This is a genomic window from Eisenbergiella sp. OF01-20 (genome assembly GCF_003478085.1).
GTDB lineage: Bacteria > Bacillota > Clostridia > Lachnospirales > Lachnospiraceae > Eisenbergiella.
Genome location: NZ_QUES01000028.1, coordinates 1 through 57,671 on the forward strand (window position 1 = coordinate 1; position 57,671 = coordinate 57,671).

Here is a 57,671-nt window from a genome sequence, read left to right on the forward strand (position 1 = left end):
TGCAGGGCAGCAGGCCGCACAGGGAAGCAGGGCCGGGGGACGCCATACTTTTTTATCTACACCCGTACAAATAGGTGTTGCGAAAAACGCTTGCGGTACTGTTCACGGCTCCTTGTGCCGCCAGAAGCGTAACAAGTTGCATTCCTGCAACGGTTCGTGTATAGTATTATGAGAATAACGGGCTGCCGGAAACGGATTTTCATACGGACGCGGTACCGGCACGCTGGAGATAAATTAATTCACGTAATGGTTCAGACAAGCCTGAATGGTTACCATTTTATAACAAGAGAGAGAATGGAGCAATTATATGTGGAAAGCGGAAAACTGGAAAGATTACGAAGTACTGGATACCGGGAACGGAGAGAAGCTGGAACGCTGGGGAGAATATATCCTGGTACGGCCGGATCCCCAGGTAATATGGGACAGCCCCCGCAAGGCGCCGGGCTGGAAGAAGAGGAACGGCCATTACCATCGGAGCAGCAAGGGCGGAGGGGAGTGGGAATTCTTTGATCTCCCGGAGGAATGGAGCATCCATTACGAAGGGCTCACCTTCCGGCTGAAACCCTTCAGCTTCAAGCACACGGGGCTTTTTCCGGAACAGGCAGTGAACTGGGACTGGTTCTCCGGCATCATTCGTAATTCACAACGGCCTCTTAAGGTACTGAATCTGTTCGCTTATACCGGAGGCGCCACTTTGAGTGCCGCCAAAGCCGGAGCCAGCGTCACACATGTGGATGCCTCCAAGGGCATGGTTTCCTGGGCAAAAGAGAATGCTGCCGCATCCGGCCTGTCCGACGCCCCGATACGCTGGCTGGTGGATGACTGTGTAAAATTCGTGGAACGGGAAATCCGCCGGGGCAATACCTATGACGGCATTATTATGGATCCGCCTTCTTATGGAAGAGGCCCCAAGGGGGAAATCTGGAAAATAGAAGAAAGCATCTTTCCCTTTGTCAAACTGTGCAGCCAGCTGCTCTCCAAAGACGCCCGCTTTTTCCTGATTAATTCCTACACCACGGGCCTGCAGCCCGCAGTGCTGTCATATATGCTGCAGCTGACCATCACGCCTGTCCTTGGCGGACATGTGGAAGCCGGCGAAATCGGCCTTCCGGTTGCCGAAAACGGTCTGGTCCTTCCCTGCGGGGCATCCGGACGCTGGAGCAAAGATAGTATTTAACTCAATCCTGATATAATACCTGCCAATACCACCATATAAAATACAAAAGCAATTACCATCACAATGGCGGACCAAATCAAAGCTGCTTTACAAAAATTAGCCTTGCTGCGGTTTTCCGTGCTGCTGAAGCCCCAGACAAACAGCATGACTATCCCCACACAGGGAATAGATAAAACCAGCAGCGTTACGATCCATTCTGCTATTTTCATTGGCTCTTCCGGGCCTTCCGGACGGATGGGCGCTCCCTGGTAAGGGCTTTCCGGAAAATACCCCTGAAAACCTGGCCGGGTATTCATCTGCCGGCCGCTGTTTCCACCGGGATACGGATTCCCGTTCGGGACAGGTTCCCTGTATGTATTGGGATTGCCGTACGGATTTCCCTGTGCGCCCTGATTTCCCTGGTAATACGGGCCGTTATAAGCGTTCTGTCCGTTGGGATAGGGCGTGGTCTGTCCATAGGCATTGGAATTCCCGTACCCGCTGTTTCCTGCCCCATATCCCTGCCTGGCATCCGGGTACCCGTTTCCCTGGTATCCATTTCCTGTGTTCCCGCCGGCGGATGCGTTTCCCTGATAGTTCCTGCCGGGATATGCGGCGTTCCCGTAATCCGCCCCCATCTGCTGCCTTGCTGCACCCGGATCCGGCTGTGTCCCTCCCATCTGCCTGTTTCCCATCTGTGCATTTTCCGGTTGTGAAGCCCTAAAATCCTCAGCCTGCGGTACCTTATCGGACTCTGCCGCGTGTGTATCCGCAGTCTCAGACACGCTTTCCGGCGCGGCCGCCTCCGTATCCGCAGTCCCCGATACGCTATCCGGCCGGATAACGTCCTGCTGCTGCCCGTCTGCCGCACTCTCCTGGTGCACGTCTTCCGTCACCGGCTCCCCGTTCTGCTGTTGTGTGTCATCTATGGAACCAAACCAATCTCTGTCGCTCATGCAAACCTCCTGTCACCGCATTCGATCCTTCTGCTGCTATCTTTTTGTTATCCTCTGTCACTGTCCAGTACCTGTACCGCCATGTACATAAAGATTACGGTCACCCCATAAAAGGCGATGTCCTGCCGAACAGTTACTGTTATTCTATCATATGCCGAACAGCCGCCGCAATAAGTCATTATAAAAGGGGAATAACCGGTTCAGCATATTATCCCGTTTAAACGTCATAGGCGGGTATCCCGGAAACTCCGAAGCCATCCGGAACAAATACACCACAATCATTACCGCCGCGATCACCGCCATCCCCTTCACTGCTCCTTTCACCGGCATGCCTCTTATATAGCGCCGGTAAATAAACCAAAGAGCAAAGAAAACCCACAAAAATGCACAGGGATTCAGATGCCACGCCCTGGCAAACTGCCCTGTCAAAATACATAAGATGGCTCTCGTAATCCCGCAGCCCGGGCAGGGAAATCCGGTGAGAATAAGCAAGGGGCAAAAAGCATGGAAAACCGTGCGCACCACCAGATAATAGACCAGGAATGCTGCCGCCGCCCACTTATACTGTTTTATATCCTTCCCTATCCGGTGCAGAATCAGATGCATACAATCTCCTTAATAAAAAAATCCCTGCCGCTTATGATCTTCATATTCCGGCTGCCGCAGGACGGGCAGACCCCGCCGCATACCGTGGCATGGAACTGTGTCCCGCAGTCCAGGCAGCGGCCGTTTGCAGGAAGGATTTCAATTTCCAGATCCGTATGCTCCAGCATACTTCCTTCCACTGCGGCAGAATATACCTTTTTCATATATTCCGGTATTACGGATGAAATCTCCCCAATCTGCAAAACCAGTGTTTCTATGGTATCCACCTGGTTTTCCACGGCAAACTTCTCAACGGTTTTCACGATTTCCATCAAAATTCCCAGTTCATGCAAGGCGTTTTACTCCTTCCATTCCCGTACCTGCTCTCTGAGCCAGCCGGCCCATTCTTCCATTCCCTCTCCGGTTTTGGCACAGACAGGGATAATCTTTATATCCGGGTTGATTTTTCTGGCTCTTTCCATACAGGCTTCCATATCGAATTCAAAATATGGAAGGACATCCGTTTTATTGATCAAAAGCACATCCGATACGGAAAACATCAGGGGGTATTTCAGAGGCTTGTCATCCCCTTCGGGTACGCTCAGAATCATGGCATTTTTAGAAGCCCCGGTGTCAAATTCCGCCGGGCATACCAGATTTCCCACATTTTCCAGAACCGCCAGATCGATTCCTTCCGTCTCCAGCGCATCCAGACCCTGTTTTGTCATCCCCGCATCCAGATGGCACATTCCGCCTGTATGAAGCTGAATTACCTTTACCCCTGTTTCTGATATGGCGGCGGCATCCACATCCGAATCAATATCGGCTTCCATAATACCGATTTTCATTTCCTCCTTTAATAAGGCAATGGTCCTTTTCAGAGTGGTAGTCTTCCCCGATCCGGGAGATGACATCAGATTCAGCAGAAAGGTTTTGTGTGCCTTTAATTCCTTCCGCAGCGCTTCCGCTTCCCTGTCGTTATCTTCAAACACACTTTTTTTGATTTCCAGTATCTTTATTTCCTTCATATCTTTCTCCTTTACCTGTAAATGCATGATTTCCGCTTATATAAAAGTAACACTCTGTCCTGTCAAAGTCAACGGACACGAAAATTTAACCTGAAGAAAAGACGTTACGGTTCACTCCGTACTGTGCAGTAAATGCACAGTTCTGAGTAAACCGTAACGAAAAGACTTCCAAAATCGGAGCGGAAAACAAACGCCGCCCGGCGGGCGGCGTATAATCCTGCTTTATTCGTATTCCACAAACTCGGAATATTCCTTCCAGATATTACAGATCCAGGTCTTGCCCTGGTTGAAAATAATTTCGTTTCCTTCTTCATCATAGAACTTGGCCGGAACCCCGTCGCCTTCCATCCGGGACCAGGTACCCTTTATCACTTTACCGTTGGTGAAAACAAGGGCATCCCCTTCACCATGGACGCCGAAGGCCAGATAATCCTTCGCATCCCTCACCTCACCATGACAATACTGGAACACCACATTAGACACGGCAAGCTGTTCGTTGTTCATCTCGTCTATCTGCTTCTTTCCGTCCTGGAAGCGGTAATACAGGTTATCCTCTTCGTTATATTCAAAATATGGATTATAGGAGCCATAGCCGCCTGCATTGCTCTTGGTTCCGCCGGGACGGATTATAACGGCGTCCTTTGCATCCTCATATTCCGCCCTGTTTCCCTCCGCAGCAAAGGTAAACTGGGGAACAAAATCATCGTCATATTCCCATTCGTAACCCAGGCGGTCGGCGGCTTCCATCACGCCGTCAATGAACAGATAGCCGGTAAATTCCCTGGCATAACCGGGTCGTGCAATCCGCCCGAAGGCTTCATCCGCAGGGTTATGGATCCCTTCCACGCCGGCACTGATATTCTGCACCGTATCCCGGTTAATCAGTTCCTCCACATAGGGTATGGCCAGCCCCCAGTTACAGTAAATCGCCTGATAGCCCATAGCTGTATAAATATAATAATCCCGGCTGCTTCTTACAGGACCGATATGATCCAGATCATCAAAATCCTCAAAAACAGCCATAAGACGGGTAATTCGTCCTTCCACAGGAGCTTCATAGATGATACTTGCCTGAGAAATGGCATACTGCGGCATTGCCTGGGCATTGTTGGGTATCATAACCGCCAAAGGCCTTCTGACAACCACCTCTTCCTTTTTCCATTCCCCGGTGAGATAACTCTGCATCTTACCATCTACCACTTTACGCTCTTCAATTATCTGAAGGCCCGCTTCCTCACTCTCCGTTTCTGTTTCACTTTCCGTTTCCTGTGCCTGCGTGGAAGCTGCCGTCGTTTCTTCTACCATCGTTTCCTGCTTTTTGCCGCAGGAAGTCAGCGCCAATGCCATAACCATAATAGATGCAAGCGCCCATACTGTTTTTTTCCGTTTCATCATTCGTTTTCCTTTTTTCGACTAAAAACCTGATTTCAGTAACTGAAGCTATTATATAATAGGCAGTTCCCTTTTGTCCATGTCAAAGAAAGGAATTTTTGCAGACCGGCTACAATTTCCGTAACAGTTCAGACGCGCTGTGAATGGTAACCAGCCTGCCTTACCTCACCTGGGCCTTACTGTAAATACGATATATAAGGGGCCATATCAGCATGGTCAGCACCGAATAAACCACAAGCAGGATTCCAGCCGCCCCCACTATTTTTCCGGCTATATGGTAGAGATTAAAGTATACCACGGACATATTCATCTGCAATAACTGATCCGGCATCAGCCCGATTATTTTATTCACAAGGGAAAACCGGATTCCGCTGAAAAATGAAGGGATAAAAATCAGGATAAACGGAACCATTACCGCAACCACAGCCGATTTACATGCTGCGGATACCAGCATGGTGAGGAACAGCATAAACACACATCCCACATATCCTCCTGCGAACACAAGCACACCTTCCTGCCAATAGGTAATATTGCAGAAGCTTTTCCAGCCGCCGCTGCCGGTCTGGATATAACAGCCAGCCCCGTCCGTTCCCAGCACCCCCAGGACAATTCCCATGTAGAGAAATACCATAATCCAGTAGATCGCCGTTATCAGTAAAAAACCAGCCTTTATTTTGGCGGATACCGCCTTTCCTCTTCCATGGTACGCTGTGAAAAAAACAGCATTGGCTTTATATTGATACTCGCACGAAAAAATGGTAGCTGCAAGGAAACCCAGTATCAGAACCAGAATCATGAGAAGCGTGGGGGCATATAAAAAAAGCTGCTTCCAGCCGTCGGCATAATCATAATACAAAGGGACTTCCATTTCCCCGTATTTTTCCACCAAAAATTCTTTTTCTTCCTCCGAAAACTGTTCTTTCCCTTCCTTATCCAGCTAGTCCTTCAGGTGCTTTGTCCTGTTCATGTAAAACAGAGGGGCATCCTCCGGCACAAGGGAATCCGGCAGATAATAGTCATAGTCCCTGAATTCTCCATAACTATATACCAAAAGCATACGGATATCAGAAAACCCCTGTTTCCAGCCATATGCAATATTATTTTTCCGGATATCCGCAGAACGGGATTCCTCCGTTTGGTTTATAGCGGTATTTGCTTCAATGACCTGCCTGATTTTTTCCTCTGTAAGCAGTCCCGTCCATTCCTTTTTCCTTTCCCGCAGCTTTTCTGCCGCCGCGATTCCATGTTCCGTCTCCCCATTTTCATTCACATAATCTACGCCGGATATGGCAAAGAAGCAAACGAGGAACAAAAGGCAAGCCAGGCATATGACAGCTATTTTATTACTTGTTTTTGATAAAATTTTCTTAAGCTCATAATAAACCATCATCCTCACCGCCTTTTTCTCCAAAATAATATAAAAATACATCTTCCAGTGTAATTTCTTCCTGCCTGGCATCCGGACAGGGCTTTTCACGGGATAACATTCGCAGTTCCACACCGCCGGTAATTGTCTTCCTATTTGCAACCTTATAATCCTTTGCCCAGTCCTGCGCTTCCCTTAGGGAGGTTCTGCAGCTGTAGACCTTATCGGGTACGGACGCCACAATCTTTTCCGGGCTTCCGGAGAGGACAATGCGGCCATCCCCCATCAGCAGTATCTCATTGGCAATATACTCGACATCCGAAACGATATGGGTGGAAAGAAGGACCAGCCTGTCCTGGGACAGTCCGCTGAGTAAATTCCGGAACCGGATTCTTTCATTGGGATCCAGACCGGCTGTAGGCTCATCCAGAATCAGGATATCGGGGTCGTTCAGCATCGCCTGGGCGATTCCCGCTCTCCTCTTCATACCGCCGGACAGCTTTTTCATTTTTTTATGGGCCGCCTTTGACAGTCCTACCCGCTGCAGCAATTCGGTCACCCTTTTTTTAGCTGACACCTGGCGCAGTCCTTTAATAGATGCCACATACATCAGATATTCCTGCACGGTAAAATCCGGATAGAAACCAAACTCCTGAGGCAGATAACCCAGCCGTTTTCTGTATTCTTTATCCATCACAAAGATATCCTCCCCGTCACAGGTTATTCTCCCTGCGGTTGGCTTCAGCAGGGTACACAGCATTCTCATAAGCGTGGTTTTTCCGGCACCATTCACTCCCAGAAGCCCATAAACACCGTTATGCATACGACAGCTGACCTGATCTACCGCCTTAAAGCCGCCAAACTCCCTGGTAACTCCTTCTATCTTCAATTCCATAAGGCCTTCCCCTCCTGATAATTCCCGCAGCTTCTGCGTATCCTTTCCACCGCAGCTGCCATGTAACAAACGGTTCCCACCAGCACAAGCCCCCATACGGGCCTGCTTATGACACTGTATATTTTTTCGTCAAGCACTATTAAAATCCACAGTGCAATCCACAGCAGGGATAAAACAACCGCTATATATTCCGTCCCGCAGCTTCTGCTGCACAAAACGGAGAAGCATATACAGCAGGTCACATTAAAAGGCAGGAAAAACTGGATCAGCATCTCCCACGCTGTCATCCTGACCGTAGCAGAAACCGCAACAAAAAATATGCTCAGGAAAAAAACATCCACCATTCCGAAAAGCAGCAGCCTTGCCGAATAAATCTGGCGCAGCGAATAAAAGGCCGCCCCCTCTACCTCCATGGAGCCGCTGCTCCGGTTTTTCCACAATTCAGGAATAACCAGAATAACAAAAGCGGGTGCCAGAACTCCCATACTCCTCTGCACATAATAATTCCCCTCCGCCATATACAGGATCCACCATAACAAACATAGCGTTAAAAACTGGAAAAGCCACCATCGTTTACGGATATACGCTGCCTGCCGGAATAAAAATTCCAGATAAGCAGCCGGCTGCTCCCGGCTGCTTTGGTAAAATGCCTTTTCCGCCAGGCGGATTGTCTGTTCCAGTCTTTCCTCCTCCGGATGGATATCCATTTTTTCTATGTACTCTTTCAGCAATCCGTCTATTTTTTTCTTTTCTCGTGTCATTCCGCCATATCCTCCTTTCCCAAAAGACCGCCCAATTGCAGCTTTGCCTGCTTCAGCCTGTACTTTACAAGCGGAAGCCCTATATTCAAAATCTCTGCGATTTCCCGCTGCTTCCGTTCCTGAAAAAAATACAAAATAAGTACATCCCTGGACTCCTGAGACAGCCCCGCAAGAGCCTTTTCCATATCCAGCCTGGTATTGACAGGATCCATCTGGTAATTTCCTGCGTCCGGCACTTCCCTTAAAGGGATGTCCGCCCTTTTTTTATACAAATCCCTGCAAAGGTTTCCGGCAATGGTATACAGATAATTCAGTGCCTTTCCACGATGCCGATAGACAGGAAGGGCCGCAAAAAATTTTTCAAAAGTCTCCTGCGCCATATCTTCTGCAAAGCTTTTATCAGCTATATGGTAATGACAATAACGCAGTATCTGCGGATAATACCTGCGTACGAAGCTTTCCATAGCTGCTTCATCACCGTTCTTCATTTTATTGATCAGAAGAAAGTCCTTATCCATGGGCCTCTCCTTTCGATTTTATCCGGGGTCGGATGCCTGACGGGCTGCCGGAAGGTAGTATATCTACTAAGTATAACGATTGGGGAAGAGAAAAAGATAGTTTTTTCCCGTTTTATTTATAAAACAAAAAACAGCCCCATTGCTCAGGGACTGCGGATTGAAAGGCAAAGGACGGGCAGAAGAGGTTAAACAAATAAAATGGCTCTCCGATTTCTCGGAGAGCCTCATAATATCTGGTTATTACTGATTACTCAATAATTGTGGCAACACGGCCTGATCCTACTGTACGTCCGCCTTCACGGATAGCGAAAGTAAGACCCTGCTCCATAGCGATAGGATGAATCAGTTCGATGGTCATCTCTACGTTATCACCAGGCATACACATTTCTACACCTTCAGGAAGGTCACATACACCAGTTACGTCAGTTGTTCTGAAGTAGAACTGAGGTCTGTAGTTGTTGAAGAAAGGAGTATGACGTCCACCTTCATCTTTGGTCAGAACGTAAACCTGAGCGGTAAATTTCTTGTGGCATTTAACGCTGCCGGGTTTTGCAAGAACCTGTCCTCTTTCGATTTCAGTTCTCTGAACACCACGAAGCAGAGCACCGATGTTATCACCAGCCTGCGCTTCATCCAGCATCTTACGGAACATTTCGATACCGGTAACAACCGTTTTCTTGGTCTCTTCTTTGATACCAACGATTTCAACTTCTTCATTCAGGTGAAGGGTACCACGCTCTACTCTACCGGTAGCAACAGTACCACGGCCTGTGATGGTGAATACGTCTTCTACAGGCATCAGGAAAGGCTTGTCTGTGTCACGCTGAGGATCAGGAATATACTCATCAACAGCAGCCATCAGCTCAAGGATCTTGTTGCCCCATTCGCTCTGAGGATCTTCCAGAGCTTTCAGAGCGGAACCCTGGATAATCGGAGTGTCATCTCCGGGGAATTCATACTCGTTCAGCAGGTCTCTGATTTCCATTTCAACCAGCTCAAGCAGTTCCGGATCGTCTACCATGTCACATTTGTTCATGAATACTACGATATAAGGAACGCCTACCTGACGGGACAGCAGGATGTGTTCTTTGGTCTGAGCCATAACACCATCGGTAGCTGCAACAACCAGGATAGCACCATCCATCTGAGCTGCACCAGTGATCATGTTCTTTACATAGTCAGCATGGCCGGGGCAGTCAACGTGTGCGTAATGTCTGTTCTCTGTTTCATACTCAACGTGAGCTGTGGAAATGGTGATACCACGTTCTCTTTCTTCCGGAGCCTTGTCGATCATATCGAAAGCTACAGCTTCACCGGTTCCAAGTCTTGTATTCAGAGTCTTGGTAATAGCTGCTGTCAGAGTAGTTTTACCATGGTCAACGTGGCCGATGGTACCAATGTTACAATGCGGCTTGTTTCTTTCAAATTTAGCTTTAGCCATTTTTGATAATCCTCCTTAAAATCAATAGATATAAATTGTTTCTTTTTCTAATCGGCTACTTCTGATTATATTAGATACTGCCGATATTTTCAAGCTTTATTTCGCCTTTGCTGCCAGTACTTTCTCCTGTACGTTCTTCGGTACCTGCTCATATTTTTCAAAGAACATGGAATAGTTACCGCGGCCCTGTGTCTTGGAACGCAGGTCGGTGGAATAACCGAACATCTCAGCAAGCGGAACATATGCCCTTACCAGCTTGCCTCCGCCGATGTCATCCATACCTTCGATACGTCCGCGGCGGGAGTTGATATCACCGATAACATCACCCATATAATCTTCCGGCATAGTAACCTCTACCTTCATGATAGGCTCAATCAGTACCGGGTTAGCCTTAGACATGGCATCTTTGAATGCCAGGGATCCGGCAATGTGGAATGCCATTTCGGAAGAGTCGACTTCATGGTAAGATCCGTCGTATACCGTAGCGTGAACACCCAATACAGGGAATCCGCCGAGGATACCGGCCTTGGAAGCTTCTTCAATACCTTCGCCGACAGCAGGGATATATTCCTTGGGAATAGAACCGCCCACAACTGCAGTATCGAATTTGAATGTCTCTTCACCGTTGGGATCCATAGGCTCGAACTTAACCTTACAGTGTCCATACTGTCCACGTCCACCGGACTGTTTTGCGTACTTGCTGTCCACATCAACAGGCTTGGTGAAGGTTTCCTTATAAGCAACCTGAGGGGCACCAACGTTGGCTTCCACTTTGAATTCACGAAGAAGTCTGTCAACGATGATTTCCAGATGAAGCTCACCCATACCTGCAATGATTGTCTGGCCGGTTTCCTGATCCGTATGGGCACGGAAAGTAGGATCTTCTTCTGCCAGTTTGGAAAGCGCCTCGCCCAGCTTGCCCTGTCCAGCCTTGGTTTTAGGCTCGATAGCCAGCTCGATAACCGGTTCAGGGAATTCCATGGATTCCAGAATTACCGGATGCTGGTCATCACAGATGGTGTCACCTGTTGTGGTGAACTTAAATCCAACTGCTGCAGCGATATCGCCGGAATAAACCTTATCCAGCTCCTGCCTCTTGTTTGCATGCATCTGCAGGATACGTCCAACACGTTCCTTTTTATCTTTGGTCGCATTCAGCACGTAGGAACCGGAATTCATTGTTCCTGAGTACACACGGAAGAATGCAAGCTTTCCAACAAACGGGTCAGCCATAATCTTGAACGCCAGAGCGGAGAAGGGTTCCTCATCGGAGGAATGTCTTTCCACTTCATTTCCATCCAGGTCCATACCCTTAATAGAAGGGATGTCCGTAGGAGAAGGCATGAATTCAAGCACCGCATCCAGAAGCTTCTGAACACCCTTATTCCTGTACGCAGAACCGCAGCAAACCGGAACAGCGGTACATTCACATGTCGCTTTTCTCAGAACTGCTTTCAGCTGCTCAACAGAGGGTTCTTCCTCTTCCAGATACATCATCATCAATTCTTCATCAAGTTCACAGATTTTCTCGATGAGTTCCGCACGATACAGTTCCGCATCATCCTTCATATCCCCAAGATCTTCTGTTACCGTAATATCTTCACCCTTATCATCATTAAAGATGTAGGCTTTCATTTCAAACAGGTCGATGATTCCTTTGAATTCATCTTCCTTGCCGATAGGCAGCTGCAGGATGATGGCGTTCTTGCCAAGTCTGGTCCTGATCTGATCTACGGCGCCGTAAAAGTTTGCACCAAGGATGTCCATCTTGTTAATGAAGGCCATTCTGGGTACGTTGTAGGTGTCTGCCTGACGCCACACGTTTTCTGACTGAGGCTCAACGCCGCCTTTTGCACAGAATACGCCGACAGCGCCATCCAGTACACGCAGAGAACGCTCTACTTCCACTGTGAAGTCAACGTGGCCGGGAGTATCGATAATATTGATACGGTACTCAGGCTCATTGGGATCAACCTTACATTCGAAATGCTTGGTCCAGTGGCATGTGGTAGCAGCTGATGTGATGGTGATACCTCTTTCCTGTTCCTGCTCCATCCAGTCCATGGTAGCAGTACCTTCGTGAGTATCCCCGATCTTATAGTTAACACCGGTGTAGTACAGAATACGCTCTGTCAGAGTAGTCTTACCTGCATCGATGTGAGCCATAATACCAATGTTTCTGGTTCTCTCTAGTGGATATTCTCTTCCAGCCAAAGGTTTTTCCTCCTTAATTTTGTATCCCGGGCCTAAGCCGCAAGGACGCTCTCACCCGGATTAGAATCTGTAGTGAGAGAACGCCTTGTTGGCTTCTGCCATTTTGTGCATATCTTCTTTTCTCTTAACTGCGGAGCCGGTGTTATTAGCTGCGTCAAGAATTTCGTTTGCCAGTCTTTCTTCCATGGTCTTCTCGCCTCTCTTGCGGGAGAAGGTTACAAGCCATCTCAAGCCAAGCGCCTGACGTCTGTCAGTCCTTACTTCGATCGGCACCTGATAGGTGGCACCACCGATACGTCTTGCCTTTACTTCGAGAACAGGCATGATATTGTTCATCGCTTCCTCGAAAACTTCAAGAGCCGGCTTTCCAGCCTTTTCTTCAACTCTGCCAAACGCACCATATACAATTTTCTGTGCAACACCCTTCTTACCATCCAGCATAATGTTGTTGATAAGCTTGGTGACTACCTTGTCGTTGTATAAGGGGTCTGCCAGTACGTCTCTTTTCTGAATATGTCCTTTACGTGGCACGGTTCTTCCCTCCTTAATTATAATCTGCAATTAAATCATCGGTACTCACATGTGTCTGATACTAACAATACACTTAATGTGTATTACACCCAATGTGTTCGTGCGGTCTATCTGTTCGCTTAAAAAGTGAAAATCAGAATCCCAACACTGAATTAGTTCGCTCTGTGGTACATGGAAAATAAGAAATTATTTTCCTGCCTTAGGTCTCTTAGCACCGTATTTGGAACGGGCCTGACGTCTGTTCGCAACGCCTGCGGTATCCAGTGTACCTCTGATGATGTGGTATCTGGTACCGGGAAGGTCCTTAACACGGCCGCCTCTGATCAGAACAACGCTGTGTTCCTGCAGATTGTGTCCTTCTCCGGGAATGTAGCTTGTAACTTCGATTCCGTTGGAAAGACGAACTCTGGCGATCTTTCTAAGAGCTGAGTTAGGTTTCTTAGGAGTAGCTGTTTTAACAGCGGTGCAGACACCTCTCTTCTGAGGAGCGGAAGCATCCGTAGCTTTCTTGTGAAGGGAGTTGTACCCTTTCTGGAGAGCCGGTGCGGTAGACTTCTTTACCGATGTCTGACGTCCTTTTCTGACTAACTGGTTAAATGTTGGCATTCTTTTTCACCTCCTGCGGTATAGGTTAATGTGTCGTTAAACGCATGCATAAGAAAAAAATGCACCCAAATGCACGCTAGAATAGTATACGTGCTTGTGGATGCATTTGTCAATACATTTTCTTTAAAATAAGTGTAAAATAATGGCAGACAGCTGTGTTTTCCTTCTTCTTATGTAAAAAGGCGCTTCAGATGCTCCTCCGCTTCCTTCACAGAGCTCTCCACCTTCCCCCTTACTTTGTCCACACAGCCTTCCCCCTGGCCGGTCACAAATCCCGATACCGGCACCTCCGGCATCTCTTCCTGCACCTTTCTCATCCTTCTCTCCAGCGTCTCCCATTCTTCCTCGTAGCCTTTCAGGAATTTATGGGCTTCCCTGGTATGGGCCGCCTGCTGCCTGCACAGATTTATAGCCTCCCCGATACAGACCGACGCCCGTTTCAAAAGGACCTCCCGCTCGATTGACTGGGCCTGAATAGCTGCCAGCTCTTTATTTTTTGCCGACAGGATCTCCTGGAGAGATGTTATCTGCCGTTTGGCGGATTCTATCTCGTACATGAGATTATCTATTTCTTCCCTGCCGGTTCCTGTTTCCCGTAAAGTTGTATCGCTGTTCACCATTTTTGCTTCCCTCGTACAGATAACGTTTTCCATTTTCCATTTTACCACATCTTCAGGGGATTGCACAGCTAACGTCCATACATTCTGATTTCCTCATACATTTTCCAATTCGTCAAATGCATCCTGGCTAACCGGATAATAATAATAGAAGCCCGTGGCATAATTGCAGCCGATACTTTTAAGATACTCTGCCTGCTCTCTGTTTTCCACTCCCATACATATCACCTTCAGTCCCAGCTCCCCGCAGAAATCCATAACGCTTTGTATGACCTTTTGTCCCTCCGGCTTATTAACATGGCGTATAAGATCATGGCGAAGCTTTATACTGTCCACTCCGCACTCCAGATATTCAAAAAAAACGCTGTCCAGTTCAAGCCCCGCAAGACAAATATGGAATCCGAACCGGCGCAGCGTTTTAATCGTCTCCATAAAAATATGGGAACGGCTCATCTCAACCAGCTGATTCAGCTGAACAACAATCTGATCCCGGTCAATCCCATATTGGGACGCCGTTGCATCCAGTTCCCGGGAGAACTGTTCATCTCCAACATTCTCTATGGTAAAGTTGAACAGAAGCTGCAGACGCCGGCCCTGGTCCGCTTCCATTTTCAGGAAACGGCAGCCCTGCCGGAAGATATCCATATTCATTTTTCCCGTCAGTTGCTTTCTCTTAATCACATCCAGAAAATCCCCGGGCTGCAGCAGCCCTCTCCCCGGATTCTGCCACCGCACGAGCGCTTCCGCTCCCATAATCTTTCCGGTGCGCATCTCAACTACCGGCTGCAGATACATGATAAATTCCTGATGCATCAAACCATGAATCGCCTCATGTTCCATGGCATAGCCTGTAACGGTTTCTTTTTCCACCATTTCATCATACACAGCGTACTCCATATAATGGTTGCGGGAAAACTCCGCTGCTATTTCGGCCCTCTGAATGGTCTTTAAAGGCTCTGTTTCCAGACCGGACATACGGTATATCCCTGTATGCGGTTCCAGAAAATACCGCTTCTGCCGGCTCTTCATAGCTTCCGTTATAGCCTCGTAAATATCCCTGACTCTTTTTTTTATGCTGTCAACACTTGTATACCGCAAGAAAAACACATAGTAAAATTGATTGAATCTCGTCATGGCCTCGGCCCCGTCCTCCAGCATGGGGACGCAAATGTCACGGATAAGCTGAAGCACCTTTTCAGATTCCGGATAGCCATAAATATGGCTGATCGTGTCAAGCCCGGCATCCAGAAACAGGATGGCATAATGTTCTCTGTTGCCATCCGTAATACATTCTTCAAATTTCTTTTTCCAGGCCGTGAAATTATCCCCGCCTGTCAGTTCATCCTGAAAAGCAAGCTTTACCACCTGTCTGCGTTTTTTTATGAGATACCATACCAATAGCAAAATGGAAAGCAATAAAAGCAGGATGGAGATCCAGGCGATAACGGCGGGGCCATCTTCGCCCTGATAAGCCTCCTCTGCATACTGCACCAGCAGGCTTTCCGTTTGTTCCTCATTCACCTTGCGCAACGCAGTTTCCAATGCTTCTTCTGCCGTCTTTCGCATACTTTCGGTATAAGCAAGGCAGATGCTGGTTATATCTTCTCCATTCTGGTACGAGATTATGGTCTCTCCCTTACGTAATCCAGCTGCTTCCAGTTCCTCATCAGTAAGCCCCAGGGTCCAGATCGCATCCACCTGCTTCTTTTCCGCCAGTTCCAGCCGGTTATCGTCTCCGGAGCCTTCCACATACCTGATTTCCATAGCTGCCTGTTCGGCGGCGGCCTCCAATAAGTCGGGCAGAATACCCTGATAGGCGTCTTTTTGGGTATCATAGAACTCAAAGGGCCAGGAATCCGGCATTCCTCCCACATAGATTTCTTCGTCTCTTCCCCATACCGTCTGAAAGGGCATAAGCAGCCATACAGCTGCAAATACAGCAGCGGCAGCAATCCCCTTCCTGATATTATCTTTTTTACGTTTTCCCCTCATTATTTCTCTTCCACTTTCTGTTCTGCCGTCTGGTTCAGCTGTATTTTATGGCGCTGTATCTGCCCCCACACATTTTTCTTTTTCCGATATCCGATAAATGCTGTCATTCTCGTAAAAGCCTGTATGAAACGGAAAAACACGCTTTCTGCGATACACAGGTATATAGACTTAAGCACATCCATAAAAGACAACCGGATATTCTGTGTATATATCCTGGCAAAAAAAGCCGTAATAGTCAGTACCGCACCGTAAAGGGCATATATGAGAAAAAACAGGATCATAAAAGGTACATTAATCAGATTTACCGCATATGCCAGGATGATGGTCACAAGTCCGAATAACTCGATAAACGGGGATAACAGCTCATATACAAAATAATAGAAATAAGATACATAGCCAACCACTCCATATTCCGGGGAGAAAAACATGTTCCGGTGTTTTTTCAGACACTGGAACAATCCAAGATACCACCGCCGCCGCTGTTTTTTCAAATCCCGTATGGTAGACGGGCACTGGCTCCAGCAAATTGCATCAGGAACATAACGGATACTATAAGGAATTTTGTTAATACGGCAGAAAGAATGCAGCTTGACTACCAGTTCCATATCCTCACCCATGGTGCCCGTATCATATCCTTTTACAGCCGTTACCATATCCTTGCGGAATAACCCGAATGCTCCTGATATAATCAGGTTTCCATTGAATTTATCCATAAATACCCGGGAGGCCATAAAGGATCGATCGTACTCCAGAATCTGCATCCCCACAATTGGACTCCAGGGCATATGGTAATCCACAAGCTCTCCCTGTTTGAGCACGGCACAGTTTGAGATACGGACAAGTCCCCCCACCGCTATAATGGTATCGTCCTGAAGAACAGGCTTTACAATTTCCTTTAAAGAATCCCTTTGCAGGACACTGTCTGCGTCCATACAGATGAAATAAGGGTATCTGGACGCATTAATTCCTACATTGAGGGCATCGGCTTTTCCTCCATTCTCTTTCCGCACAAGCGTGAGTTCTATTCCGTTCACCACAGCTTCATAAACACTGCTTACTTTTTTTGCGGGAATCTGGCAGTTGATCGGCCGATTCACTTCTCTCAGCGGAAAGGCATCAAGCAGGACCTGTGTGGTGTTATCCTTGGAACCATCGTCAACCACAACAATTTCATACAGCTTATAGTCCATCATCAGAAGAGATTTCACGGTATCTGCCACCGTAATTTCTTCATTATATGCAGGCACTACTATCGTAACCGGCACGTAATAATCATGGGATATTTCATTATGGTATTTCTTCTTTTTCTTTTCTTTATATAAATCCAGGGAACCATATATGACCGAAAGCATAAGAAAAGTGGAATAACCGAGCAGATAAATTACAAACATGACACCAACACAGCTGTAAAAAAGCTTAACTGCATCAAACATATCGTATCCCCTCTTCCCTGTCCTTCTGCCGGATTTCATCCTTTTCCAGAACGTAATTCAAAATTTCCCTGGCATAGCGATCTCTGCCGTTATAGATATCAAAGAGCTGCGGCTTCGACAGTCCAAGCCCTGCAATAAGTGCTTCGGCACAATTAAGACGCACATACCAGTTTGATGCACGCAGCCCCTCTTTCAGGCAGATTACCGTGTCCTCTCCGGGATAGGAGGAAAGGGCAGATGCCGCCATGGCAGCAAATTCCCAATCCACATATTCCTGATAACGTACATAATTCTGAAGGATCTCCCTTACCGGTTCATATGGATACCTCCGGAAATAACGGATCGCTTCCAGCTGTATTTCCTTATCCTCATTCGCCCCATCCAGAAGCGTAAGAAACGCAGACTGGAATTCTCCTGTAAAAAAACGGATAAACTGCATAACCGGAAGTACAAGCGCCGTCGCAAACTCCTTCCGGTGCCCAAAAAGCAATCCCGCAAGTTCCCTTTTATCTCCGCAAAAGCTTAAAAGGCCGTCTGCCAGCAGCTTCCTGCTATGATATCGCTCATTATCATCCAGCTTTCTCCATGCGGCAAGAACTGCTTCCGTGTTACCGATGGAATAAAAAGCCCTCAACGCATTCTCCCGTACACTTACATCCTTGCTGATGACCATTTCCATGAGAAAATCCATCAGGCCATCAAAGCTCTTTCTCCCGCAGTCTATTCCCAAAATCCCCACCAGGTAAGCAAAATATGCCTGTTCTATCATATCCCGTTTCCGGTAAACTTCCGTCAGTTCCAAAAAAACACCACGCATATGCTGCAGATACCTTGCCGCATATGCCTCCGGCTCCCGCTTCTTCACCTCCAGCACAGAATCCTCGAAAGCCGACAGATTTTCCACCTTTCTCAAATCTCTGCCCATTCTCCGGAAATGTGCGGCATCCGGTTCCTTTTCTTCCTTCAGCAGTCCTATCTGTTCCGTTATTTTATCCACATATGACAAGCTTCTTCTGATAAATTTTTTCCCATTGTGCCTGTCAGCAAAAATATATAGAATATTGAAAATCAATACGGAAATACAGCTTGCCATATAGATATAAAGAATGACCTCTGGCTTAAATGAAAGCACATGCATATGCTTCCTCCTTGTATCAGTCGGTTTTTCCCGCCCACTTTTCCTTAACCACATAATAGGACTGCTTCAGCCTTTCATGATAAGAGGGATTTCTCCCCCATCCATTCAGCTTCAGTTCTCCCATCCTTATTCTTTCCCCTTTATTCTGTGATGTATCAGCTCCTGCATATATGCTTTTAATTTTAAGATTCTCTATTCCATAATGTTCATAATAGTCATCATGGATCTGTTGTTGGGCAGGATTTGAAAAATTAAACAGCTGCCAGGGCAGACGTATTTCTATATCATCCGCGTTTATATAAAAATCAGAAACCGAATTATAATCCTCATCCGAAGGGTTCCCATTACCAAATGTCAGCCGTCCCGTCTCGAATTTCTCGGACATCTTGTCTTCTTCATATAAAGCGTTTACCATTCCCAGCTGTAACGCCAGATATATTTTTTTAAATACGGGGGAATCTTTATCCGGTATTTCAAAATACGGGTTTTCTTCCCCATAATCTTCTGCAAAAATAACACGGAAGGCTTCGTAGCGCTCCTGCACCAGGACTCTGCTGTTTTCTCTGCCGTTCAGTACAAGTAAAAAATCAGCCTTTCTGTCGAATTTCACATCCTCCCCATCCGCATAATAACTTCCTGAATTCGGCGTGACATCCACAGGAATATATATTGTTTCCGTTTCCGCATCATAATTGTCTTTATGGACTCTGAAATACAAAAATTTTTCATCATATTTCATATAGAGTCTGATATTTCCGTTATCCGTAAGTAAATCATCCTGTGTCCACTCCCCCACATCCCCGTCCGTATAGCACACGCTTGTTTTTTCACCCGGATCAAAAGCCATAAGGCCGAAAAACTGTTCGTTTGTCTGAAAATCACTCCAATAAGCAGTTTTGGTTAAATCAATATTTGCCATGGTATTCCAGGTCCGTTTAAACCACTCATCCTGCCATGAAAAAATCACACAGCCTGCACAGCCCGCCTTCCGGATGTCTTCATAGCTTTCCACCAGTGCCTCACCCTGCTCTTGCTCCGACATATATCCCTGGGACCTGGCAGTAAAAAAATCCAGCTGCGCCCGTCCCCTGGAGGTAGGGGTACCAAACTCGGAAATGACCACCGGCATTTCGTGGTGCCGGCTAAGCATTTCCAGGTAAATGCCATAGGTATTGTATTCTCCGTCCTTCAGGCGATACTCCTCAGCAAACGGCAGTTCTCCTTTCCATGTGTCATAATGCGCCAGATAATCAGGGTAATAGGAATAAACATGGTAGGAAGCAAACTGGCCGGATTTATAGCGATCCGTAGTCAGAATATGTTCCACATCCACCTTTGCACATTTCATAAAGAGCCGTTCCACCTCTTCCGGATAATCCAACGGATCTGTGGCAGGCCAATTGGAAAAAGCAAGCAGTCTTTGCTCATTGTATTTACCGCTTTCGTACCGGATGATGTTGTCACCTGTCTCAGCCAGCATAGCCTCAAAAGGGGTAGCCTGCTCCGAGGTATACATATAGTTTCCCTGGTAACTGTTATTTTCAGGCTTCATATGATCCGTATAAGCCACGGTCACATCTTCCCATTCCACCCCTAAAATATAGCCCAGAACCCACTCTGAAATATCCTTTGTATAAACACCGCTTGCGCCGGAGGCCTGGTAACCCAGACGTATTTTCTTCCTTCCATGAATCACATCCACCAGTGTTCTGCAATCCTGTATCAACGTTTTACGAAAGGAATCATCATAAGCGTCTACATGGGAATTCTGGACATAATCATTTACCCATACCCCATGCAGGACATAAAGAGGTTCCGGATTTTCTTTATTATATTCGTAAACCGCTTCATAAAAATCAGGTTGCAGTATCGTATAAACCCGGATGGTATTAGCACCCATCTCCTGTATCAGGCCAAACCATCTGAGATAGGTTTCCTTATCAATAGCAAATTCCGTGGAAAAATGTCCCGGGATCCCTACCCCAAGATCCACCCCCCGTATCTCAAAGGGTTCCATTCCGTCCCCCGTATCCACCAGTATCTCCCTTCCCTGTGTGGAAGTGAATGTCCTGACTTCCCTGTCCCCATGGAAATCAATATAAAATCCCCACTGGTAATATGCCATATCTAACAACAAATACAGCAAAATGAATGAAACGGCCGCAATTAAAAATTTTTTCAAACTGTAATGCCCCCAATTAATGGTTGAACTTTTTATTCTTTGATTCGTGGCTGTAAAAACGCAGATCCTCTATATGCTCATCCAGCCAGCGCATACGCCTGAGCAAACGTGTTTCATACTGTTCCACGGCTTCTTCATAAGAACCTATTTTACGGAAATCTTCAGTTAGCAGGTCATTTTCGGGCAGGAAAGAGTATCCCCATTTTTCAAAATTACGCTCCGCTGCAGTCCCCAAATAAGCCTGGATATCTCTGATATCCGCAGTGACCGCTTCTTCGCTCAAAATACCCCTGCGCAGTTCCCTGTACCGGCTGATAATCTGTTCTGTAAATTCCTCGTCTTTACAGAGCATATAATACCATGGACGATCTTTCATAAAAAACCCGGACATAGGTGTTTGTTCTTCCATATAATTATCACAGCAGTTATTAAAATCCCAGACACACATCTTTAATTTCCCGCTGACATCTTTATAAAAATATGTGGAGTACAGACCGGCATCCGTATTCTGCGTCACCTCGTTTATAATGAAATAGTCCACAAAGCTTTCCACATCAATATACTTCTGATAACCATAGCGCACCGTATCATAATCATAGGAATACAGCGATTTCTCAAACTTTGAAAAATCCCTGCCGATATATTCCGTAAGCTCCGGCGTCAGTTTAGATGTCCCCGGATACTTTATCTCAAGCCTGCCATTTATTCTCTTCGCATAACTTGTAAAATTATCCAGATACTGCACATCATTGATACTTTCCCTGTCAGCACAGACAATATAACTGGATACACCGGCTTTTCCGTCATATTTGCTTACTTCTATCCTTCCTTCCCCAACGCTGATTTGTTCCGTCATGACATAGACACCCTGATATTCCTGATTAATAAAAACCTCACAGAACCGGACATCAGGTGCCCATTCCATGATCTGCCCGGACAGGTTATACCACATATAATTACGCATCAGAGTCTTATCCAGATAAGGCCCATGAAGCACCCAGGTACTGTCCCTCTCCATCCCCATTACCGGGAGCTCCCTGTCCGATCCATCTTCCTTTGTGAACTTGAACAGATATCCTGTCTTATCAAAAGTCCTGGAAGAATTGCCCCGGATCCTGATCTGAATCTGTGATTCCGTATCAGGATTCGAGGATAATGTATTTAATTCTCCCGCCGCCTCATATATTTTCATATCCGCCCGGATATAACTATTTTTCATATTCCTTACCCGCTCACCCTGTTCCGGCTTTCCGGGTATGATTTGTCCCTCCGTATCAATACTGACAATCGGCAGGCGTGTGGAAAAAGTTCCGGCTGCAACAGACAGGCTGCTATCTTCCACATCTGTATTATATGTCAAATGCTGCCGGATTCGTTTGTTTTCCGGGTCTATATGTCTGGAAAGCAGCAGAGCGGCCAAAAGCAGGGCTATTACAAAACCGGCATATATTTTCCTACTATTCATAGCTTTACCCGCTTATTTCGTCATTCTGTGTCACAATATTTACATATTCAATCGATTCCAGTTCATACAGCATTTCCACGATACTTTTTTCCTTTTTATTGGAAAGAAGATAGGTTTTTCTCGGCATTTCAAATATCAGTTCTATCGATTCCCTGCTTGTATTTTTTACACGCAGCATCGCTTTTGCTTCAAAATAATCGAATACCACTGCTTCGATCCGGCGCTCCATATTCCGTGCCCCCCGGATAATAAGAAGTATCCGGTTATCATTTTTAACTCTGCCAAGTACAAAGAGCACGGCAAAGACAGCGGCGCTGCCCGTTACCGCAACCACATAATCTCCCACGCCGCAGCAGATGCCGACAATTATTGTCCAGAAAATATACGCGGTATCTCTGGAATCCTTAATTGCCGTACGGAATCTGACAATAGACAGCGCGCCGACCATACCTAATGAAAGAGCTATATTATTTCCGATTACCGTCATTACCGTCGCCGTAAGAATGGTCAGGGCTACCAATGATACATTGAATTTTTTCGAATAAACGCCGCCTGCATGTGTAAAATAATAAGATAAATAAATAACACCGGATAGGATTACCGCAACTATTATGTGCAGAAGAATCTCTTCCGCAGACAGAGAACCGGATTCCTGGAATATAGTATAAATATAATCTTTCATCTTTTTCCTTTCCTGAGACATCAGCGATGATAATTTAAAAATTATAATGGAGTCCCGCACTTCTGGATAAACAATATTTGCTGACGGAAGTAGGTGATTTGCCTTCCAGGCTCACCATCTGTTTAATATAGCTGAGCAAGAAGCCATTATATTTTACTTCCATCACCACAAGATACGGATCCAGCACAGGATTTTGATTTAATGAGGGGGAAAACAGGCGCAAATCACTTTCCGTTGCCTTAATCGCAAAATCAAAGGTGATTCTTGTTTTATTTTCACTGGCAACATAGGCCTTCCTCTGATACTCCACGATTGCTTTTGGCCTGTAACACAGCATATTCATCAATCCATAACATTCCCGGGCAAAAGCGTCCCTATAATGCAGAAGAGAGGAATACCTCCCTTGGATCAACTCCTCTGCATGCTCCCGGCTGAGACGGAGGGAGCGTTTTTTCTGGTTTTCACCTTGTTTCTGCTTCATTTCCAGCATTGCAAAATCGGAATCAGGCGAATACGTCCTGAGTCTTATTTTTCTTCTTATCTCCAGCCCGTCTTCCTTTTCATAAAAATCCCGTTCCTGCATCGTATCGAAATATAAACTTCTAATGGGATAACCGTTTACTCCGTTATGGGTATCCGGCTTAAGCACCTGTACGAAGGTATGATCAAGTCTGCGGAACTGGTCATAGGAAAGCAGATATTTTTTCTCCTGGCGCAATACTTCGTTCATACTTATACCCCTCTGTCAACTTTCCGTTTCCATAAGCTCCAGGCAAGGTTTCAGATAGTGCCAGGAAAATCCGAGATTCCTGTAAGGATATTGTTCCTTCAGTTTTTCCCAACTGTCAAAGACTGCCTCAATACCGTCATCATGGTAGGTGTTCTCATCCGTCAGGCCATGATACCCCTGCATCTGCATTTCTGTGATATTAACAATCCCTTTATTATATTCCTGTGCAAGCTTAAGCTCTTCTTCTATTTGCCCGGCTTCGTCTTTCTTGTTATAGTTCATGACCGCGATTCCATCGCAGCCGTTTTGTATTAATTCTTCAAGAAAACCAGATAACCCAATCCGATCGTAAAAATTAGGAATACAAACAATGACAGCCAGGTTTTCTTCTTTCGCTCTTTCGTAGGTTCTGACACAATTTGTCACGTACTGTTTCATACAGCGTTCCTGATCCGCCTCCCATTCCTCCAGCAGGTAAGGCTCCACATCCAGCACGATACCGGTAAATCCCCCTTCTTCTCCCGCCTTTGCATTCCATTCCGCTGCAGTATCCACGACATCCAGCATGGATTTTCCATCCTCTTCCACACCCCATTCCGCAGCTCCGGCCAGATAATAAACCAGTTGTTTCTTTTCCTGCCGCCGTCTCAGATAATCCAGAACAACCGTTTCCTTTGTATCCGAAGATATCTGCTGATAAATGGCTATGCACCCCAGCTTTTCCATGGCCTTTTCCACTTCTGCTTCCAACTCCGGACGCAGATATTCCTCCTCCCATGAGAAAATACTGGTTTCACTTACAAGCTCGGAGACTGTTTTATCCCTCCGTCCGCATCCCGACAGAAGAGATACTGCTATTTGTATACAAACACCGCTGATAATGATGGGACCCATCCTCTTATTTTTCACTAGCCTATCACCGTATCCCAGAAAAAACCTTGAAAGATTTATTGAATATGATTCCTCTTTATATAACTGTTACATTATATATATTATTTACATAATATTAACACTTACTTTATCAGCAGGCAACAAATATCAATTTAATACGTTTTATCGTATACTATATTATATTTACCATTTATCCCTACGGCAAGAATACGGAAAGATCCAAAACAGGCATGGAAAAATTTCCATGCCTGCAATATAGCTTTATTCACTTCAGATAATGTCCGGATTCCGGTTATTCATTACCGTCCGCGATGGAAGCCGCCAGTTCATCCGCTTCTTCCCCGCCTTCATAATCATCCGCTTCCTCTGTGATGATATCCACTTCCTCATCCGGCAGCAAATCTTCATCCATGCCTTCGTCAAAATCGAATGCATCATCCAGATCCAGCATATCATCCATTGCAATGTCCGTATTGAGGTGAACATCACGATAACGCTTCATACCGGTTCCTGCAGGAATCAGTTTACCGATGATTACGTTTTCCTTCAGACCGATAAGAGGATCCACCTTGCCCTTAATAGCCGCTTCCGTAAGAACCTTCGTGGTTTCCTGGAAGGACGCTGCGGACAGGAAGGAGTTGGTAGCCAGCGCCGCCTTGGTGATACCAAGCAGTATCTGCTTGCCGTCTGCGGGCTGCTTTTCCTCTGCAGCCAGTTCTTCATTCAGATCTTCATAATCCAGGGCGTCCACAAGTGTTCCGGGAAGGTATTCCGTATCCCCGCTGTCTTCCACACGCACCTTTTTCAGCATCTGACGTACAATCACTTCAATATGCTTGTCGCTGATATCAACACCCTGCAGGCGGTAAACACGCTGTACTTCGCGGAGCATGTAATCCTGTACTGCACGGATTCCCTTGATTTTCAGCAGATCATGAGGGTTAACGCTACCTTCTGTCAGCTCGTCGCCGGCCTCCAGAATCTGGCCGTCCATAACCTTGATTCTGGATCCGTAAGGGATCAGATAGGCTTTGGATTCTCCGGTTTCATTGTTGGTAATGATAACCTCACGTTTTTTCTTGGTATCCTTAATGACCGCAACACCGCCGAACTCAGCGATAATCGCAAGTCCTTTGGGCTTTCTGGCCTCAAAAAGCTCCTCAACACGGGGAAGACCCTGTGTGATATCGTCACCGGCAACACCGCCGGTATGGAAGGTACGCATGGTAAGCTGGGTACCGGGCTCACCGATGGACTGTGCCGCGATAATACCTACTGCTTCACCCACCTGGACCGCTTCGCCGGTAGCCATGTTGGCGCCATAGCACTTGGCACAGATACCGTTTCTGGAACGGCAGCTTAAGATAGTACGGATCCTTACGCTTTCAACAGGCTCCCCTTTTTCGTTCACACCGATGCTCAATATCTTCTCCGCACGGGTGGGGGTAATCATATGATTGCGTTTAACAATTACATTTCCGTCACGATCCTTGATATCCTCACAGGATACCCTGCCGGTGATTCTGTCCTTCAGGCCTTCAATGGTTTCCTTGCCATCCATAAAGGCTTTCACTTCCATACCCGGGATTTCCGGACGGTCTTCACAGCAGTCCATCTCGCGGATAATCAGCTCCTGGGATACGTCAACCATACGTCTGGTCAGGTATCCGGAGTCGGCGGTACGCAGAGCCGTATCGGACAGACCCTTACGTGCACCATGGGCGGACATGAAGTATTCCAGTACGTCAAGCCCTTCACGGAAGTTTGATTTGATAGGCAGCTCGATGGTACGGCCGGTTGTATCGGCCATCAGTCCGCGCATACCTGCCAGCTGCTTGATCTGCTGGTTGGAACCACGGGCTCCGGAGTCCGCCATCATGAAAATATTGTTGTATTTATCCAGTCCTGCAAGCAGAACGTCGGTTAATTCTTTATCTGTCTCATTCCAGGTTTCCACAACCGCACGGTAACGCTCTTCTTCCGTGATAAGGCCGCGGCGGAAGTTCTGGGAAATACGGTCAACCGTAGCCTGTGCTTCGGCCAGCATTTCCGGTTTTCGTTCAGGTACCGTCATGTCGGAAATAGAAACGGTCATAGCAGCCCTTGTGGAATATTTATAGCCGGTAGCCTTGATATCATCCAGTACCTCTGCCATTCTGGAGGATCCATGGATATTGATAACCTTTTCCAGAATCTGCTTCAGTCCCTTTTTGCTGACATGGAAGTCAACCTCCAGCTTAAGGGCATTTTCAGGGATACTTCTGTCCACAAAACCCAGATCCTGAGGAAGGATTTCATTAAAGATAAAACGGCCCAGGGTGGATTCCACCACGTCGGAAGCTTCCGTTCCGTCAGCCAGTTCTTTCGTAATTTTAACCTTGATTCTGGAATGAAGGGTAAGAACATGGTTTTCATATGCCAGTATGGCTTCATTCAGGCTCTTGAAGTATTTTCCTTCTCCCATTGCCCCGGGTCTTTCCTGTGTCAGGTAGTAAATACCCAGTACCATATCCTGGGAAGGAACGGCAACCGGTCCGCCGTCGGAAGGCTTCAACAGGTTATTGGGGGAAAGGAGCATAAAACGGCATTCCGCCTGCGCTTCCACGGAAAGAGGAAGATGCACGGCCATCTGGTCCCCGTCAAAGTCCGCATTGAATGCGGTACATACCAGGGGGTGAAGCTTAATCGCCTTACCTTCCACCAGAATAGGCTCAAAGGCCTGGATACCGAGCCTGTGCAGGGTAGGGGCACGATTCAGCATAACGGGATGTTCTTTGATAACATCCTCCAGGACGTCCCAAACCTGGGGATCCAGTCTTTCCACCAGTTTCTTTGCATTTTTAATGTTCTGGGAAATTCCTCTTGCCACCAGCTCCTTCATAACAAAGGGCTTGAACAGCTCGATAGCCATTTCCTTGGGCAGGCCGCACTGGTAAATTTTCAGTTCAGGCCCCACTACGATAACACTTCGCCCGGAGTAGTCAACACGCTTGCCCAGCAGGTTCTGACGGAAACGTCCGGATTTGCCCTTCAGCATGTCGGAAAGGGACTTCAGCGCCCTGTTTCCGGGGCCTGTTACCGGACGGCCTCTTCTGCCGTTGTCGATAAGGGCATCCACCGCTTCCTGGAGCATTCTCTTTTCGTTTCGGACAATGATATCCGGAGCACCCAGCTCCAGCAGTCTTTTCAGACGGTTATTTCTGTTAATAATCCTGCGGTACAGATCATTCAGGTCGGAGGTGGCAAAACGCCCGCCGTCCAGCTGTACCATAGGACGCAGATCCGGAGGAATAACCGGAATAGCATCCAGTATCATCCATTCGGGACGGTTTCCGGACTCCCGGAAAGCCTCCACAACCTCCAGGCGCTTAATGATTCTGGCGCGCTTCTGGCCGGTGGATTCATTCAGTCCTGTTTTCAGTTCTTCCGATTCCTTTTCCAGGTCAATTGCTTCCAGCAGCTCTTTGATGGACTCAGCACCCATCCCTGCACGGAATTTATTTCCCCAGGTTTCTCTTGCATCCTGGAATTCCTTCTCGGAAAGCACCTGCTTGTATTCCAGATTGCTCTCGCCCGTATCCAGCACGATATAAGAAGCGAAATAAAGTACCTTTTCCAGCACTCTGGGGGAAAGATCCAGAATCAGCCCCATACGGCTGGGGATACCTTTAAAATACCAGATATGGGAAACCGGCGCCGCCAGTTCAATATGTCCCATACGCTCACGGCGGACGCTTGATTTGGTGACTTCAACACCGCATCGGTCGCAGACAACGCCTTTGTATCTGATTTTCTTGTATTTACCGCAGTGACATTCCCAGTCCTTGGTAGGCCCGAAAATACGTTCACAGAACAGGCCGTCCCGTTCCGGTTTCAGGGTTCTGTAGTTAATGGTCTCAGGCTTCTGAACCTCGCCTCTGGACCAGTCCCTGATCTTCTCGGGTGATGCCAGGCCGATCTTGATCGCATCAAACGTCATGGGCTGATATACTTCATTTTTTGTAGTTGTTTCAGACATTGTGCACTCCTTCCAAAACTATTCCATGATTTCCTCGATTTCCTCAAGGCTCTCATCCATATCGAATTCCAGGTCATCATCGGCTTCCTCTTCTTCAGCAGTTACCAGTTCGCCGCTCTCGTCGTCGAATTCCTGGGACTGATATCCGAGTTCACCAAGAGAATCTTTTTCAAGCTTCTCATAACCTTTGGAGTCACCTTCGATTTCGTAACGGTAATCCGTATCACCGTAGTCCACCGTTTCCATGATTTCCACTTCCGTATTGTCCTCACGCAGAACCTTAACATCCAGCGCAAGAGACTGCAGCTCCTTCAGCAGAACCTTGAAGGATTCCGGAATGCCGGGCTCAGGGATATTTTCACCCTTGATAATGGCTTCGTAAGTCTTTACACGTCCCACAACGTCATCGGATTTAACCGTCAGGATTTCCTGCAGGGTATACGCAGCGCCGTAAGCTTCCAGCGCCCAAACTTCCATTTCTCCGAAACGCTGCCCGCCGAACTGTGCCTTGCCGCCGAGAGGCTGCTGGGTTACCAGTGAGTAAGGGCCTGTGGAACGGGCATGGATCTTATCGTCTACCAGATGATGCAGCTTCAGGTAGTGCATGTGGCCGATGGTTACAGCACTGTCAAAGTACTCTCCGGTACGGCCGTCGCGCAGCCTTACCTTACCATCCCTGCTGATGGGAACGCCCTTCCACAAATCTCTGTGGTCTCTGTTCAGTGACAGATACTGCAGAACCTCCGGGCGCAGCTCCTCTTTATGCTTTGCTTCAAATTCCTCCCAGGACAGGTTCACATAATCGTTCGCCAGATCCAGGGTGTCCATAATATCAATTTCGTTCGCGCCGTCAAATACAGGCGTTGCCACGTTAAAGCCCAGGGCCTTAGCGGCAAGGGACAGATGGATTTCCAGTACCTGTCCGATATTCATACGGGAAGGCACGCCCAGGGGATTCAAAACGATGTCCAGAGGACGTCCGTTAGGCAGATACGGCATATCTTCCACAGGAAGCACACGGGAAACAACACCCTTGTTGCCGTGTCGTCCTGCCATCTTATCACCGACGGAAATCTTTCTCTTCTGTGCTATATAAATGCGTACGGCCTGGTTTACACCGGGAGAAAGCTCATCGCCGTTCTCTCTGGTAAATACCTTGGCATCCACAACGATACCGTATTCCCCGTGGGGAACCTTCAGGGAGGTATCCCTTACTTCCCTTGCCTTCTCACCGAATATAGCACGAAGCAGTCTTTCTTCTGCAGTCAGTTCGGTCTCTCCCTTGGGAGTAACCTTACCTACCAGGATATCTCCTGCACGCACTTCCGCGCCGATCCGGATAATACCTCTGTCATCCAGATCCTTCAGGGCATCATCACCCACACCGGGGACATCCCTTGTGATTTCTTCCGGCCCCAGCTTGGTATCCCTGGCTTCCGCTTCATATTCTTCAATGTGGACGGATGTATATACATCCTCCTGTACCAGTCTCTCACTTAAAAGGACCGCATCCTCGTAATTGTAACCTTCCCAGGTCATGAACCCGATCAGAGGGTTCTTGCCCAGAGCCAGTTCGCCTTCCTGGGTGGAAGGGCCGTCCGCAATCACCTGCCCCGCACTCACATGGTTGCCCTTGAATACGATAGGTCTCTGGTTATAGCAGTTGCTCTGGTTGCTTCGTGCGAATTTGGTAAGGTGGAATTCCATCTTTTCCCCGTCATCGCAGGTCATCTTAATCAGATTGGAGGATACATAATCTATCGTACCCGGCTTCTTGGCCACCACACACACGCCGGAGTCAACAGCTGCCTTCACTTCCATACCGGTTCCTACCGCCGGAGCTTCCGTGGTAAGAAGAGGAACGGCCTGACGCTGCATGTTGGATCCCATCAGCGCACGGTTGGCATCGTCGTTTTCCAGGAAAGGAATCAGGGCGGTAGCCACGGAGAACACCATCTTGGGAGATACATCCATGTAATCAAACATGGCCTTGGGATATTCCTGTGTTTCTTCCCGGTAACGGCCGGATACGGAATTCCTTACAAAATGTCCTTCCGCGTCCAGGGCTTCATTCGCCTGGGCAACATGGTAATTATCTTCCTCGTCGGCTGTCATATATACAACATCTTCCGTTACCCTGGGGTTAGACGGATCGGATTTGTCTATTTTACGGTAGGGTGCTTCCACGAAACCGTACTCGTTAATTCTCGCATAACAGGCCAGGGAGTTGATCAGACCGATATTGGGTCCTTCAGGCGTCTCGATAGGGCACATTCTTCCGTAATGGGAATAATGTACGTCACGTACCTCAAATCCTGCACGATCACGGCTCAAACCGCCCGGTCCCAGCGCGGAAAGACGTCTCTTATGGGTAAGCTCTCCCAGCGGGTTATTCTGATCCATGAACTGGGACAGCTGGGAGGAACCGAAGAATTCCTTAACGGCAGCCTGTACCGGTTTGATGTTGATCAGAACCTGAGGCGAAATCTCTTCCGCATCATGCGTGGTCATTCGTTCACGGACCACTCTTTCCATCCTGGACAGACCGATACGGTACTGGTTCTGGAGCAGCTCGCCCACAGCCCTGATACGTCTGTTGCCCAGATGATCGATATCGTCTTCGTTTCCGATGCCGTATTCCAAATGAATATTATAATTAATGGAAGCCAGGATGTCTTCCTTCGTAATATGCTTCGGTATCAGCTCATGGATGTTCTTCCGGATAGCTTCCGCCAGCTCTTCCGGATCCTGGGAATATTCTTCCAGAATCTGTGCCAGGACAGGATAATATACCAGCTCGGTAACGCCCAGTTCCCTGGGATTGCAGTCCACATAATGGGTCAGATCAACCATCATGCTGGAAAGCACCTTCACATTGCGTTCCTCCGTCTGGATATAGACGAACGGCACCGCACAGTTCTGGATGGTATCCGCCAGCTCTGCGGTCACTTTGGTGCCGGCAGCCGCCAGAAGTTCCCCCGTCGTGGTATCTATCACATCCTCCGCCAGTAATGCACCCCGGATGCGGTTCTTAAGCATAAGTTTTTTGTTGAATTTATATCTGCCCACCTTCGCCAGATCATATCTTCTGGGATCGAAAAACATGGCATTGATCAGGCTTTCCGCACTTTCAACGCTCAGAGGTTCACCGGGACGGATTTTTTTATACAGCTCTAAGAGACCCTCCTGGTAATTCTCAGAAGTGTCTTTGGAAAAGCTTGCCTCTATCTTGGGTTCATCGCCGAACAATTCCCTTATTTCATCATTGGTGCCCACTCCCAGCGCACGGATCAGGACTGTGATGGGAACCTTTCTTGTACGGTCCACGCGGACATAGAAAACATCGTTGGAATCCGTCTCATACTCAAGCCAGGCGCCTCTGTTGGGGATAACAGTACAGCTGTAGAGAGTCTTACCAATCTTATCATGGCCGATTCCATAATATATGCCGGGTGAACGAACAAGCTGGCTGACAATGACACGCTCCGCACCATTTATAACAAAGGTTCCTGTCTCAGTCATCAAAGGCAGATCGCCCATGAAGATTTCATGTTCTGTAATCTCTTCTTTTTCTTTATTGTAAAGACGTACCTTAACTTTTAAAGGGGCCGCAAATGTAGCGTCTCTTTCTTTACATTTCTCGATAGAATACTTCACATCATCTTCGCACAGTTCGAAATCCACGAATTCCAGGCTTAAATGGCCACTGTAATCTTCTATTGGAGAGATATCGTCAAAGACCTCTTTCAGGCCTTCATCGAGGAACCACTGATAGGAGTCCTTCTGGACTTCGATCAGGTTCGGCATCTCCAAAACTTCCTTCTGCCGTGAATAACTCATACGCATGTTCTTGCCGGTGGCAATTGGACGTATTCTGTTCTTTTCCATTGACATTTCACCCCGTTCTTATGATTTGTTCGCCATTCGTTCCCGCGAAGGCAGTGCCTGCACCTTAGGTGAAAGCAAACGAATCGGCATCTGCCGGCAGTAACAGAACCCTCCGACAGGCAGCTTGATATTAGTTTATCGGTATTACGCACAAAAATAGCATAACTTACCACAATAGTGCACTATCCATTCTACTACAAGAAAAATGGGAAGTCAACCAATATTTTTGTAAAATTGTGGATAACTTTGGAAACAGGTTACAGTTCAGACGCCCCTTTTTCCGTAAGCAGATTAAAAGGATAATAAAAAGAAACCTCTGCCGCACTGAATCAAACAGCATGGCAAAGGTTTCATAGTAGTCAGTCCAAAGTGTGTGAGTACTCCGATTATTTAAGAGTAACTTTAGCGCCTTCCGCTTCCAGTTTAGCTTTGATGTCTTCTGCATCATCTTTGGAAGCTGCTTCCTTAACAACCTTGGGAGCGCCGTCAACAACATCTTTTGCTTCCTTCAGGCCGAGTCCGGTAACTTCACGAACAACTTTGATAACCTTAACCTTGTTAGGGCCAACTTCTGTCAGCTCTACGTCGAATTCTGTCTTTTCTTCCGCTGCTTCTGCTGCGCCTGCACCTGCTGCTGCAACTACAACGCCTGCTGCTGCGGATACACCGAATTCTTCTTCACATGCTTTTACAAGATCGTTTAATTCTAATACGGATAATTCTTTGATTGCATCAATAATTTCCTGAGTGGATAATTTAGCCATTTTATTTACCTCCATTTAATTTGTTATTTTTCTTTTCTATGTGTTACGGATTATTCAGCTGCTTCTGCAGTATCCGCTGCCGGAGCCTCTTCTGCTGCTTCTGCTGCGGGTGCCTCACATGCGCCTGCGCCGCCTTTTTCAGCCAGCTGCTTCATGACGCGTGCAAAATTGGTGATAGGTGACTGGATGCTTCCAAGCAGTTTGGAAAGCAGTTCGTCTCTGGAAGGGATCTGGGAAATTGCAGCCATCCCCTGTGCGTCGTATACGGCGCCTTCCACTACACCGGCTTTGATTTCAAGCTTGTTCGCAGTCTTTGCAAATTTCGCAAGTTCCCTGGCAGGTGCGGTAGCATCTGCGGAAGAAATTGCGATTGCGCTGGGTCCTTCCAGGAAAGGTGCCAGTGCTTCAAAGTCTGTTCCCTTGAAAGCAAAGTTCATCATTGTGTTTTTGTAAACTTTGTAGTTGATGCCTGCTTCACGAAGCTGTTTACGCAGAGCGGTATCCTGTTCTACGGTAAGCCCGCGGTAGTCAACCAGTACAACTGACTGCGCGTCCTTGATTGCTTCGGAAATCTCTGCAACTACAGGTGCTTTAAGTTCAACTTTTGCCATTTCTTTACCTCCTTATAGATTTTTCTGAAAACGAGTTCAGTGCCGAAAAGGAGTAACGCCGCTGCGGCCGGAAGTCCTGAGACTGCAGCCGGATATAAAAAACCTCCCTGTGAAGACACAGAGAGGATAAGTTACGTAAATTCACGTTACAAACGTTAACTCTTTTCCTCGGCAGGCGTTCTTTCCTTATACCGGGCTACCGGTACCTGCTGTCTTCGGCTTGGTCAATTAAGACCTCATTCAGACTATCATAAAACATGTTTCCTGTCAATGTATTTTTTTACTTTCATGCCTGAATTCTCCCCGTATTTTCAACGCCAGGATAATATTACTTTGTGACCGTTTTATCCAGGGGCAGGCCCGTGGCCTTTTCAAACCGATCCGCCCATTCCTTGGTACGGTAAAAAACCAGCGCCCCCTGGCCGTTATCCCCTGTGACATAGAACCGCTCTTTTGCATCCGTCTCCTCAAGAAGTCCGTTCAGCACGCCCAGGATATTCCCGTCGATCCAGTCATATTCCATCTTCATGTCCCAGCTGTACGGTTGTCCCTCCCATTTCAGGAATACGGTTATTTTACCGGTGCCCTGCTCCCAGTCCGCCTTGTCCGTATCCTCCCCGATGTCCTCCACACGGTCAAGCGGGCTTCCCTTTGCCAGGGCAAGCATTCCTTCCAGGACATGGATATAGTCGGTACTCACATCCATGCCTTCAAAATCAAACCAGAATACCTGCGCAGGATAGGCGCTGATTTCCCAGTTTTCATCATAGGAGGGGGACCCAATCCCTGTCAGCAGCCAGGTATAAGGATAGCCTTCCACATAGGCCCGCATCCCGTATTCCTCCATGGACGCCCTGGCCGACTCCACCGTTTCCGGGGGCACCTCGAACCCCAGCGAGGAAAGCACCTGCACCTGGGTGTCCAGAGGCACATAATCCGGATAATCCTCCGGACGGAACTCTTCTTCCCAAGCCGGAACGGTTTCATGTACGGGATTATCCATACGTTCCTGAATCCGGCGCATATCTCTGCGCATGCCGCTCCATACGCCGATGAGCAGAAGCAGCAGAAGCAGAATAACGGTGCCCACGGCGAATGCCCGGACAGGCCAGTATTTCACCCGTTTCCCCGGAAGGTAACGAAGCCCTTTTTGTCCGCAGAAGGCGCACATCCGTGCCGCCTGGTCCGCACTCTCCATATTTTCTTTGGGAATGGGGATAAACTGGGCCTTATTTTTCTTGAACAGGAAAAACAGATATTCGGTTTCCACCACCCAGCCGAATTGTTCCCAGGGAAGAAAGCTTTTATTGCGGCCTGCCAGTGACTCCACAATGCCTTCCTCCAGAAACGTAATTTCCCAGTGCCCATAAATATCATTCTGCACATCTCCCGCCTTCAGCTTCCGTCTTATGCTTTTTTCCGGATCCGCTTTCCACCGTATCAGCATTATGAAAAGCAGGAGAAGAAAGAGGGCGGCAGGGAACAGAATGGTACGGTCGGTGGTCATGAAATACCAGATCACGGATGCGGCGGCAAAAACTGTTCCATAAATCCCGATCACCAGCATTTCTGTGCGGGGAAATCCCAGTGTCCTCCCGTTGATGACTGCGGCGGCTTCCCGGTATATCCAGATCCACTTTTCCTGCTCCATAAAAAAGGAAAAATGAAACCGGCCGGTGGCGCCGGGCACGGGCTCCTCCTGTGTCGGATGTGCCCCCGTCTGCGCCCGCGGCATCCCTCCGGCATCCGGGTCCGGACAAGGCGGGGGACAGACCGGATTCCGTATCTGATCCAGAAACGCATCCAGCTCCTGTCCGCTCTCAAATATACGCAGCGGCATGGGATACCAGGCAAGCCGTCTTTTGGACTGGGGATAGCCCAGCATGAGAATGCTGCCTGTTTTCCGCATTACGGTGATGCGCCCGCAGGGTATTTCACTGCAGCCGGCGGCACTGCATTTCAGCAGCCCGTCCTCCACCCACATAATACGCCGTTCCAGGAAATGCTCCTTTTTCAGGAAGCGGAAGGTACGCACCACATCCAGGATGACTGCCGCAAGGAATAAAAGCAGCAGGGCTGCACTGGCTACGGGAACCACAAACAGCTCCGCCAGGCACAGGACAAACAGAGTTATCCACATGGCAGGCCGTCTGCGGTACAGATCCGCCACCGCCCTGATGCAGAACTCCCACAGTTCTTTTTCCGTAAAGCGAAAGGAATATTTATACTGATTCATAAGCTTCCCTCAAAAAAAGCGGGTGAAATCCTGTCATTCCACCCGCAGATATGCAAATTTCCGTATCGGGGATCAGTAATTGCTTTCCCCGCCGTCACGGAAGTACGCGTCCGTCTGTTCCATATTTTTCGCCGGATTATACTTCAGGTTCAGGAACTGTTCATAGTTTTTCTGATAGCAGGTCTCCAGCTCTTTGCTGTAGCCTATTACCATATGAGGCTGTTCTTCCCCATAAAATTTCAATGCTTCCTGGGTTTCCGCCTCGGAAAGGTTTATGGAGAACATTTTCTTCGCCGTTGTGAAAAGCCGCATCTGGCTGGCGCTGTTTTTCCCTGTCCGCCTGTAATAATAACCCCAGAGCAAGTCGCCGTTGGACAGGATTTTTGCTTTTGGCCCGTCCATATAAATGGTCCATTTTCTTCCTACCCAGACATTTTTGCCGATGGGGTGCGCCTGGGAGAAATCCGCTTCGATAGCCGCCATGGAAACGGTGGTGTTGCTCCGCAGATACGCATTGATGGAAGAAATATATGTGCTGTTGAAATAATTGATAATATTATAGATGAAATAAATCAGCAGCAAAAGGGCGGCCGCCATGCATACCCAGAAAAAGCCTACAGACTGGCCCCCGATTTTAGCGGTATCCACTGTGTAAAGGTAAACCACATCAAATTCATTTTCCTCCACGCCCATCTCCGTCAGCGTTTCCCTGTAATATCTTTCCAGCTGTGAGCTGAGCTTCGTCCAGGTACCCGTAACCGTAGTGGGGGCCGGCGGCGCTACCGTTCCTGTCTCATCAAACCAATAATCCCAGGTTTCATCTATCTTGTCATAGAAATCGGTCTGCATATTCTTATTCATATAGACGCTGTAATAATACCAAACAGATGCATTCTGTTCATAATCATCAAAAGCATTGAATACAATATAGCTGTTACCGTCCACCCGGGTACTCTTATGGCCGGAAGTGGTATTGGTGGTTGTAGTACTGTGCTCCACATAATCCGTAAGATAATTTTCCACGTCTATGGTCACATATTTTCCTTCATAAGCATCCGGAGATGATGTCAGGTCAAGCTTTGTCGGACCGGTAATCACATCAAATATGGCAAATTTTGTCAGGGCAAGCAGACCGATTACAATCACGATAGATACAATAGCCCTCGTCATCCTTGATTTTCCGGATTTTTTCTTCAGTGTCTCCAGCATGTTTTTATCTCCCCTCGTTTCTGTTGTTCATTCCCGCAGGTTATACTCCGGGTTTGGTAACAAACCCTTCTCCGTCAATGGAAACCTCCGGAGAAAGGTTCTGCATATGACGGATTACCCTGTCTTTTTCGCTGCCGGCAAGAAGGGAGGTATAACAATCCTTCTGCATCGCCGGGATGAACTGAAAGCTCTTCAATGTCCCGCTTTCACTGTCCAGCGTAACCTTAACAAGACAGGTATCCAGTGTTTTGGAATTAAAAAGGAAATTCCCCAGGCTGTATATCACCGGGGTTTCCCCGAAATAGGCGATCCCCTGCAGCACATGGGGGTGGTCGCCGATGATCAAATCCGCTCCTGCCGCAGCAATCTGAGGCGCCTGCTCCTTCTGGGCCCAGTCCAGATCTGTAGTGCTTTCCGTTCCCCAATGGATGTAAACCACTACAAAATCACTTTCCGCTTTTGCTTTGGCAACCTCCTGAAGCAGCATGTCCACATTCCGGCAGCGGAATACGCCTGGAGAGCTCTCCGTGGCTCCTTTGGTATCGGGATTATCCACCCGTTCTATCTGCGTCGCGGAAAGAAAAGCGATCTTCACGCCGCCTGCAATAAAGTACACAGGCTTTACCGCTTCCTCCAGGTTCCGTCCCGCCCCTGCATAAGGCATCCCTATGGACTGCAGGGTATCCAGGGTATCCGTGAGGGATACCTCCCCGTAATCATACGAATGGTTGTTGGCAAGAGAAACCAGATCCGCTCCCATATCCAGCAGGTAGGAGGCATGGGCGGGATCCGCACGGAAGGTAAATGTCTTGCCGGGAGTGGGGGTGCCTCTTTTGGTATAGGTGAACTCATTATTCACCATAAAAATATCGGCTTCCCGCATCTGCCCGAGAAGTCCGGGATCGATGCTTCCCTCTATCCCCTTTCCGCGGCTTTTCATTTTGGACATAATGGCATAGCCGTCATCAAAAAGGATATCTCCGGCAAAAACAAGGGAAACCTCCCCCTCCGCGGAGGGTGTCACGGAATAGATGTTCTGTGCGTTCATCAGCTCCGGATCCGCCAGGATATCTGCATACTTCCCGGTCTCTGCCGTTTCTTCCTCCGCAGCCATAGCCGTTTCCCCGTTAAAAAGGGAGACCACCTCCCCTTCCACCGTAACGGCTGCCAGAGCCATCCCTTCACTGCCGAGAAAGGCCCAGCTCACAAGGAGCGCCGCACTGCCGAGAGAGATTGTGATGATCAGCGTCAGGAAAAAAATACTGATTCTGCCTGTCCGTTTCTTTCTTTTCCGTTCCGCCAAGCTTCTTCCTCCCTTTCTTTTTACTGGCTCCTTCCTGATCCTATTATCAGGGCTATTGTTCATTCCGTCAAGTCCATACGGTTAAAAGTATGTATGGGAAACAACAAAGCAACAGTTCAGATGGCCCTTTAAATCCCCTCCCCTGCTTGTCCCCGGCCAACCTTTTCCTCCATAAAAAAACACGGCCGATACATCGGCCGTGTCTGTGCTGCCCGCGTGAATTAATATTTGGCAACAGATACCTTTACACCAGGTCCCATGGTGGAAGCCAGGGTGATGCTTTTCAGATACTGTCCCTTCAGTGCGGAAGGTTTTGCCTTTACGATGGCATCCATAAGGGCGCTGAAGTTCTCAAGCAGCTTTTCTTCGGAGAAGGAAGCTTTTCCAACCGGAACATGAACGATATTGGATTTATCCAGTCTGTATTCAATCTTACCGGCTTTGATATCGTTGATAGCCTTGGTTACGTCCATGGTTACGGTACCTGCCTTGGGATTGGGCATTAAGCCTTTGGGTCCCAGGACTTTACCGAGACGTCCAACCACACCCATCATATCAGGGGTAGCTACTACAACGTCGAAGTCAAGCCAGCCTTCGTTCTGGATCTTGGGGATAAGCTCATCGCCTCCCACATAATCTGCTCCGGCAGCTTCTGCTTCGTTTACTTTATCGCCCTTTGCGAATACCAGTACCTTAACGGTTTTACCGGTTCCGTTGGGAAGGACAACAGCACCACGGATCTGCTGTTCTGCATGACGTCCGTCGCAGCCTGTTCTGATATGGACTTCGATGGTTTCGTCAAATTTGGCAGTTGCCGTCTTTTTTGCCAGTGCAATTGCATCAGCAGGTTCATAAGCGGTAGCGCGGTCTACTAATTTAGCAGCTTCGCTGTATTTTTTACCATGTTTCATTTTCAATTCCTCCGTTGGTTATTAACGCAGTACTTGTGTTTTCGGCTCACCCGTGCGGAAGGCCGGAATACTGCTCCCAATTAATTTGTTTTAGTCTTCTACTACAATACCCATGCTTCTTGCCGTACCAGCGATCATGCTCATTGCTGTTTCCAGGCTTGCAGCATTCAGGTCAGGCATCTTCATTTCTGCGATTTCCTTAACCTTGTCCTTGGAGATAGTTGCAACTTTGGTCTTGTTCGGAACACCGGAACCGGATTTTAAGTTGCATGCTTTCTTCAGCAGCACTGCAGCAGGCGGAGTCTTGGTTACGAAACTGAAGCTTCTGTCTGCGTAAACAGTAATTACAACGGGAATGATTAAATCACCCTTGTCTGCTGTTCTTGCATTGAACTGTTTGGTAAACTCAACAATGTTAACACCGTGCTGTCCGAGTGCAGGTCCAACCGGGGGAGCTGGTGTCGCTTTACCAGCAGGAATCTGTAACTTGATGTATCCTGTAACTTTCTTTGCCATGTCAGGCACCTCCTAAATATAATGTGGTATGGCGCAGCCAAAATGCACGTGATACACTCACGCGGCCCGTTTCCTCCGTAGCCTGCGGCCTTTCGGAACCGGAACGCTGCTTCCACAGTTCAACGGATTGCTCCATTAAACATCAAACTATTGTAATTTACGAACCTCTGCAAAACTGATTTCCACAGGGGTCTCCCTGCCGAACAGCTCTACATTAATCGTAGCGGTCTGCTTGCCGTAATCGATTCTCTGTACAACGCCAACCGTATCCTTCCAAGCCCCTGCAACAACAACGATCATATCGCCTTCCGCAAAGTCGATGGAAACATTTTCCTGTCTAATGCCAAGCGGTTTCATTTCCGCTTCCGTAAGCGGCACCGGTTTGCTTCCCGGTCCTACAAACCCTGTTACACCTCTGGTATTACGTACGACATACCAGGTATCATCATTCATGACCATGTTAATCAGGACATAGCCGGGGAACATCTTCTTCTGGACTGTTTTCCTTGCTCCGTTTTTCATTTCCACCACATCCTGCATGGGGACACGGACCTCCAGAATTTCTTCTTCCAGGTGCCTGTTTTCTATTGTCTTTTCAATGTTGGCCTTTACCTTATTCTCATATCCGGAATAGGTATGAACCACATACCAGTTTGCTTCTGCCATACGTTACCCCCACTGTTATTTTACAAGGAAATCAACTGCATACTGAAGGATCATGTCCAATATGGCAATGATGCCTCCCAGTACAATTGAAATTCCCACAACAGCAACGGATTGTTTCAGCAGCAGCTCCCTGTCCGGCCATGATATTTTCCTGAATTCTGCTTTTACACCATCAAAGAATTTCGGCTTGGACGCTTTTTCTTCACTTGAGGAATTTCCCATTACTTACACCTCTCTGTCCGTCGGGCTGATTACTTGGTTTCTTTGTGCGTTGTGTGCTTCTTGCAGAATCTGCAGTATTTGCTGGTTTCCATTCTGTCCGGATGTGTTTTCTTATCCTTTGTTGTGTTGTAGTTACGCTGCTTGCACTCCGTACATGCCAATGTGATTCTTGTACGCATGGTATTCCACCTCCACCTTTTTCTCTGTTAAGGATTTGCCAACAAATAGCTTGTGCAGTCAGCCGGGCTGACTGTACGAGTTATTTGTTGACAAATCCTAACCTATATTTTCTCACGATAGCTTCTCGTCTTTATTCACTCCATGAATGCCGACAAACGCCCGTGGCCAATACCCTTACGGGCAATTGGCATACCTGGTCTTTTGAGAATTTTAAGCATAAAAAAAAGACCTAAATCTCATCTCGCCATATGACTATAGCATAAGGGACGGCGCAAAGTCAAGTAATTTTGCAAAATCAAGGGGGAAATATCAAGAGGGAAAACAGAGGAGGATTGGTAACCGTTCAGGCAGGTCTGCGCGTTTACTGCACAGGCCGTGAGAAATCGCGGCGGCAGCATGGATCGGTTTCCCGGCCGCCGGGGCCGGCCATTGGGGCGGGCCTGAAACGGCCGGGGAAACCCGAACCCCGTCTTCATTAATCAGACGACAGTTTCACGGCGGGAAACAGGGCGGAAAGCTCTGTCCGGACGGCTCGCATACGGGTATCGTCGGGCATAGACGTCTCCGGCATGGGATATTGCAGGCCCAGAGCCTCGTATTTCCCCTTTGCCATGCTGTGGTACGGTAAAAGGCGCCATGCCGTGATATTATCGTAACCGTTCAGCAGGGAGGCTATGCACCGCAGCGTCCCGGGATCGTCGTTATATCCGGGGATTACGGGGGTGCGGATTTCCACGGCGGCCCCCTGTTTATGGAGATTTTCAAGGTTTTCCAGAATTCTTTCATTTCCCCTGCCGGTCCCTTTTTTGTGCATGGCGGAATCGGGGTGTTTGATGTCATATAGAAACAGATCCGTGTAGGGGAGCACTTGTAAAAAAGCGGACCAGGGTACATCCCCGCAGGTATCGACGGCAACAGGTATCTTTTCTTTTTTCAGCAGCTTCATGACTTCTGCGAGGAACGCGGGCTGCAGAAGGGGTTCGCCGCCGGAAAAGGTGACGCCTCCGCCGGAGCGGACGTAGAAGTCTCTGTCCTCCAGAAGGAGGCGGGCCGCCTCCTTTGGCTCCATCTCCCGGCCGTAAAGCTTCAGGGCGCCGGGCAGGCATTCCTCCGTGCAGGCGCCGCAGCCGCTGCAGGCATCAAAGCGGATGTGGTGTTCCTTTCCCGGAAAGCTGTGAAGGCCTCCGGGGCATACCCGGGCACAGGCGCCGCAGCCGATACAGAGCTTACGGGTAAAGCTCAGGGCGGGCTTTGTCTGTAGATTTTCCGGGTTATGGCACCACAGGCAGCGAAGGGGACAGCCCTTGAGAAACAGTGTGGTGCGGATGCCGGGACCGTCATGGACACTCATTCGTTTGCTGTCGGAAACCATTCCTTTTGAAGTTTCCATATTCTTTCCGTCCTCCTTCATACTACCTGCATGGTAGTCTCGATGAAGTGATTCTGTTCTTCTTCACCAAGGGTGACAAAATACACATTCCAGCCGCAGACGCGCACCTGAAGGGTGGCATATTCGTCGGGATGCTTCTGTGCCCGCCGGAGTTCATCCGCGTTCAGGATATTGAACTGGATCCCATATCCGCCCCGGGCAAAATACGTCTCTATCAGATGGATCAGCGTATCGATCCCCTTTTCTCCGTCCACCGCTGTGGGATGCAGGTAAATATCCAGGACGGATCCATTGGGAATCTCCGTGAAATCCAGCTTGGAAACGGATTGGATCTGTGCCGTCACGCCGGCTTTATCCAGCCCGGTCATGGCGCCGATGCCTTTCGCAATATAATGTCCCTCTGTCCGCCCGTCCGGCAGCGCCCCTGTATGATGGCCCAGGCTGAAGCAGTGGTCAAGGGTAAACAGGGAAGCGGTAAACTGCCCTCCCCGGCCGTTTTTCACTCCATTTACCATCCCGGTGTAGCTTTTTGCCACACGGCAGGCAAGCGCATCCACATCCTCCTGATTATTGCCCCATTTGGAAACGCGGTTTACCAGGTAAAGCCGTTCCCTCTCGCTGTCTTTAAAATCGGCCCGGAGCATGGCTTTCAGTTCTTCCATTGTATAACGTTTTTCTTCAAAAACCAGTTTTTTCACCGCCAGGAGAGAATCCGCCGCATTGGCCAGCCCGCCGCCCATGCTGCCGGTGTTGTTATAGTCCGGCCCGCTGCGGGAGATGTCCCTGCCCCTGTCAAGACAGGAAAGAAAGGTTCCCGAAAGGAACGGCTCCGGGTTAATCTGATCCCAGCAGCCCTCATAGGCCCTGACCGCCCCCTGTACATCGCAAAGCAGCTTCGCCATCTGCTTTTCATAAGCTGCATAAAACTCCTCAAAGGAGGAGAAATCCCGGCATTCACCGGTCCGGACACCGATCTGTTCCCCGGTCATCGGGTCTGTTCCGTTGAAAAGCGCCAGCTCCACCGGTTTTGCCAGATTAAATTTCACACACATATTGCAGCCGACTTCTTTCCCCTCGATGGCCGGCTCATAGCAGCCGATCAGGAGATAGTCATAGCTGTCCGCTTCCGATACCCCCCGTTTGCGTATGGCTTCCAGCGCTTCTTCATCATTGATGATCACCATGCTGGTGCGGCCGTCCCGCAGACATCTGGCCACCAGACGCTTGAAGCTTTCACCGGTCCGGCTGTTCCATTTGATAGAAAGCTTGGGATCCGGCTGGTTCAGCTCATAATAAACCTCCAGGGCAAGGCGGGAAAGAGGGCCGGCCGTATCCGTCCCGTCTGCACACAGGCCTCCGAAATAAAAGTTCTTGCCATTGCCCGAACCTCTTGTATTGGAGAAAAATTTCATCCAGAAAAACCGGAGCAGCTCCCTGGCATCTTCCCCGGTGATCCGCCCTTCCCGGATATCCGCTTCATAATAAGGGCCGAAGTTTAATTCGAAGCTCCCCATGGAACGCACCCATTCGCCTTCAAATTCTATGAGCTGGTGGAAAAGGCACGCCAACTGCAGTGCTTCGTAAAAGGTTCCGGGAGGCCCCTGCGCAAGGGCGGCAAGGCAGGCCGCCAGCTTTTTCATCCGATCCGCATGCAGGGGATGCTCCGTAGCCATTCTGTCCGCCTCAAGTTCCAGACGTTTCATAAGCTTCAAAAAACCGCCGTATACCCGGAGCACACTTCGGTAAAATCCCTTTTCCTCTTCCCCGCCGTCCCTGTCAAGCCCGTCCTGGGCCTTCCGGATAATCCCGGGTACGCCCTCATGCAGCAGAAAGCGCCATCCCGGAGAGATATGCCCCAGATCCAGCTCCGCCTCAAACGCACCGGTTCTTTTCCCCCGCTTCAGAAGTTCCTCCGCCTCATGCAGCGGTCCCTCTCCATATTCCTTCCGCCAGTTTTCCCTGTGGCGGATGAGGATTTGGGAACAGGTATCAAAATGATTGGCAAACCAGTCCTTGGGATCTACGCCCACACGTGCATGTTCCGTCACATAACAAAACAGCACGGCGCGAAGCTCCTGACGCGTAAGCTTCCCTTTGTTTTCCGCCAGCTCCCGGAAGCCCTTTTCCAATGCCTCCCCGCTCATCCCTGCATTATTTTCATAACACGGATGTACAAACTGATCGAATAATTTGTCCTTTACCTCTTTATAAGAAGGTCCCCCTGCTGTAAATATCCGCTCTCCCATTTTCGCCTCCGACACATTTCCCCATTCCCGCAGAAACGCTGCGGGTTGACCGCCTTTTACCGCTGCGGCAGACAATAACTGCTGTTATGATCCATCAAAGCACTGCTGTGCCCTGATGTCAATAGATTCCCTGCATTTATGCGGGATTTTATACCTCATAATGAACGGTGACATTTCCGATGCAGGGGGCGCAGAGGCAGAGACTGTAGTCCGGCCGGAAGGGGATGACCTTCAGCCGGACGCCGTTGATTTCCCGGGCCAGGGCGGCGGCGGTGGCGGCGGTGAAGGAGGCAAAGCCTTCGCCGATGCCGGTGCCGGTATATTTGACATAGCTTTCTTTGGCCGCCCAGACATCGAAAAAGTCCCGGTAGTTACAGCTGCGGAGGTACTCATTTTCCTGTGGGTGGAAGAAACGGGCGGAAATGCGTTCCCTCCTGCCTTTGGTATGGATTTGGATATCCAGCCCCACCTCTGTGGAAGCCATGGCACAGGCCCAGTATTCACCGCTGTGGCTGATGGAAAAATGAAGCCAGGGGCAGTCCGGGAAGTAAGGCTTTCCATGGCTGCCTTTCCGGGTATGCCAGCATGAGGGAACGTCCGGCGGCGGGGTGATTCCGGCCGGGCAGTGCCGCGCGGCATAATGTGAGGCGGCCCGGGCCAGGAAGGCGGAGGACAGCTGCTTTTCCCGCTGTCCTGCCGCGCCGGGCCGGTTCTTTTCTTCCGGGACCGGGCCGGCTTTATTCATATGGTAAATATAGAGGACAATTTCCTCATTATTGATTTCCATTTATACCTCAAGTCCTTTTTCCTGCATATAAGCAATCACATCCTTTACCTGATGCAGCTGCCAGACATCCCTGTTCGGAATCGTCGTATCAAAATATTCCTCAAAAGCGCTGACGATATTCATAATTTCAAAGGAATTCAGACGCAGATCCTGAACAAAATCCGTATCATACGTAATCGTATCCTTACCGGTAACCTGAAACACAATTTTTCTAATCAGCTCCAGCATGTCAGTTTCCCCCTTCAGACCAGATGTCTTTTGATTTTTTTGGAGGCAGTCTTGGAGAACTCCTGCTCCCGTATGTTCACCATCTGCACCTGTTGGTATATGGGCAGATGGGCATTGATTTTATTGATTTCCTCCTGCAGCTGCTCCAGGATTTCATAGGAGGAAAGGCCTTTCGCCCTCTCCGGATCCGGATAGATGCTGGCGGCCAGCTTCACGTCATCCGCAGATGCCCCGCTCATGGCCCCGTAGACAAGCACATCCTTTACAAGCGGAATCATGCCGATTTTTTCTTCCAGCTTTTCCGGGGAAAGCTTCTTCCCGTTTTTGAAAACGATGAGATTCTTTTTGCGTCCTGTTATATATAGGAAACCTTCCTTGCCAAGGCATCCCAGATCCCCGGTCCGGAACCATTCCCCTTCCATGACCTCGGCGGTCAGCTCCGGGGCTTTGTAGTAGCCGTTCATGACGGACTTCCCGCGCACCCATATCTCTTCGTCCTCTATCTTCACTTCACAGCAGGGAAGCACATAGCCGACGGAATCCATGTCATAGGAATAATTGCTGTTTACGGACACCAGCGGGGAACATTCGGTGATACCGTACCCCTGAAGCACCAGAATCCCCAGCAGCAGGAATTCTTCCGCGATTTCCTTATTCAGATGGGCGCCTCCGCATATTATTATATGAAGCGTACCCACACATTTCTGCCTGATTTCATCCAGAATTTTATTTTTGGATTTGATGCCAACCTTCCGCAGCAGCCGCTGCAGGCCCAGAAGCCGGCGGAGCCCCTCCGCTTTTCCTTCCCGCTCCGCATTCAGCCAGAGCTGGTTGTGGATCGCTTCCACCATAAGCGGGACGGTAAGCATGGAATCCGCTTTTGCCAGGTGCAGATCCCGCATCACGGTTTTCAGATCCCCGTTGATAAGCAGCAGCGCCCCTCTGACCAGGGTAGCCAGCACCGCACAGGTCATGCCGTAGGTATGGTAAAAGGGCAGGGAGGTAAATACCCGTTCTTCTGCGGACACATAGACACTGGAATCGCTGGCATTGTGGAGAATCGCCTGGTTACTCAGCATAACCGGTTTGGACAGGCTGGTGGTGCCGGAGGTGAACACAATGGCCGCCGTCTGTCTTGCCCCGATTGGAGGATACACGGCCGGCCCGTTTTCGGAAAGACAGCGTTCCCCCTCTTCACACAGCCCGGCATAGGTCGGAACCCTGCCGTCCCCGGTATCCCCCAGCAGGACGAACAGCTTGATGCGATCCTTTCCCTCGGGAATATCCTCGCAGATGGGCAGGCAGATATCGGAAGCGAATACGGCTTCCGCCTCAGCCATCTGCAGCATCTGCCAGATACTTTCGTTCGACTGTTCCGCATCAATGCAAACCGCCGTCCCCCCGCAGGAGGCCACAGCCAGATAGGTGACGATCCACGCATACCTGTTTTCGCCTACCAGAGCGATATTTTTCCCTGCAAGCCCGCGGGCGCAGAGGGCTGCCCTCAGCTGTCTCACCTCTTTCGCCAGTTCCCGGTAGCTTCTGCTTTCTTCCGCCTTGTTTCTGCGGAACCAGGCTACGGCGGGCTTATCCCCGAAGGCATTTTCTATCCCGTCCGTAAACGCATCAAAGGTATCATAATAGGTTACTTCATTACGTGGAAAATTTTTCATCGCTTTTCTCCTCCCTCGTCATGCTCTTTTCCGGTATCATATTTTTGGCTGAAGCTTTCTTCCCCCATACTTTCCAGCATTTCCAGAAAAGCGTCCACTACGTGAGGGGCAAACTGTGTTCCTCTTCCCTGCTCTAATTCCTCCACAGCGGCGGACAGCGGCAGATTGCTGCGGTAATGACGGTGTGAGGTCATGGCGTCAAAGGAATCCGCCACGGCTATAATCTGAGATTCTTCCGGGATTTCCTCTCCCTGCAGCCCGTCCGGATAGCCTTTCCCATCCATTCTTTCATGGTGGGAGCGGACAATAGGTACCACGTCGTTAAACAGGGTTATGGCGGAAAGTATCTTGGCCCCTTTATCCGAATGCTTTTTGATATCCGCATACTCCTTTTCATCCAACTTGTCCGGTTTCATCAGTATTTTATCCGAAATTCCCACTTTGCCGATATCATGGAAGAGGCCGGCCAGCCGTACCCTGTCCACAAACCGTTTGTCCTTTTGCAGCCAGGACGCCAAATCCGCGGCAAGCTCCGACACTCTGTCCGAATGTCCTCTTGTGTATATATCCCTTTCATCCACCACCGTGCGCATGGCATTGATAATTTCCACATAGCTTTCATTCAGCTGTTCGTAAGCCCTGGTAAGCTCCTCGTTCTTTACGCTGACCAGTTGGTGGAGGCGCATGTTGTGAATGGCGGAGGATATCTGTCTCACATAGATTTCCATCATCTGCGCCTGGACGTATTCGGTACCGGGGCTCATGCCCGTTCCCAGGATCCCGATGGTCCGGCGGCTTTCGTCCTCAATGGCAGCCAGCATCATCCCGTCCCTGCAGAGGACGGTCTGCCCGTCAAACTGTGCTGTCTCCACTATGCGGGGCACCTCTTCCCGGCTGATATTCCCCGTCACATGGATTATTTTCTCCGTTTCCCCTTCCTCTTTCGGACCCCATACCATCAAAAAGGCCCCCTCTCCGCAGAAAACCTTCCCGGTGATCCGGAGGATGCTTTCAAAAATGGATTGGGTATTGTCCAGATTATACAGCTGGGGCAGCGAATCCATCATCTGGGAAAGTCCGGTTTTATAATTCTGTATGATGCGCATCTGGGAAATGGACTTGACGCAGGATTCCACGAGCAGCTCCAGCTGATCAAACCGATCGCTTTTCTCATAATATCCCTGGATATCCAGTTCCCTGATCGTCCTGATAGGCGGTGCCATGCTTTTATGGCCCGTCAGCAGGATAATATAAATATCCTTGTTGAACTTCCGGATCTCTTCCACCACCTGATCGCCGCATATAGGTGTCATGAGGAAATCCAGAAGCAGGATATCATAAGCGCCCTCACGTACCTGTTCAATGGCACGGCAGGGATCATTGATTACATCCACATAGTAACCGGAACGCTGAAAGTATGCCTGCAGCGTGGATGTCATGATGACGTCATCGTCTAACGTCAGGATTCGGAAATCCTTATGCAGCGTCCTCCTGTTCTTTCTCATCCTTCTTCGTTATCCCCCTTGTTCTTTCCCGTTTTCTCTTCCTGCACCTCGCTCAGCGGAATGGAAACGCCCACGACAGCACCGCCTGCCGGATTGTCCTCCACCCACATGGTTCCGCCGAATTTTCCTCTGACCACAGCATCGGATATGTAAAGTCCCAGCCCTGTCCCATGGGTTCCCTTGCTGGTAACCATTTCTTTAAACAGCCGCTCCTTCACTCTCCCGCTGATGCCCGGCCCGGTATCCTTTACAAACAGCTTCAGGTACTCCCCGTCTTTTCTTACCCCCACGACGATATCCCCGCCGCCCATCTGTTTCTGGGAATATACGGCATTGGAGAGAAGGTTATTCAGCACCTGTACCAGATTATTGATATCACCCCGGATGGCATACACCTGATCGCCCTCTATTTCCGTCACCACTCTGCAGCCGCTGCTCATCAGCTCATGGCGCATGAGCAGCATGCTTCTTTTAATCAACTCTTCCGTAGTAAATGTGACGTCAACATTCGTGTTCACACTGGCCGCCTGTCCTTTGATAGCCGTTATGATGTCCGACATATAGGAAGAGGATTCCTTCACCTTTTCAAACCAGTCCTCCATCTCCCTGTATATTTCCCGGTAGTCCTCCGGCGTCACCTCCGGATCCTCCAGGCTGTCCCTGCATTCCTCCACCAGGCTTTCCACCGCGGAAATACATCCGGATATGCTCATTATAGGGGTTTTCAGGTTATGGGCAAGCCCCCCTATCATCTGTCCCAGGGAAGCCAGCCTCTCCTGCTCCATCATTCTGGCCTGGCTGTCCTGCAGCTGCTGCATGCTTTTCTTCAGCTGTGTCACATCCTTGAAAATAACCACAAAGCCGGACAGGATTTCTTTGATATACAGCGGCGTCACATCCACCACATAGTAATTTTTCCTGGTCCCCTCACCGGTATCGATGGTGACCGCCTGTTCGTAGGATATGGCGGAACACGCTTCCCGGCTGGAGGAAATGGCGGTTATCAGGTTATATATGGCTGTTTTCTTATATACATCTTCCTTTTTGACACAGTCGCTCAAATAACGGCTTTCCGCGATGCCGTAGCCGGAAGCCAGAATTTTTTCAAAAGGTTTGTTATAGCTGATAACCACGCCTTTATCGCTGAGAAGAAGGTAACAGTCCGAAATCCAGTCCAGCACATGCTGCATGGCAATCGGCCTGATATCCAGAATATGAAGCTGGTATATGGCTATCCCGTTGAGAACAATAGGGACCATGAAGCTTAAGGGTGTGGCCGTAATCGAAAGGCTGCTGGTTACGGTAGCCACAATGCTTACCGTCAGCGGGCAGAGGCAGCCCAGGGAAAACATCAGGCACTGCAGCAGATAAAGCCGGCTCTTGTTATGCAGGGCAAAGTTGATCATGAGCAGCAGGCTCACAAGCTGACACAGCCAGCTGTAGATTCCGGTTACTGCGATATAAGGCCCGAAAACAATCTCACTTTTTATAGTGGAGAACACCTTATAATGCAGATGATGAAGAGGATTGGTCCATACCACCAGAATCGTGATGACGGGAATCAGGAAAAGCAGCATGCTTTTTTTCGGCATCTGTTCCCAGCCCTTGACGAATATCAGGGCAATGCAGAGGCAGAATACCGGCATTAAAGCCCCCATGGTATTGGTCCACGCATCCCAGAACATCAGCGCCGTCACATTGTCCCTGGGCGTCAGCTTCATCCCCAGCAGGGCAATGACACACAGGCCGTAGGATCCTGCCAGCATCAGATAATATTTATGGATAAGCTGGAGCCTCTTCACCTTGAAGCTCCAGATAAAAAATAAAATGATGGCAATCAGAGCCGCTAAAAAGATGGCGGCAGAAAAATCAGAAATCATGTTCTCTTTTCCTCCTGCGTACTTCTCATGAAAACAGCCCCGAAAAGCCTTCCGTCAAATGGGCTGCCGGAGGAATGGCCCACGTAAAGCCTTCCTCTTTGAATGCCTCCAACGTAACTGTACAGTCCACCCGTATCCTGCTCTCCCCGGCTCCCGTACGATTATGGTAATCCAGAAGGGGCGCCAGGATATCCCGGTTGGCATCCGTCATCCGCGCAAGCAGAAGCGGGCCATAGGAGGAATCCGGCACGATAAGCAGCCCCGGAACCATAGCCAGCGCCACCTCCTTCATGGAAGGGGGCAGCGGGTTGAGCAGATGGAATGCGGTTCTCCGCGATTTCCCCAGGGCAAGCACCGCAGACGCACACCAGTCCACCGGCGTCAGATCCACCGGCAGCCGGGCCATGGATTCGGTTATGGCACCCGCACACCGCACCGCCCGCATCAAAAGGAAGGCGGCGTTGTTCTCCGGATTCCTCTGGAACACCTGATCCGTACATCGTCCCGTAATCCGTCCGAGCCGGTAAACTCTGGCATGCAGCCCTTTTTCCTCCATCGCCCTGTAAACCTCCGCCTCTGCAAGGAATTTACTCCTGATGTATATGTTGTCCTCCCAGTTCTGGCCGATATAAAAATCCGCTTCGGTGAAAACTGCCGTTTTTTCCGGCTCCCCGACAAGGAAATCGCCGCTGATGCTGGCCGTGGATATATAATGCAGCATTGCGTCTGCCTGAAGGGCCAGCCCGATCATAGTCTCTGTACCGGTCACGTTTGTGGTGAGGAATTCCCCGGCATCCGCCGCATAATGACGCACATCCGCCGCACTGTGGTATATTCCGTCAATCTCCTCCGCCAACGCCTTCCACTGCTTTTCCTCCATCCCCAGGCGGGGCAGCGCCAGATCCCCGTCCGCCGTCTGTATACGGCTTCTGACACCGGCGATCCAGCCGGCTCCGAAATACCAGGAAAGAGTATCCTCCAGCCGCTTTTTGTCTCCGCCCCTGACCAGGCATATCACGCGTACTCCCGGCCGGGCCAGAAGCTCTTTTAACAAATGGGCGCCGAAAAAGCCGGTGGCGCCGGTAAGCAGCACGTTTTTCTCTTCCGTAAGGACTGGCCGGGCCGGAGGGACTTTTGCCGGATAAGTCGGCGCCTCCTCTTTTCGGTTTTCCGGCCCTGCGCCCGCCAGTATTGCCGCCTGCGCCCTGGCTGTGGGATTTTCATAAAACCGGGCCATGGTCATTTCCATCCCCTCATTAAAATAGCGGCTGAGCACGCTCAACGCGCCCAGAGAGGTGCCTCCCTGTTCAAAAAAGGAAATCCCGGGTGAAAGATCCTCCTTCCCAAGGACTGCGGACCATATGCGCAGGAGTTTATCCTCCAGGCCGTTCCCGGCCTTTTTTTGTTCCTTTCCGGACGGACAAAAACCCGGCTCCGGGCCGGAAGTGACGCCGGTGTTTTTTACAGGATCCGGATCCGGCATACGAAACGCGGCAGCCTTTGTTTCCGGTCTGTCCTCCTCTTTATCCCGGTTCTTTTTCAGCAGAAGCAAATCCACTTTCCCGTTGGGTGTCACCGGCAGGCGGTCCAGACGGCAGAACCGTCCGGGCACCATCACCTCCGTCAGGCAGGAACGCAGCCAGGTGCGGATCTCCTCTTCCCTGTCCCCGCCGTCCCTGCTCACATAATAAGCGATCAGCTCCGTGGAACCGTCCGGTTTCTTTACAGGAACCACCGCCGCCTGGGAAGCAGCCCCTGACTCCAGAATACTGTTAACGATTTCGTCAAGCTCCACCCGCTGCCCATTGATTTTCACCTGGTCATCCCGGCGTCCCAGGAATTCGATCCGGCCGTCCGCCCGCAGCCTTCCTATATCCCCGCTTTGATACATCCGCTGTTCCGGGAAATAAATATCCGGGAAGAACCTTTCTTCCGTAAGCTCCGGCCGCCCTATGTAGCCTTCGGCAATCCCCTCGCCCGCAAGGTAAAGCTCGCCTGCAGCCGTGGGAATAACCGGCCGCCGTTCCCCGTCCAGGACATAAACCCTGCAGTTGGAGAGCGGGCAGCCGATGGTAATCCGCCTGCCGGGCACCACCTCTTCCGCGGTGGTGCAGACCGCCGCTTCCGTGGGGCCGTACATATTAAGCAGCGTCCCCTGGCATACCTGCCGGAAATCCGCCGCCAGAGTCTCCGTGAGAGGTTCCCCTCCGGCTATAACCAGCTTCAGGCCGGCCGCTGCCTGCCGGAAGGTTTCATTTCCCAGGCACATCTGCAGCCTGGATGCCGTCATCTGCATGAACTCCGCGCCGGTGTCCCGGATGAGGCCGGCCAGCTTCCAGGGCAGCATCATTTCCTCCTCATCCGCCATCACCACCGGATTTCCCAGAGCGAGCGGGAACAGGGATTCCACAATAAAGATATCAAACATCATATTGGCCGTACAGAGCACAGGCCCGGTAACCGCAGCCATGCGCATTTTCATATTGGCGAACAGATTGGACAGGCTGCGGTGGCGCAGCATGACCCCCTTCGGCCTCCCGGTGGAACCGGAAGTAAACAGGACATGGATCAAATCTTCCCCGTTTATTCCCGTATCTTCCCAGGCGCCTGTCTCCGTCCCCTTTACCGGAAGAAGGGGAAGCGCCGTTTTTTGCTGCATATTCTCTCTGTTTTCTTCATCGCACAGAACCATGGCGGCTCCCGCCGTCTCCAGGATATAGCGCACCCTTTTTTCCGGCAGGGACGCCCCCAGCGGCACATAGGCGCAGCCGGCCTTTAAAATACCCAGCATCCCCGCCAGCAGCCAGGGCGTACGGGCGGTGCACAGGCCGATACGATCCCCTCGTGCCGCGCCGGCTTCATGAAGCCTGTATGCCACGCCCCCCGCCATCTGTTCCAGCATTCGGCAGGTAAGCTTCTTTCCATGATAAATGACCGCGGTTTCCCCGGGATACAGTCTCGCCCGGTTGCGTATCATCTGATGCACCGGCTGATTCAGATAAGGCATAAACCGGTAGTTGGGAATCTCGATCCGCTCCATCTGATCCCCCGCATCCAGAACAGACAGCTCACCGATAGTCTCCGCCTCCCCTTCCACAAGCCCTCTGGCAATGGTTTCCAGGCTTCTTGCATAAAGCCTTATCGTCTCATCTTCAAACAGGGAAGAGGCATATTCAAACTGCAGCCGGAATTCCCCCTCCTCCTGCACCAGTTCCATAAACAGCTCGGTCTTTGCGGTTCCGGTGAAAACAGGCACATATTCCATGGGTGTTTCCCCCAGGGCCAGCTTACCCGTCTCAAAGGGGCGCATGGAAAAAGCGGCCTGGTACAGGGGATTATCCGAAAAGCTTCTGGGCAGCCCCAACATAGCTATCATTTCCTCCAGGGAGCAATCCGGATGCTCCAGCATTCCGGTCACTTCCTGCCTTACCTCCTGAAGATAAGGCAGGATCCGTGCATCCCTGTCAATCCGCAGACGAAGGGGCATGGTATTGATAAACGGGCCGCATATTTCCTGCAGCTGTCTGTGGTTCCTTCCCGCTGCCGGTGTGCCCACAAGAAGCTCCTTTTTCCCGGAAACCGCAGAAAGAAGGATACCATAGGCCCCCAGGAACAGCATATAAGGGGAAATCCCGTTTTCCCGGCACCACCGGTTGCAGCGTTCGGTTATCTCCGCATTGATCCGGTGGGTATGGTTCTTCCCCCGGAAATCAAAGTTCTTCGGGCGCGGCTTATCGGCGGGCAGCAGCAGGGGTTCCGGAAGCGGGGATAAATGCGCCTTCCAGTACTGCCTGTCCCTTTCTTTCCCTTTTTCCGGCCGGAGGGACAGGGCATAGGCATAATCCTGATACCCCAGTTTCTCGTATTCCTGGGCGGCTCCCCGGTAATACCGGCTCAGACGCTTTGCCAGAAGGGGCGTGCTCATGCCGTCCGCAATGATATGATGCACATCGATGATAAGGTACCACGCCCCCTGCATATCCTGCCAAAGGCCGGCACGCAGCAGAGGCGCTTCCGCCAGGCAGAAGGGCCTGCATATCTGCCCGGCGGCTTCCTCCAGGCTTTCCCCCCGCAGCAGCGGCAGGGAAAAAGGAACCGCCCCGCTGATACGGGCAAATACGCCATCCTCCTCCTGTACAAAGGCGGTACGGAAAATTCCGTCTCCCGCGATCACCTTCCGGAACGCGTCCTCCAGCCTCTCCCGATCCACAGCCCCGCGGATCCGGAAAGCGCCCGCCATATGATAGGCAAATCCCTGGGAATCCATGCAGGACTGCACATATATCCCCTGCTGGACAGGCGTGAGCGGGTACCGCTCCAGCTTCGGGGCGGGACGCAGCTCCTGGGTATGGGTTTCCTCCTGCAGCTTTTGCTCCCCGCCGATATAACGGGCCAGGCGGCCTGCCGTCCGGCAGGCATACAGATCCGAAATCCGCAGCAGTTTCCCCGTGTGATCCTCAAGCTGTGCCAGCACTTCCATGGCATTCAGGGAATTCCCCCCGCACAGGAAATAATCGCTGTCCGCACCCATCTCCTCTTTTTCCAGGACCGCCCTGAAAATCTCCAGAATCCGTCCGGTCAGGGCATCCTCCGAAGCGGCGGACAGGCAGGCCTTTTCTTCCGCCGGCAGAGGCAGCTTCTCTTCATCCACCTTACCGCTGGGCGTAAGAGGAAGCCGGTCAAGCCGGATAACAAAGGAAGGGATCATATATTGAGGCAGGTAAGAGGCCGAAAAAGCAAGCAGCTCCATCTCCGGTATTTCCTTCTGCGCGCAGTAATAAGCCGTAAGGACCATCTGCCCGTTCAGCGGGCATACCCTGGCGGCGGCTTCCTCCACCCCGGGATAGGAAGCGATACAGTCCGCCACTTCCTGCGGCTCGATGCGCAGCCCCCGCAGCTTCACCTGCCGGTCCAGACGGCCGGCCAGAACAATTTCCCCCTCCGCCGTCCATCGGGCCACATCCCCGGTGGCATAGATCCTCTCTCCCGCTTCAAAAGGATTTTCCAGAAAGCTTTGTTCCGTCAGCTTTGGCGCATTGCGGTAGCCCCTGCCCACACAGACGCCGCCGATGTACAATTGTCCGTAAACGCCTACCGGCTGGGGATTCATCCAGGGATCCAGCACATACATCCGGCAGTTGGGCATGGGTTTCCCAACCGTGATGGCAGATGCATCCCCCAGCTCTTTCATACTCACGGCCACAGTGGTTTCCGAAGGCCCGTACTGGTTATAGATCCGGGCATTGGTACTGTTTCTGAGAAGCTTGAGAAGCTCTCCCGTAAACGCCTCCCCGCCGCAGACGATACTTTCCATGCGGCGCATGGCGCGGGAAAAGGCAGGATCCTTCAGAAACGCCGTGAGCCTGGACGGCGTTATGGACAAAAATCCCGCTGCATACCCGTTGATCAGTTCCGCCAGCCTGCGGGGTGATTCCTGCTCTTCCTCCTGAGGCAGGATGACCGTTCTGCCATTGAGAAGGGCGGCGGTGCTTTCCAGGGTAAAAGCGTCAAAGCCCACATTGCATACGGACAGCACCGCCCCTTTCCCATAGATAGGCGTCATTGCCTTGACCAGATTCAGAAGGCTGCGCCGGGTGATTTCCACGCCCTTCGGCTCTCCGGTACTGCCTGAGGTATATACCACATAGGCCAGAGCCTCCGGTTTTGTCCGGGCCGCTTCTTTTCCCGTACCGCTTCCGGTGAGCTGTTCCGGGAACAACATCCGGATATCCGCCCCTTCCCTTCTCAGCCGGCCGGCCATCTCCTCATCCGTAAGCAGCACTCCGGCGCCGCTTTTCCGGCAGACAGCCAGGATCCGTTTCACCGGAAGCTGTGCGGACAGCAGCAGATAGGCATTTCCCGAACGCAGCGTCCCCAGCATTGCGGCCAGCAGCGCAAACTGCCTGGGCAAAAGGATAGCCGCCACCCCTTTTTCTTCCCCGAAAAACGGCTCCAGCCCTTCCGAAACGGCGCAGGCCCAATCGGAAAGCTGTGAATAGGTCAGACGGTTCCCGCGGCAGATAGCCGCAGCGCGCTGCGGATATTCCCTTACCACCTGTTCAAATACCTGGTACAGCCCCGTTTCCTCCAGATACTGCCCGGTGCTGTTAAAGGTATAGAGTACCTTTTCCCGTTCCTCCCTGCCAAGCACGGAAAGACGGCAGAGCGGCTTATCCGGATTGTGCAGGGCCTCCATAAGGATATTCACCAGATTTTCATGGAGCCTGGCAATTTCTTCCTCCGCAAAAAACTGGGAAAGGTAATCATAATCCACACAATACTGCTTGTGGCTTTCCATATTGCTCAGGTGGATACACAGCTGTTCCGCCTGATAACCGCTGTAATGCCATCTTCCGTCAAAGACCACACAGGCATCCCTGTTCTCGTATACAACGCTGTCCTGATAGGACAACGCGATATGGAAAAGCCTTCCGTCCTCCCGTCCCCCGCGGTCCGCCAGACGGACAATATGGGAAAAAGGATACCGCTGGTGACGCAGCAGTTCATACCAGGCGTCCATCAGCTCCTCGTTAAACCGGTCCAGGCTCCATTCATCCTGAATCTCATTATAAAAGGGGAGGGTATTTACAAACATCCCCGTACATTGCTTCATCAAATAGCTGGAACGGTTAAAAATGGGCACACCCACCGTAAAACGGGCGGCACCCCCTATCCGCCGGAAATAAATAGCCAGCGCCATATAAAATACCGCAAAAGGGGCCACCCTGTTTTTCAGGCAATACAGATAAATAGCGTGGTTGAGCACCTGGGGAAGCCGGAAGCTGAGCCTTCTCCCCACAGGACTCACCGCCGCGCTTTTTATGGATTTGATAACGGAAGGCTCTCCTGCCTTCTCCAC

General features: G+C 49.8%; 44 protein-coding genes and 1 other annotated feature (1 of these 45 running past the window's edge). Of the genes, 1 reads left to right on the top strand and 43 read right to left on the bottom strand.

Annotated elements, in window-relative coordinates:
* The first annotated feature begins 307 nt into the window (after positions 1-307).
* On the top strand, positions 308-1,177 hold the full coding sequence (locus DXA36_RS23830; RefSeq protein WP_118681934.1) for a class I SAM-dependent methyltransferase: 870 nt from the start codon (positions 308-310) through the stop codon (positions 1,175-1,177).
* Here the strand turns inward: DXA36_RS23830 and DXA36_RS33360 are convergent.
* From DXA36_RS33360 to DXA36_RS24040, 43 genes are all read right to left on the bottom strand, one after another.
* Positions 1,174-2,112, bottom strand: a complete 939-nt coding sequence (locus tag DXA36_RS33360; RefSeq protein ID WP_207666376.1) for a hypothetical protein — start codon at positions 2,110-2,112, stop codon at positions 1,174-1,176. The two genes, DXA36_RS23830 and DXA36_RS33360, sit on opposite strands and share 4 nt — an antisense overlap.
* Before the next feature lie 147 nt (positions 2,113-2,259).
* Positions 2,260-2,718, bottom strand: coding sequence for a DUF2752 domain-containing protein (locus DXA36_RS23840; protein ID WP_118681935.1), 459 nt, complete (start codon positions 2,716-2,718; stop codon positions 2,260-2,262).
* Entirely contained in the window at positions 2,709-3,050 is a 342-nt protein-coding gene (locus DXA36_RS23845) for a hydrogenase maturation nickel metallochaperone HypA (protein WP_118681936.1), read from the bottom strand. Before DXA36_RS23845 ends, DXA36_RS23840 begins: the two co-directional genes overlap by 10 nt.
* 6 nt (positions 3,051-3,056) lie before the next feature.
* Entirely contained in the window at positions 3,057-3,725 is a 669-nt protein-coding gene (hypB, locus tag DXA36_RS23850) for a hydrogenase nickel incorporation protein HypB (RefSeq protein ID WP_118681988.1), read from the bottom strand.
* 222 nt (positions 3,726-3,947) lie between these two features.
* Entirely contained in the window at positions 3,948-5,120 is a 1,173-nt protein-coding gene (locus DXA36_RS23855) for a DUF3048 domain-containing protein (RefSeq protein WP_118681937.1), read from the bottom strand.
* 157 nt (positions 5,121-5,277) lie between these two features.
* Positions 5,278-6,006, bottom strand: a complete 729-nt coding sequence (locus tag DXA36_RS33635) for a hypothetical protein (RefSeq protein ID WP_243114728.1) — start codon at positions 6,004-6,006, stop codon at positions 5,278-5,280.
* A gap of 48 nt (positions 6,007-6,054) precedes the next feature.
* A complete protein-coding gene (locus DXA36_RS33640; RefSeq protein WP_243114729.1) occupies positions 6,055-6,507 on the bottom strand; it encodes a hypothetical protein in 453 nt (150 codons plus the stop codon).
* Entirely contained in the window at positions 6,491-7,378 is an 888-nt protein-coding gene (locus tag DXA36_RS23865; RefSeq protein WP_118681938.1) for an ABC transporter ATP-binding protein, read from the bottom strand. The genes DXA36_RS33640 and DXA36_RS23865 overlap by 17 nt, the downstream gene beginning before the upstream one ends.
* Positions 7,369-8,139, bottom strand: a complete 771-nt coding sequence (locus DXA36_RS23870) for a hypothetical protein (protein WP_118681939.1) — start codon at positions 8,137-8,139, stop codon at positions 7,369-7,371. The genes DXA36_RS23865 and DXA36_RS23870 overlap by 10 nt, the downstream gene beginning before the upstream one ends.
* Entirely contained in the window at positions 8,136-8,657 is a 522-nt protein-coding gene (locus tag DXA36_RS23875) for an RNA polymerase sigma factor (protein WP_118681940.1), read from the bottom strand. Before DXA36_RS23875 ends, DXA36_RS23870 begins: the two co-directional genes overlap by 4 nt.
* Positions 8,658-8,904: 247 nt before the next feature.
* Entirely contained in the window at positions 8,905-10,098 is a 1,194-nt protein-coding gene (gene tuf, locus DXA36_RS23880; protein WP_118681941.1) for an elongation factor Tu, read from the bottom strand.
* A gap of 96 nt (positions 10,099-10,194) precedes the next feature.
* Positions 10,195-12,312, bottom strand: coding sequence for an elongation factor G (gene fusA, locus DXA36_RS23885; RefSeq protein ID WP_118681942.1), 2,118 nt, complete (start codon positions 12,310-12,312; stop codon positions 10,195-10,197).
* A gap of 60 nt (positions 12,313-12,372) precedes the next feature.
* Complete coding sequence (gene rpsG / locus DXA36_RS23890; protein WP_009256157.1) at positions 12,373-12,843, bottom strand: 30S ribosomal protein S7; 471 nt, start codon at positions 12,841-12,843, stop codon at positions 12,373-12,375.
* A 186-nt stretch (positions 12,844-13,029) separates the two neighbouring features.
* Positions 13,030-13,449, bottom strand: coding sequence for a 30S ribosomal protein S12 (gene rpsL / locus DXA36_RS23895; RefSeq protein WP_009256158.1), 420 nt, complete (start codon positions 13,447-13,449; stop codon positions 13,030-13,032).
* Positions 13,450-13,619: 170 nt separating this feature from the next.
* On the bottom strand, positions 13,620-14,069 hold the full coding sequence (locus DXA36_RS23900) for a hypothetical protein (RefSeq protein WP_147366642.1): 450 nt from the start codon (positions 14,067-14,069) through the stop codon (positions 13,620-13,622).
* 93 nt (positions 14,070-14,162) lie between these two features.
* Positions 14,163-16,058, bottom strand: coding sequence for an EAL domain-containing protein (locus DXA36_RS23905; RefSeq protein ID WP_118681944.1), 1,896 nt, complete (start codon positions 16,056-16,058; stop codon positions 14,163-14,165).
* Positions 16,058-17,491 carry a glycosyltransferase family 2 protein gene (locus DXA36_RS23910; RefSeq protein ID WP_118681945.1) on the bottom strand — a complete coding sequence of 478 codons (1,434 nt, stop codon included), beginning with the start codon at positions 17,489-17,491 and terminating at the stop codon, positions 16,058-16,060. The genes DXA36_RS23905 and DXA36_RS23910 overlap by 1 nt, the downstream gene beginning before the upstream one ends.
* Positions 17,484-18,629 (bottom strand): hypothetical protein, encoded by a 1,146-nt coding sequence (locus DXA36_RS23915; RefSeq protein WP_118681946.1) that lies wholly within the window; start codon positions 18,627-18,629, stop codon positions 17,484-17,486. Before DXA36_RS23915 ends, DXA36_RS23910 begins: the two co-directional genes overlap by 8 nt.
* A 16-nt stretch (positions 18,630-18,645) precedes the next feature.
* Positions 18,646-20,811 carry a hypothetical protein gene (locus tag DXA36_RS23920; protein ID WP_118681947.1) on the bottom strand — a complete coding sequence of 722 codons (2,166 nt, stop codon included), beginning with the start codon at positions 20,809-20,811 and terminating at the stop codon, positions 18,646-18,648.
* A gap of 16 nt (positions 20,812-20,827) precedes the next feature.
* Positions 20,828-22,276, bottom strand: coding sequence for a CotH kinase family protein (locus DXA36_RS23925; RefSeq protein ID WP_118681948.1), 1,449 nt, complete (start codon positions 22,274-22,276; stop codon positions 20,828-20,830).
* A gap of 4 nt (positions 22,277-22,280) precedes the next feature.
* Positions 22,281-22,958 carry a DUF4956 domain-containing protein gene (locus tag DXA36_RS23930; RefSeq protein ID WP_118681949.1) on the bottom strand — a complete coding sequence of 226 codons (678 nt, stop codon included), beginning with the start codon at positions 22,956-22,958 and terminating at the stop codon, positions 22,281-22,283.
* Between the two features lie 34 nt (positions 22,959-22,992).
* Complete coding sequence (locus DXA36_RS23935) at positions 22,993-23,688, bottom strand: polyphosphate polymerase domain-containing protein (RefSeq protein WP_118681950.1); 696 nt, start codon at positions 23,686-23,688, stop codon at positions 22,993-22,995.
* A 15-nt stretch (positions 23,689-23,703) separates the two neighbouring features.
* Positions 23,704-24,597 carry a hypothetical protein gene (locus tag DXA36_RS23940; protein ID WP_243114730.1) on the bottom strand — a complete coding sequence of 298 codons (894 nt, stop codon included), beginning with the start codon at positions 24,595-24,597 and terminating at the stop codon, positions 23,704-23,706.
* A gap of 274 nt (positions 24,598-24,871) precedes the next feature.
* Entirely contained in the window at positions 24,872-28,597 is a 3,726-nt protein-coding gene (rpoC, locus tag DXA36_RS23945; protein ID WP_118681951.1) for a DNA-directed RNA polymerase subunit beta', read from the bottom strand.
* 18 nt (positions 28,598-28,615) lie between these two features.
* A complete protein-coding gene (gene rpoB / locus DXA36_RS23950; protein ID WP_118681952.1) occupies positions 28,616-32,485 on the bottom strand; it encodes a DNA-directed RNA polymerase subunit beta in 3,870 nt (1,289 codons plus the stop codon).
* Positions 32,486-32,871: 386 nt separating this feature from the next.
* Positions 32,872-33,249, bottom strand: coding sequence for a 50S ribosomal protein L7/L12 (rplL, locus tag DXA36_RS23955; RefSeq protein ID WP_118681953.1), 378 nt, complete (start codon positions 33,247-33,249; stop codon positions 32,872-32,874).
* 50 nt (positions 33,250-33,299) lie between these two features.
* Positions 33,300-33,860, bottom strand: a complete 561-nt coding sequence (rplJ, locus tag DXA36_RS23960) for a 50S ribosomal protein L10 (protein ID WP_118681954.1) — start codon at positions 33,858-33,860, stop codon at positions 33,300-33,302.
* Positions 33,861-33,947: 87 nt separating this feature from the next.
* Positions 33,948-34,097: a sequence feature (ribosomal protein L10 leader region), on the bottom strand.
* Positions 34,098-34,188: 91 nt separating this feature from the next.
* The gene (locus DXA36_RS23965; RefSeq protein WP_118681955.1) at positions 34,189-36,096 is read right to left on the bottom strand and encodes a YcxB family protein; all 1,908 of its coding nucleotides are present in this window, start codon (positions 36,094-36,096) and stop codon (positions 34,189-34,191) included.
* 72 nt (positions 36,097-36,168) lie between these two features.
* Complete coding sequence (locus DXA36_RS23970) at positions 36,169-37,305, bottom strand: DUF6709 family protein (RefSeq protein WP_118681956.1); 1,137 nt, start codon at positions 37,303-37,305, stop codon at positions 36,169-36,171.
* A 40-nt stretch (positions 37,306-37,345) separates the two neighbouring features.
* Positions 37,346-38,608: a CapA family protein gene (locus tag DXA36_RS23975; RefSeq protein ID WP_118681957.1), complete on the bottom strand. Its 1,263-nt coding sequence runs from the start codon at positions 38,606-38,608 to the stop codon at positions 37,346-37,348.
* 221 nt (positions 38,609-38,829) lie between these two features.
* Positions 38,830-39,519: a 50S ribosomal protein L1 gene (rplA, locus tag DXA36_RS23980; protein ID WP_118681958.1), complete on the bottom strand. Its 690-nt coding sequence runs from the start codon at positions 39,517-39,519 to the stop codon at positions 38,830-38,832.
* Positions 39,520-39,609: 90 nt separating this feature from the next.
* A complete protein-coding gene (gene rplK / locus DXA36_RS23985) occupies positions 39,610-40,035 on the bottom strand; it encodes a 50S ribosomal protein L11 (RefSeq protein WP_118681959.1) in 426 nt (141 codons plus the stop codon).
* A gap of 147 nt (positions 40,036-40,182) precedes the next feature.
* A complete protein-coding gene (gene nusG, locus DXA36_RS23990) occupies positions 40,183-40,701 on the bottom strand; it encodes a transcription termination/antitermination protein NusG (protein ID WP_118681960.1) in 519 nt (172 codons plus the stop codon).
* 15 nt (positions 40,702-40,716) lie between these two features.
* On the bottom strand, positions 40,717-40,923 hold the full coding sequence (gene secE / locus DXA36_RS23995) for a preprotein translocase subunit SecE (protein WP_118681961.1): 207 nt from the start codon (positions 40,921-40,923) through the stop codon (positions 40,717-40,719).
* Positions 40,924-40,952: 29 nt separating this feature from the next.
* Entirely contained in the window at positions 40,953-41,102 is a 150-nt protein-coding gene (gene rpmG / locus DXA36_RS24000) for a 50S ribosomal protein L33 (protein WP_009256180.1), read from the bottom strand.
* A 476-nt stretch (positions 41,103-41,578) separates the two neighbouring features.
* Positions 41,579-42,493, bottom strand: coding sequence for a glycyl-radical enzyme activating protein (locus DXA36_RS24005; RefSeq protein WP_182479239.1), 915 nt, complete (start codon positions 42,491-42,493; stop codon positions 41,579-41,581).
* Positions 42,494-42,510: 17 nt separating this feature from the next.
* A complete protein-coding gene (locus DXA36_RS24010) occupies positions 42,511-44,739 on the bottom strand; it encodes a pyruvate formate lyase family protein (protein ID WP_118681963.1) in 2,229 nt (742 codons plus the stop codon).
* 148 nt (positions 44,740-44,887) lie between these two features.
* Positions 44,888-45,526, bottom strand: a complete 639-nt coding sequence (locus DXA36_RS24015; protein WP_118681964.1) for a 4'-phosphopantetheinyl transferase family protein — start codon at positions 45,524-45,526, stop codon at positions 44,888-44,890.
* The gene (locus tag DXA36_RS24020) at positions 45,527-45,754 is read right to left on the bottom strand and encodes an acyl carrier protein (RefSeq protein WP_118681965.1); all 228 of its coding nucleotides are present in this window, start codon (positions 45,752-45,754) and stop codon (positions 45,527-45,529) included.
* Between the two features lie 14 nt (positions 45,755-45,768).
* Positions 45,769-47,427: an AMP-binding protein gene (locus DXA36_RS24025; protein ID WP_118681966.1), complete on the bottom strand. Its 1,659-nt coding sequence runs from the start codon at positions 47,425-47,427 to the stop codon at positions 45,769-45,771.
* On the bottom strand, positions 47,424-48,932 hold the full coding sequence (locus DXA36_RS24030) for an HD domain-containing response regulator (protein WP_118681967.1): 1,509 nt from the start codon (positions 48,930-48,932) through the stop codon (positions 47,424-47,426). Before DXA36_RS24030 ends, DXA36_RS24025 begins: the two co-directional genes overlap by 4 nt.
* Entirely contained in the window at positions 48,929-50,812 is a 1,884-nt protein-coding gene (locus DXA36_RS24035; RefSeq protein WP_118681968.1) for a sensor histidine kinase, read from the bottom strand. The genes DXA36_RS24030 and DXA36_RS24035 overlap by 4 nt, the downstream gene beginning before the upstream one ends.
* Before the next feature lie 25 nt (positions 50,813-50,837).
* On the bottom strand, positions 50,838-57,671 hold the 3' portion of the coding sequence (locus tag DXA36_RS24040) for a non-ribosomal peptide synthetase (protein WP_118681969.1). The gene runs 600 nt beyond the window's last position; 6,834 of the gene's 7,434 nt are visible here — the last part of the coding sequence; the start codon falls outside the window, past its right edge — the gene reads right to left on this strand; it ends in the stop codon at positions 50,838-50,840.

What these genes read in the sequence shown, in the direction of transcription:
- DXA36_RS23830 (WP_118681934.1), top strand. Translation starts at nt 308, where the DNA reads ATGTGGAAAGCGGAAAACTGGAAAGATTACGAAGTACTGGATACCGGG.
- DXA36_RS33360 (WP_207666376.1), bottom strand. Translation starts at nt 2,112, where the DNA reads ATGAGCGACAGAGATTGGTTTGGTTCCATAGATGACACACAACAGCAG.
- DXA36_RS23840 (WP_118681935.1), bottom strand. Translation starts at nt 2,718, where the DNA reads ATGCATCTGATTCTGCACCGGATAGGGAAGGATATAAAACAGTATAAG.
- hypB (WP_118681988.1), bottom strand. Translation starts at nt 3,725, where the DNA reads ATGAAGGAAATAAAGATACTGGAAATCAAAAAAAGTGTGTTTGAAGAT.
- DXA36_RS23855 (WP_118681937.1), bottom strand. Translation starts at nt 5,120, where the DNA reads ATGATGAAACGGAAAAAAACAGTATGGGCGCTTGCATCTATTATGGTT.
- DXA36_RS33640 (WP_243114729.1), bottom strand. Translation starts at nt 6,507, where the DNA reads ATGATGGTTTATTATGAGCTTAAGAAAATTTTATCAAAAACAAGTAAT.
- DXA36_RS23865 (WP_118681938.1), bottom strand. Translation starts at nt 7,378, where the DNA reads ATGGAATTGAAGATAGAAGGAGTTACCAGGGAGTTTGGCGGCTTTAAG.
- DXA36_RS23870 (WP_118681939.1), bottom strand. Translation starts at nt 8,139, where the DNA reads ATGACACGAGAAAAGAAAAAAATAGACGGATTGCTGAAAGAGTACATA.
- DXA36_RS23875 (WP_118681940.1), bottom strand. Translation starts at nt 8,657, where the DNA reads ATGGATAAGGACTTTCTTCTGATCAATAAAATGAAGAACGGTGATGAA.
- tuf (WP_118681941.1), bottom strand. Translation starts at nt 10,098, where the DNA reads ATGGCTAAAGCTAAATTTGAAAGAAACAAGCCGCATTGTAACATTGGT.
- rpsL (WP_009256158.1), bottom strand. Translation starts at nt 13,449, where the DNA reads ATGCCAACATTTAACCAGTTAGTCAGAAAAGGACGTCAGACATCGGTA.
- DXA36_RS23900 (WP_147366642.1), bottom strand. Translation starts at nt 14,069, where the DNA reads ATGGTGAACAGCGATACAACTTTACGGGAAACAGGAACCGGCAGGGAA.
- DXA36_RS23905 (WP_118681944.1), bottom strand. Translation starts at nt 16,058, where the DNA reads ATGAGGGGAAAACGTAAAAAAGATAATATCAGGAAGGGGATTGCTGCC.
- DXA36_RS23910 (WP_118681945.1), bottom strand. Translation starts at nt 17,491, where the DNA reads ATGTTTGATGCAGTTAAGCTTTTTTACAGCTGTGTTGGTGTCATGTTT.
- DXA36_RS23915 (WP_118681946.1), bottom strand. Translation starts at nt 18,629, where the DNA reads ATGCATGTGCTTTCATTTAAGCCAGAGGTCATTCTTTATATCTATATG.
- DXA36_RS23925 (WP_118681948.1), bottom strand. Translation starts at nt 22,276, where the DNA reads ATGAATAGTAGGAAAATATATGCCGGTTTTGTAATAGCCCTGCTTTTG.
- DXA36_RS23930 (WP_118681949.1), bottom strand. Translation starts at nt 22,958, where the DNA reads ATGAAAGATTATATTTATACTATATTCCAGGAATCCGGTTCTCTGTCT.
- DXA36_RS23935 (WP_118681950.1), bottom strand. Translation starts at nt 23,688, where the DNA reads ATGAACGAAGTATTGCGCCAGGAGAAAAAATATCTGCTTTCCTATGAC.
- rpoC (WP_118681951.1), bottom strand. Translation starts at nt 28,597, where the DNA reads ATGTCTGAAACAACTACAAAAAATGAAGTATATCAGCCCATGACGTTT.
- rpoB (WP_118681952.1), bottom strand. Translation starts at nt 32,485, where the DNA reads ATGGAAAAGAACAGAATACGTCCAATTGCCACCGGCAAGAACATGCGT.
- rplL (WP_118681953.1), bottom strand. Translation starts at nt 33,249, where the DNA reads ATGGCTAAATTATCCACTCAGGAAATTATTGATGCAATCAAAGAATTA.
- rplJ (WP_118681954.1), bottom strand. Translation starts at nt 33,860, where the DNA reads ATGGCAAAAGTTGAACTTAAAGCACCTGTAGTTGCAGAGATTTCCGAA.
- DXA36_RS23965 (WP_118681955.1), bottom strand. Translation starts at nt 36,096, where the DNA reads ATGAATCAGTATAAATATTCCTTTCGCTTTACGGAAAAAGAACTGTGG.
- DXA36_RS23970 (WP_118681956.1), bottom strand. Translation starts at nt 37,305, where the DNA reads ATGCTGGAGACACTGAAGAAAAAATCCGGAAAATCAAGGATGACGAGG.
- rplA (WP_118681958.1), bottom strand. Translation starts at nt 39,519, where the DNA reads ATGAAACATGGTAAAAAATACAGCGAAGCTGCTAAATTAGTAGACCGC.
- rplK (WP_118681959.1), bottom strand. Translation starts at nt 40,035, where the DNA reads ATGGCAAAGAAAGTTACAGGATACATCAAGTTACAGATTCCTGCTGGT.
- nusG (WP_118681960.1), bottom strand. Translation starts at nt 40,701, where the DNA reads ATGGCAGAAGCAAACTGGTATGTGGTTCATACCTATTCCGGATATGAG.
- secE (WP_118681961.1), bottom strand. Translation starts at nt 40,923, where the DNA reads ATGGGAAATTCCTCAAGTGAAGAAAAAGCGTCCAAGCCGAAATTCTTT.
- rpmG (WP_009256180.1), bottom strand. Translation starts at nt 41,102, where the DNA reads ATGCGTACAAGAATCACATTGGCATGTACGGAGTGCAAGCAGCGTAAC.
- DXA36_RS24005 (WP_182479239.1), bottom strand. Translation starts at nt 42,493, where the DNA reads ATGGAAACTTCAAAAGGAATGGTTTCCGACAGCAAACGAATGAGTGTC.
- DXA36_RS24010 (WP_118681963.1), bottom strand. Translation starts at nt 44,739, where the DNA reads ATGGGAGAGCGGATATTTACAGCAGGGGGACCTTCTTATAAAGAGGTA.
- DXA36_RS24015 (WP_118681964.1), bottom strand. Translation starts at nt 45,526, where the DNA reads ATGGAAATCAATAATGAGGAAATTGTCCTCTATATTTACCATATGAAT.
- DXA36_RS24020 (WP_118681965.1), bottom strand. Translation starts at nt 45,754, where the DNA reads ATGCTGGAGCTGATTAGAAAAATTGTGTTTCAGGTTACCGGTAAGGAT.
- DXA36_RS24025 (WP_118681966.1), bottom strand. Translation starts at nt 47,427, where the DNA reads ATGAAAAATTTTCCACGTAATGAAGTAACCTATTATGATACCTTTGAT.
- DXA36_RS24030 (WP_118681967.1), bottom strand. Translation starts at nt 48,932, where the DNA reads ATGAGAAAGAACAGGAGGACGCTGCATAAGGATTTCCGAATCCTGACG.
- DXA36_RS24035 (WP_118681968.1), bottom strand. Translation starts at nt 50,812, where the DNA reads ATGATTTCTGATTTTTCTGCCGCCATCTTTTTAGCGGCTCTGATTGCC.